This is a genomic window from Pelomicrobium sp. G1, from assembly GCF_051905455.1.
GTDB lineage: Bacteria > Pseudomonadota > Gammaproteobacteria > Burkholderiales > UBA6910 > Pelomicrobium.
This window is the reverse complement of record NZ_JBQACR010000003.1, coordinates 55,587-112,594: the sequence shown is the minus strand read 5'-3', so window position 1 is coordinate 112,594 and position 57,008 is coordinate 55,587. Positions and strand designations below refer to the sequence as shown.

The following is a 57,008-nucleotide window of genomic DNA, read 5'->3' as shown; positions in this document are numbered from 1 at the left end:
CAGGAAGCGCAGGTAGTAGGGAACGACGGTGGCCACCTGGGTCTGCTGCAGCATCACCTCTGCGATCCAGATGGCATAGGGGTCGCGGCGCTTCTGCCAGGGCAGGTCATGCCGTCCCGCCCGCCGCTGCCAGGCGATGAGCCGTTCGGCGAAGGTCCCGGCGACCGGAATCACTTCTTGAACAGCTCCTTCAGCGCGTCCAGGGGGTTGGGCGGCGGCGCCTCCTGGCCCGCTTCGCCCCCTTCCTTAGGGCCGCCCAGCCGGCGCTGGATCTCCCGCTCCAGGGTACGCTTGGCCACGTCGCCCGCGATGGCGCCGAAGTCGAACTCGTAGCGGGGCTGGGCCAGGGGACCCGTCACCCGCACCGGCACCGTGATGCCTTTGAGCTGGGCCAGTTCCGCGCCCCCTTGTCCCTTGGAGGTGGCCACCACGGTGGCCTTGAGCAGGTAATCCAGGGTGTCGTTGACGATATCCACGCTCCCCGCACCGGCGAGCCGCAGCAGGGGCGACTTGCCCGTGAGGTCGTTGTTGCGGGCGACGCCGTCCTTGAGGAGAAAAGTGCCCGAGAGCTCGGAGAAGTCGGTCTTCTTCTCGCCGCTCGCGGCTTCCACCTGCTTGCCCCGCAGGGTGGCGAGGGCCGCCTTGGCCTCCCGCAAGGTCTCGGCGATGTTCACCCCCTTGATGGCGCCATCCTTGAGCTGGAAGGCCACGGTGCCCCGCAGGGCTTTCTTGAGGGCCTCGACGCTCGCCCCCTGGCCGCTCAAGTCCAAGGTCACGGTGCCGCGCCCTTCCAGGCGATCCGTGCCGTTCAAGTCCCGAAGCAGGGGGCCCACCTGGACGCCGGTCAACTGCTGCTGGATGGCGATGGAAGGGGGCTGGGTGGCGGCGATGGCCAGCGCCCCCGAGAGCTTGCCCTGGTACAAGGTGGCGGATGGCGTGGCGTTCAACCGCCCGCCGGCGGCCTTCACGACGAGGTGCACGTCGGTGGCAGTCAGGTTCGCCGCCTTGAGCTTGCCGATTTTCACCACCCCGTTCAGGTCCAGGCCCTCGAGGAAGGCGAAGCCCAGGGGGGCGCCCTTCCGAGCGGCGGCGTCCTTCTGGGATGCCGACCCTTGGCCGCTTCCCTTCCCCGCTTGAGGCGGGGCGCCGCCGGTGAGCCGGTCGAGATCCAGGGTTTCTACCGCCAGGGCGAAAGAAACCTTCGGTTTGGCGAACCCGTTCACGTCCACCGTGGCGGTAAGGGGGCTCTCCAGCAGCGTGCCCTGGAGCCGGGTGCTGGCCGTTTCCTTGGCCGTGTTGAACGCCGCCTCTCCCGTCAGATCGGCGGAGGCCTTGCCTCCGGGCAAATCCGGCCCCATGGCGGTGCCGCTCAGCTTGAGGGGCTTCAACCGGAACTCCCGGGTCTCCAGGTTCCCCGTCAAGGGGGCGTTCACGGTCACCTTGAACGTCCGCTCCCCCTGGCGGCCGTCCAGGGTGAGCTGCAGGGGCCCCGCCTGGAACGCCTGGGCGTTGCCCTGCACGCCGGCGACAGCCAGGTTCGCGACCCAGGCGTCCCGGCCCCCCGTGCGCTTGAAGCTCACGGTGGCCTTCCCGCCCGTGTAGCGTTCGCCCGCCAGGATCAGCTTGGGGGCGTCCACCGCCAGGTCCAGGGCTTCGCCCCCATGCTCGCCCGTGAGGGTGAGCTTCAGTTTCTCGGCCGCGAACTCCCCGGTCTTGGCGTTGGCGGTCAAGTCCCCGTTGGCGGCGAGCTCAAGCTTCTTGAGCTCCGCGGCGTTCCCAGTCACGTGGAGGCTCGCGTCGTTCATGGCCACGCGCTGCGCCTGCACATTGAAAGTGAGACGGCCCTGGAAGCGGGTGTCCAGGTTCAGCTCCGGCTGCTTGCCCACCGCGGTGAAGGTGAGGCCCACGGTGCTCGGCACGTCGTTGGCGATGCGCCCGGTCTTGAGGTTCAGGTTGCGCAGCGTGAGCTCCCGTCCCTGGGTCTCGTCCCGGTAGTGCAGGGTCGCGTCGCTCACCGTCACCTGATCGATGTCGATCATCACGGGCGGCGCCCCCTCCTCTTGCGGCGCCTGGGCCTTTCCCGCCGGGGGCACCGGCACCGCCAGCAGGTCCTGGTAGTTGGTGGAGCCGTCCTTGAACTTCACCAGCCGCGCCCGCAAGCCCGTGAGGGCCACCTCGTCCACCACCACTTCCCGGCGCAGCAGGGGCCACAGGGCCACTGAAGCCCTCGCGCTCTCGATGGCGGCGAATTCCTCCTCCCCGCCCCGCTCGGACAGGCTCGCACGGCCGAGGCTCGCGCCGAGCCTGGGAAAGAGGGTGAGGCGCAGGTCGCCCTCCAGCGTCAGCGTGCGGCCGGTCTTTTCCTTGACCAGGGCCGCGAGCTGGGGCTTGTAGCGGTTGGCGTCGAAGGTGGCGGCGAAGAGGACGAGTCCCGCGATGGCGACGACCGCCAGCACGGCGAGTCCGAGGAGGGCGAGCTTGAGCTTTTTCATCGAAGGGCCTTGCATGTGGAGGTTGGGCGGAGAACAATCCGCGGCCGTCGCGGCGGTGGAGAGGACACCGGAGCGACACGGGAGCGGCGCCGCGGCTTTCGCAACGGGCTCCAGCGTATCATATCGCGCAGCGAGGGAAAGGCGCTCTGCCGCGGTGAACTCGCCGCCGCGCCCGCCCTTCTACTGGTTCATGCTCCAGGTCCGCGATCTCACCAAGGCCTATCATCCCGGCGCGCCGGTGCTGCGGGGCGTCGCCTTCGATCTCGCTCCCGGAGAATATGTGGCCATCATGGGGGAATCCGGCGTGGGCAAATCCACGCTGCTCAACCTGATCGCCGGCCTGGACACACCGGATGCGGGACGCGTGGTGCTGGAGGGGGTGGACCTCACCCGGCTCGACGACGACGAGCGCACCCGCCTGCGCCGCCGCCGCATGGGCTTCGTGTTCCAGGCCTTCCACCTGCTGCCCCACCTGACGGTGGCTCAGAACGTGGCCTTGCCCCTCGCCTTGAATGCCCTGGACGATCCGGACCGGGTGCAGCGCTTGCTCGAGCGGGTGGGGCTCGCAGGCAAGGCCCGGCGCTATCCCCGGGAGCTCTCCGGCGGCGAGGCCCAGCGGGTGGCCATCGCCCGGGCCCTGGTCCACCGGCCGGCCCTGGTGCTGGCGGACGAGCCCACGGGCAACCTGGACCCGCGCACCGCTGCCCAGGTGCTAGGCGTGATGAAGGAGCAACTTCAGCAGGACGGCGCCGCTGCCATCCTGGTCACCCATTCCGAGCGGGCCGCGGCCACGGCCCAGCGCGTCTACGTGTTGGGACCCGAGGGGCTCGCGCCCCAAACCCGCTGAATGGGAACCGCCCGCCTCATCGCCCGGGCCGCCGTGCTCGGGCCCCTGTTCCAGGCGCCGGGCCGCACCGCCCTGTCCGTCGTGGCCATCGCTCTGGGCGTCGCCCTGGGAATGGCGATCCACCTGATCCACGGCACCGCCGCCGCGGAAGTCCACGCCGCCACCCGGGCCCTCTTCGGCGAGGCGGACCTGGTGGTGCAAGGGGGGAGCGAAGGCTTCGACGAGGAGCTCTTTCCGATGGTGGCCCGCACCCCGGGCGTCAAGCTCGCGAGCCCGCTGGTGGAAGTGGAAGCGCGGCTTGAGGGGCGCCGGGAAACCCTGCGCATCCAGGGGCTGGATCCCCTGCGGGCCGGGCGGCTCCTGCCAGCCCTTTCCACCGGCGAAGGCGGTTCCCCCATCGACATCTTTAGCGACGATGCCTTGTACTTGAGCCCCGCCGCGGCCCAAGCGCTTGGGCTTCGAGAGGGCGACCGGCTCCCGGTGCGGGTGGGCACCCGTCCGGTGGAACTGCGGGTGGCGGGGTTACTTCCCGGAAGCGCTTTTTCCCAGTCCATCGGGGTCATGGACATCGCCGCCGCCCAGTGGAGGCTCGACCGGCTGGGGCGGCTCTCCCGCATCGACCTGCGCCTCGCCCCCGGCGCCGAGCCGGCGGAGGTTCGCGCCGCTCTGGCGCAGCGGCTCCCCCCCGACGTGCAGGTGACCACCCCGGCGCTGGAGGCCCGGGAAGCCCTGAGCCTCTCCCGGGCCTACCGGGTGAACCTGACCGCCCTTTCCCTGATTGCCCTCTTCACCGGCGGGTTCCTGGTCTTTTCCACCCAGGCCCTCTCCGTGCTGCGGCGCCGGCGGCAACTGGCCCTGCTGCGGGCCCTGGGGGCGGCGCGGGGGGCCCTCGCCCGCTGGATCCTGGCGGAGGGGGCGGTCCTCGGGGCCGTGGGCGCCGCCCTGGGGGTGGCCCTGGGTTACGCCCTGGCGGCTTTCGTCCTGGCGACCCTGGGCGCCGACCTGGGGGCGGGATATTTTCCGCACCTCGCCTCCCGGGTGCGGGCTACCCCCTGGACCTGGGCGGGCTTCTTCGTCCTGGGGGTTGGGGTTTCCGTCCTGGGGGCCCTCGCCCCGGCCCTGGAGGCGGCTCGGGTAGCGCCGGCCCAGGCCCTCAAGGCAGGGGACGAAGAGCGGCCCCTCGCCCGCCTCCCCTGGCGCGCGCCGGGGACGGTAGCCCTGGGGCTCGCCGTCGCACTCCTCGGGCTGCCCCCGGTGGACGGGCTGCCCCTGGGGGGCTACGCCGCCATCGCCTTGCTCCTCCTGGGGGCGGTGCTGCTGCTGCCGGCCCTCACCCGCCGCGCCTTCGATGCGCTTCCCGTCCGCGGGCCGGCATGGACCCAGGTGGCCGCCGCCCACCTCAAAGGCAGCGCGGGCCAGGTGACGTTGTCGGTGGCGGCGGTGCTGGTGAGCGGCAGCCTCATGGTGTCCATGGCCATCATGGTGGCCTCCTTCCGCCACTCCCTGGACGCCTGGCTGGAAAAAGTGCTGCCCGGAGACCTCTATCTGCGCGCCGGCTTCGCCGGGGAATCCGCCTTCTTGGACGTGGCCTTCCAGGAGACTTTAGCGGGTCTTCCCGGTGTGGCTCGCTTCGAGCTGTCCCGCTCGGTGGAAATCGTCCTGGCCCCCGACCGTCCCCCCGTCACCCTGATCGCCCGGCCCATGGGCCTTAACGAGGCCCGGGAGCGCCTGTGGCTCACCCGGGAGGCCCCCGCCCAGCCCGAAGAGGTCGATCCCCTTTGGGTGTCCGAGTCCTTCGCCGATCTCTACGGCCTCGCGCCGGGCAGCCGCCTGGAGTTGCCCCTTGCCGGGCGCCCCGTGGCCTTCCAGGTGCAGGGGATCTGGCGGGACTACGCCCGGCCGGAGGGCGCGGCGGTCCTGGATCTGGCCCTGTACCGGCGGCTCACTGGCGATCCCCGTGCCACCACCGCCACCCTGTGGCTCGCCCCGGGGGCGACGGCCGATGGGGTGGCCGCAGGTCTGCGGCAGCGGCGGCCGGAAGCCGCCTTCGAGGTGAGCGTCCCGGGGGACATCCGGGCCGCCTCCCTCGCCCTCTTCGACCGCACCTTCGCCGTCACCTACGCCCTGGAAGCCGTGGCGCTGCTGATCGGGCTCTTCGGCGTAAGCGCCGCCGCCAGCAGCCAGGTGCTGGCCCGGCGGGGGGAGTTCGGCATGCTGCGCCACGTGGGCATGACCCGCCGGGAGATCGGGGCCATGCTGGCCTTCGAGGGCGGGGTGTGGGGCCTCACCGGTGTCCTGGCCGGCAACGTGCTGGGATTCGTGGTGGGCCTGATTCTGATCCACGTAGTCAACCGCCAGTCGTTTCACTGGAGCATGGATCTCCATCCCCCCTGGGGGCTGCTCGTGCTCCTGGCGGCGGGTCTGGTCGCCGCCGCGGCGGTGACCGCCGTGGCGAGCGGCCGCCAGGCCACGGGCATGGAGGTGGTGCGGGCGGTGCGGGAGGACTGGTGAGGAGCCTTAAGGGTTTGTTCGGGCTGGCGCTGCTGGGTTTCGCCGCTCTGGCGGCAGCGGGGATCGAGTATCCTCCGGTCACGCCGGGCCGGGAGATCTCGTTTCCTGCCGACGAGGGCAGCCACCCGGCGTTCCGCATCGAATGGTGGTACGTGACCGGGTGGCTCACTGCCGAGGACGGGGCCCGGCTGGGCTTCCAGGTCACCTTTTTCCGCAGCCGGCCGGATTTTGCCAGCGAAAATCCCAGTCGATTCGCGCCGCGCCAGGTCCTGGCCGCCCACGCCGCCCTCTCGGACCCCGCCTTAGGGCGGCTGCTCCATGACCAGCGGGCGGCCCGGGAGGGCTTCGGCCTGGCTTACGCCCGGCAGGGTCGGGTAGATCTCGCCATCGACGACTGGACCCTGATCCAGGAAGGCAGCCGCTACCGGGCCGTGATCCCCGCCCAGGGATTCCGCCTGGATCTCGCCTTCGAGCCCACCCAGCCGCCCCTGCTGCAGGGACGGGACGGCTTCAGCCAGAAGGGGCCCGAGGAGCACTCGGCGAGCTACTACTACAGCCTGCCCCACCTGCGGGTCGCGGGCACCGTGGAGCGGGACGGGCGCCGCCGGACGGTGACCGGGGAAGCCTGGCTCGACCACGAGTGGTCGAGCCGGCTCATGGACGAGGCCGCGGTGGGCTGGGACTGGATCGGGATCAATCTCCTGGACGGGGGGGCGCTGATGGCCTTCCGCATGCGCGACCGGAAAGGCGGGACCCACTGGGCGGGGGGCACCCTGCGGCGCCCCGACGGGAGCGTTCGCACCTTCGGGCCCGACGAGGTCGTCTTCATTCCTGGGCGCCGCTGGGCGAGCCCCCGTTCCGGGATCGGCTATCCGGTGGACTGGACGGTGCGGACGGGGTCTCTAGAGCTTAAACTCCGGCCCCTCATGGATGATCAGGAAAACGACGCCCGGGCAAGCACCGGCACCCTCTACTGGGAGGGCGCGGTGGAGGCGCTGGAAGCGGGCCGCCTGGTGGGGCGCGGTTATCTGGAGCTGACCGGCTATGGCAGGGCGTTGAGGTTTTAGCGGTCAATGGAACGTCAGCGACGAACCCCCTGCGCTCAATCGGCAGGCCCCACGCTCCGGACTACTTCTCGGCGCTTCGCCAGGTGGGCGGTGGCGGCTTCGGCCTGGCCGGTGGCCACGTCCAGCGTATAGGCGCCCCCCGCTCCCGGACCGGAGACGATGGTCGCCCCCACGCTCTGGAGCAGCTCCCGGATCTGACCTTCCGTCGCCTCGTGATGGAAGGTCACGGTGAGCCGGGCGCCCCCGACCTGGACAGGGGTCGCGGCTTCCCGTTCATGGAGCAGCGCCCCGATCAGGGCCGCCTCCACCGCCGCCACCGTCACCGCGATGCCGAACATGGGGGTAAGCCAGCGGGGCCGGCCGCGGCGCCGCGGGGGTGCCGCCGGAACGGGAACCGGGGCCGAAGGCACGAGCTGCTGCATGAAGCGGGCGAAGGCGGCGTCCCGGCTTCGCGGTCCAACACTCGCTTGAGCCTCCCGTTCCCGCCGCCTCAGCCATTCCACTTCCGCCCGCGCGTCGGGGGAGCGGGCAAGGAAAGCCTCCACCCGCGCCAGCATCGGGCCGGTCAGATGTCCTTTAACGTAACGGGGAAGGAGCTTACGCAACTCCAGATCTTCCGGGTTGCGGTTTCTGCTATCAGCCATCGTCGGACTCTCGCTCAACCCAGGTGTGCAAACCCATGGTCCACTTCGATAGTAGGCCGTTGTCCCGCGCTTGTCAGCTATCGAAACGAAGTCGCGAAAAGACAAAGATCTAAGAGAGGCGGGCGAAGGCGGTAGACGTCGCTGGAACCGCTTCGAATGGGTCTTGCAGGACGAAGCGGAAGCGTTTCTGGATGGGAGCGGGTGATGGGAATGCGCCCGGCTCGCGTTGCCTCCGCGATCCGGACATCCCTCGCCGCTGTCAGCGGCTTCGCGGCCGCCCACGCATCAAACCGCAATCCGCACACCCCGACGGGTGATGGGAATGTGCCCGGCTCGCGTTGCCTCCGCGATCCGGGCATCCCTCGCGGCGATGCCGCTCGGGACCGTGGGCCCGTGGACGGGCCCACGTCCAACCGTAGGTCCACCGGACCTCCGGTTGTCGAACCCGGGTGGGTACTTCACCCTTCCCCACATTCCAGAAACCCAAGGGCCCTCCGCGGAGGGCCCTTGGGTTTCTGGAGCGGGTGATGGGAATCGAACCCACGTTCTCAGCTTGGGAAGCTGATGTTCTACCATTGAACTACACCCGCACGGCGGACTCGGCTATTTTCCTCCCCTTCCCACCTCGCCGGAAATCCAGCGGGTGATGGGAATGTGCCCGGCTCGCGTTGCCTCCGCGATCCGGGCATCCCTCGCCGCCTCAGGCGGCTCGGGACCGCCGGGCCTCGACCGGCCCGACGTCCCATTCGACGTCCACCGGACGTCGAATGGTCGAACCCACGTTCTCAGCTTGGGAAGCTGATGTTCTACCATTGAACTACACCCGCCCAGGGCGGCCACAGTCTACCCCATTCCCTGCCGGATTTGAAATTCGCCCGCCCGGCGCTGAGAACGAGGCGCTCGCCGGTGGTAAAATAATGCTCTGAATTCGATACTTCGACGCTCCCACGCCATGATCGAGCTTACGGTGAACGGGGAACCCCGCCGGTTCGCCCCCGGCATTACGGTGGCCCAGCTCATCGACGAGCTGCAGCTCGCCGGTAAGCGCATCGCCCTGGAAAAAAACGGCGAGATCGTGCCCCGCAGCCGCTTCCAAGAGGAGCGTCTGCAGGAAGGCGACCGGCTGGAAATCGTGGTGGCGGTCGGCGGCGGTTGACCCGGGTCAAGGGCATCGGCCCGGGCTCATGTCATCGTTGAGTTCCTGTTTCTCCCCGTTCGGAGACGCGCCCATGGATCCACTGGTCATCGCAGGCACCGCCTATTCGTCCCGGCTCCTGGTGGGGACCGGCAAGTACAAGGACTTCGAGGAGACCCGCGCCGCCATCGAGGCGAGCGGCGCCCAGATCGTGACGGTAGCAATCCGCCGCACCAACATCGGCCAGAATCCCCACGAGCCGAGCCTCCTGGACTATCTGCCTCCCAGCAAGTACACCCTGCTGCCCAACACCGCCGGCTGCTACACCGCCGAGGACGCGGTGCGCACCCTGCGGCTGGCGCGGGAGCTGCTGGACGGCCACAAGCTGGTCAAGCTGGAAGTGCTGGGGGATCCCCACACCCTCTATCCCAACGTGGTGGAAACGCTCAAGGCGGCCGAGATCCTGGTGAAGGAAGGCTTCGACGTGATGGTGTACACCTCGGACGATCCCATCATCGCCCGGCAGTTGGAGGAGATCGGTTGCTGCGCCGTTATGCCCCTCGCCTCCTTGATCGGCTCCGGCATGGGCATCCTCAATCCCTGGAATCTCTCGATCATCATCGAGAACGCCAAGGTGCCGATCCTGGTGGATGCCGGCGTGGGTACAGCCTCGGACGCGGCCATCGCCATGGAGCTGGGCTGCGACGGGGTGCTCATGAACACGGCCATCGCCGCGGCGAAGAACCCGGTGCTGATGGCCGAGGCGATGAAGCTGGCGGTGGAAGCCGGCCGCGCGGCCTACTTGGCCGGGCGCATGCCCAAGAAGCTCTACTCGGCGACCCCCAGCTCCCCCACCACGGGGCTCATCTCCGGCGCCAAGCACAAGGCAGCCTGACGCCGAGGAGCTGGCAGCGCGGGACCGGCGCTGCACCCGCCCGCGGACTGTACGCCGGCATCGGACATCGACATGGACCGTTTCCCGGAACGCTCGATCCGCAGCTATGTCCTGCGCCAGGGCCGCATGACCCGAGCCCAGGCCCGGGCCCACGCGACCCTGTTGCCCAGGTACGGGGTGCCCTTCGCCCGGGCGCCCCTGGACCTCGTCGGCCTGTTCGGGCGCGCCGCGCCGAAGATCGTGGAAATCGGCTCCGGCATGGGGGAGACCACCGCGGCCATCGCCCAGGAAAATCCGGACAAGGACTACCTGGCGATCGAAGTGCACTCCCCCGGGGTGGGAAGCCTGCTCAACCGGATCGAGATCCTGGGGCTCGCCAACGTACGGGTGATCCAGCACGACGCGGTGGACGTACTGGAATGGATGCTTCCCCGGGGAAGCCTGGACGGGATACACATCTTCTTTCCCGATCCCTGGCCCAAGAAACGCCATCACAAGCGCCGCCTGATCCAGCCGCCCTTCGTAGCCTTGCTCGCGGAGCGCTTGAAGCCCGGCGGCTACCTCCACCTCGCCACCGACTGGCAGGACTACGCGGAGCACATCCTGGCGGTGCTTTCCGGGGAGCCGCGGCTCGCCAACGCGGCGGGAACGGGCTTCGCCCCGCGCCCGGCCTCCCGCCCCCCCACCAAGTTCGAAGAAAGGGGCCGGCGCCTGGGCCACGGCGTGTGGGACGTCCTGTTTCGACGGGTTTGACGGCCCGCGCTGAAAAAGGAGGAAGCGAGATGAACGCAGACGAGCTGCGGGCGCTGCAGGCGCCCCTCAAAGACAGGTATCGGGAAGCGCCCGAGGCTGCCCTGGTCACCCTGCGGGCGGAAGGGCGTATCGGCGAGGGCATCGCCTGCAAAGTGGAGACGGGCAAGCGCATGGTGGAGGCGGGGTTGCATCCGGCCACGGGGGGAGACGGCATGGCCGCCTGCTCGGGGGACATGCTGCTGGAAGCGCTGGTGGCCTGCGCCGGGGTGACCTTGAAGGCGGTGGCCACCGCCCTCGGGCTGGAGGTCCGGGGCGGCACGGTGACCGCCGAAGGGGATCTGGACTTCCGTGGCACCTTGGGCGTCGCCAAAGACGCCCCCGTGGGCTTTCGCGCCATCCGGCTCACTTTCGATCTGGACACCGACGCCTCGGACGAGCAGCTCGCCAAGCTCCTCAACCTGACCGAGCGCTACTGCGTGGTCTACCAGACCCTGCGCAACCCCCCGGCGACCCTGACCACCGTTTGCCGATCCTGACGCTGGGCGGTCATCTCAGCCCCTCCCACGCCCGCCCGACTATCGACGCATCAACGACTTAGCGGCAGGGGCGATTTTTGCTAGTCCTTCCGGCGGGAACGGTTCCCGTCACCAGGGAGGACGATCATGAAGCACACCCGAGTCATTCCATTGGCCCTTCTGGCCCTGCTCAGTTGCCCGGCCCTAGCGGAAGTGGACGGTGCGGCGGTGCTGGGCGGCGCCATCGGCGGCGGCGCCGGGGCCGCCGTGGGGTCCGCCGTGGGCGGGCGCACCGGCGCCATCGTGGGCGGCGCCGTGGGCGGGGCGGCAGGGGCGGCGATTGCCACCGACCGGCCCAAGGAGCGCACCGTGGTCCAGAAGGAGGTGATCGTGGAAAAGGAAGTGGTCTACGTAAAGCCCAAGCGCCACGACAACGGGCTGCATCTGGGTCATCGCAAGGGTAAGCATCGGGACGATTGAAGTACGGGCTCGGGCAGCGGTCTCGAAAGACCCCTGCCCGGTGAACGTCAGGGGGCGTAAAGGGGAGTAAAAGGCCGCGGCAACGCGGCCTCTTTTTTTACCCGCCGTCGCCGAAGACCGGCCCCTGCAGGGCCCACTTGGCGGCCAGGGTCTCCACCGCGTTCAGGAACTCCTCGGCCCGGGTGGGATGGTTGTAGAAGGCCCGGGCGAGGCTCGCAAGGGCGCGGGGATTGCGCAGCTCCCGGGCGATCACATGAATGAGCTCGTCCGCCTGGCGCCCCACCACCTCCGCGCCGAGGAGCGTCCCGCCATCCGCGTCCGCCACGAGCCGAACGAAACCCTCCGGCGCGTCCTGGGCCAGGGCCGCGGGATTCGCCTCAAAGGCGGCGAAGCCCACCGCCGGCTCCAGGTCCCGGGCCTCCGCCTCGTCCTCGTTGAGTCCCACCCGTCCCAATTCCAGGGCCGAGTAGACGAGCGTCGGCACCGCCTCCGCGTCCCGCCGCCGGGAGTCGGGCGCCAGGATATTGGCCACCGCCACGCTGGCCTCCGCCAGGGCGTGGTTGGAGGTCATGGCGGGGTTGGCCACGTCGCCGATGGCGAAGATATGGGGAACGCTCGTGCGCTGGGCCTCATCCACCACCACGAACCCGGCAGCGTCGGTCTTCACGCCCAGCGTCTCAAGCCCCAGCCCGGCGGTGCAAGGAATACGCCCGCTGCCGAGGAGCACCCAGTCGACCCGCTCCTCGGACCCGTCGGGAAGGATGAGCACCACGCCTTCCGCCGTGATCCGGGCCCCCCGCACCCGGGAGCGGGTGCGGGGGGCGACGCCGAAACCAACGAGGCGCTCCCGCAGCAGCTTCAAGGCCGGCCTGCTGAAGCCGGCGCGGGAGAGGGGCTCGGCATGGGTGAGCCACAGGACTTCGCAGCCCAGCATGGCGAGGATGAAGGCCATCTCGGTGCCCACCACACCGCTTCCCACTACCGCCACCCGCCGCCCTGGCGGCGGCGGGAAATCGAACAGGTCGTCGGTGGTGAGGATGCGGCCTTCGGTTCTGGGCAAGGTGTTGGGAACGAAGGGCACGGAGCCCGTGGCGAGGATCAGGTGGTCCGCGGTGAACGCTTCGCCGCCTACCGCCACGGTGTGGGCATCCCGCAGGCGGGCTTCTCCCGTGAACGCCCGGATGCCCAGGCGCTTCATGTAATTTACGTAGCTCTCCCGCACCTCCGCCACCACGCGGCGCTGGTGCTGCCAGGCCCCGGCGAGATCCGCCCGCAGCCGGCCTTCCACGCCTCGGTCCGCGAACCGGGCGCTTTCCGCCATCAGCATCGCCGTGTGATGCCAGGCCTTCTTGGGCACGCAGCCCCGATTGAGGCAGGTGCCGCCCCACTGCCCCTTCTCCACGATGGCGACGGTGAGCCCCCGCAGGGCGGCCAGCACCGCGGCCCGGTAGCCCCCGGGCCCCGAGCCGATCACCGCCAGGTCGAAATTCCCCATGCAGGCCTCAGGTGAGGAAGAGGGTCGCCAGTCCCAGGAAAATGAAGAACCCGCCGCTGTCGGTGATGGCGGTGATCATCACGCTGGAACCCGCGGCCGGGTCGGCCCCGAGCCGATAGCGGACGAGGGGGATCGTCACTCCCATTACCGCTGCGAGCAACAGGTTTAGGATCATGGCGGCCATCATCACCAGCCCCAGGGGCACGCTCTGGTAGATGGCGTAGGCGAACAGCCCCACCACCCCCCCCCAGACGACGCCGTTCACCAGGGCGACGGCGATCTCCTTGAGGAACAGCTTCCTGGCGTTCTCCCGGGTGATCTGCCCCAGGGCCAGGGCCCGCACGATCATGGTGATGGTCTGATTGCCTGAATTGCCCCCGATGCCGGCGACGATGGGCATGAGGGCCGCCAGGGCGGTCAATTGGGCGATGGTGCCTTCGAAGATGCCGATCACCCGGGAGGCGATGAAGGCGGTCACCAGGTTGATGGCGAGCCAGGCCCAGCGGTTCTTCACGCTCTTGATCACCGGGGCGAAGAGGTCCTCCTCCTCTTCCAGGCCCCCGAGCCCCAGGACCTCGGCTTCGGACTTCTCCCGGATGTAGTCCACCACCGCGTCCACCGTGATCCGTCCCACGATCTTGTTGTCGGCGGAGACCACCGGCGCGCTCACCAGGTCGTAGCGCTCGAAGGCGTTGGCCGCGTCCCGCGCCTTGTCCTCCGGCCGGAAGGTGACGATGTCCTGCTCCATCACCTCCTTGACCACGGTCTCCGGGTCGTGGAGCAGCAACCGCTGGATGGGCAGCACCCCCCTCAGGGTGCCGGTGCGGTCCACTACGAACAGCTTGTCGGTCTGATCGGGAAACTCGTCCAGCCGGCGCAGGTAGCGCAGCACCACCTCCAGGGTCACGTCCTCCCGCACGGTGATGATGTCGAAGTCCATGAGCGCCCCGACGCTGTCCTCGGGATAGGACAGGGCCGACTGCAGCCGCGCCCGCTCCTCGGCCGGCAGCGACAGCATCACCTCCTCGATCACCTGGGGCGGGAGGTCCGGGGCTAGGTCCGCCAGCTCGTCCGTGTCCAGGGTCTGGGCGGCGGCCCGCAGTTCCGCCTCATCCATGTTCTGGATGAGGCTCTCCCGCACCGCGTCCGAGACCTCCAGCAGGATCTCCCCGTCGCGCTCGGCCTTGACCAGGTCCCACACCAGCAGGCGCTGCTCCAGGGGCAGCACCTCCAGCAGCCGGGCCACGTCGGCGGGGTGCATGGCATCCAGCTTCTTCTGCAGCTCCGTCAGGTGCTGCTTGTGCACGAGCTGCTCCACCATCTCGTGGCGCGGCATCTCCTGGCGATGGACCATGTTCTCCACCAGCTCGTGCTTGTGGAGCAGGTCGATCACCTCCTGGAGGTCGCTTTGGGGCGCCTCCGACGCGCGCCTGGTTTCCTCGACTTCGCTCATGGGCTTCAAAGAGAATGCTGGAATTCTAGGCGATAAACGCAGGGGCGGTCGAACGGCTGACGCGAAGGTCGCGCCAGCCACCAAGAAAACACGCGAGGCGTCTAGGGGGCCTGAACCGCGGGCATGCGAGCGAGGATGATCTCGGTCTTGCGCTCGAGCCAGCGGGTATTGCGGCGGCGGTCGTAGTAGCGGGGGTTGGGCACCATGGCGGCGAGCCGCGCTGCCTGCCACTCGCTCAAGGCCGCGGCGGACGTGCCGAAGTAGTGGCGCGCGGCGGCCTCAGCGCCGAACACCCCGTTGCCCCACTCGATCACGTTGAGATAGATCTCCAGGATGCGGCGCTTGCTCATCACCGCCTCCAGCATGACGGTGATGAGGGCTTCCTGCGCCTTGCGCCAGGGGGTGCGCTCCGGCGACAGGAAAAGGTTCTTCGCGAGCTGCTGGCTGATGGTGGAAGCCCCCACCACGATGCGTCCCTCCCTCAGATTCTTCTCGTAGGCCTTCTGAATCGCCTCGAAGTCGAAGCCTTCGTGCTCCAGGAACCGGGCGTCCTCCGCCGCCACGATGGCCCGCTTGAGATGGGGCGAGATCCGCCCGTAGGGGACCCACCGGTGCTTGAGCTGGGCGTTGGGATGCTCCCGGCGCAGCTCCGCAAGCCGCCGCTCCATGAAAGCGGTGCTCTGCGGATTGAAGGTGTTCCAATAGAGGACGTGGCCGAAGATCCAGAGCTGGTAGCCGATGAAGGCCACCAGGGCGAGCAACGCCACGCGCAGAATGAAGCGGCCGAGCCCCTTCATGGCGAATGCCCCGGCCCCCTCAATCCAGGGGCGGCAGCTCCCGCGCGAGCCGCTCGATCACCGGCCGGGTCGCCGGCCGCACTCCCCGCCATACCAGGAAGGATTCGGCCGCCTGCTCCACCAGCATCCCCAACCCGTCGGCGATGCGCCCCGCCCCCCGCGCCCGGGCGAAGCGCAGGAACGGGGTCGTCCCCCGGCCATAGACCAGGTCGTAGGCCAGGGATCCGGGGGCGAAGGTCCCGGAAGGAAGGGGCGGAAGCTCCCCCGCGAGGGAGACGGAGGTGCCATTGACGACCAGGTCGAAGGCCTGGCCCGCAAGCGCGGCGTAGCCCCGGGCCGTCACGTCCTGATACCCTGCCGCCCGGGCGATCGCCGCCAGCTCCTCCGCCCGGGATACGGAGCGGTTGGCGATCGTGAGGCGTGCTACGCCCCGGGCGAGGAGCGGAAGCAGCACCCCCCGGGCGGCGCCCCCTGCCCCCATGAGGAGTACTCGGCGCCCCGCCAGGGGAAAATCCAGGTTTTGCTCCAGGTCCCGCACCAGGCCCGCCCCGTCGGTGTTGTCCCCCAGGATGCGCCCATTCTCGAAGGTGAGAGTGTTGACCGCTCCCGCCTGCTCCGCCCGGGGCGTGCGGGCGTCGGATAGGGCGAACGCCTCCTGCTTGAAGGGTACCGTCACGTTCATGCCCCGGCCGCCAGCATCGCGGAAGGCGCGCACCGCCTGGGCGAAGCCGTCCAGGGGCGCCAGGATCGCTTCGTAGGTCAGATCCTGCCCCGTCTGGCGGGCGAACTCGGCGTGGATCCAAGGCGAGCGGCTGTGGGCGATGGGGTTACCGATGACGGCGTAGCGGTCGGGCATTTCAGGAATCGGAGATCAATATCAAAAACGAACCGCCGCCCGCAGCGAAACGCACCGGATCAAGAGGCCTACCCCGCCGTAGGGTGCGTTGAGCGCCGCGAAACGCACCGCCAACCGGCGCAGGAGCAAGAACGCTCCCCAGCGGTGCCCTAAAGCGCACCCTACAGAACGCCGCCGTCTCCCAAAGGGCGCGCAGAGCGCAAGCGAAACGCATCGACAGGGAGCGAAAGGCTTCAGCACCATCGATCCCGGGTCCTCCTGCGATGCCTTCATTCCGCGATCAACTGATCCGAGCGGGTGAAGATCCAGGTGCGGGAGATCACCAGGATGTCCGTGTCCTTGCGGATGTTCTCGGGGAACGGCGCGAAGGGGGCCGCTAGCTTCACGATGCGCAGCGCCGCCTCGTCCAGCACCTTGTGCCCCGAAGAGCGGTTGATCTCCACCTTCTCCACCTCCCCGTCGGACTTGATGGACACGGTCACCACCAGGTTGCCGAAGATCTTGTTGCGCCGGGCTTCGTCCGGGTAGTTGAGGTTGCCCACCCGCTCGATCTTCATGCGCCAGTCTTCCACGTAGCGGGCGAAGCGGTATTCGGTGGCCCGGGCGCCGATGAACTTGCGCCGGGGACGCTTCTGGTAGCTCTCCCAGTCCTTTTCGATCTGGGCCTGAAGGCGCGCGAGCTGCATGCTCCGGGCCATCAGCTCGGAAGCATCGGGAAGCTCGGGCTGGGGCGGCTCCTCCACCTTTTCGCTCTCTTTCGGTTCCGCAGGCGGGGGGGCCGGCGGCGCCTGCTCCTTCACCTGGGCCATCAAGCGCCTGGCCTTCTGCTCCAGCTCCTGGACCCGGCGCGCCGCTTGGGCGAGCTCCATCGAGGGCGTGTCTTTCTGTTTCGCCGGAAGGGGGCTCTTGGCCCGGCGCGGGGCGTCGGTGTTGCCGCCCCCGTCCAGGTTCGCCTGGGCGTAGGCCTCCACCTTGGCCGGCGCCTCCCGGGTGCGGGCGTTCACCAGGATCACCTCGATGGGAGGGGCGGTGTTCACCACCCTGGAGGGATCGGGGAGCTTGAAGCCCACGCCGAAGGCGACGAAGCCGTGCAGCGCCACCGAGAACCCCAGGGCGACGGCCATGCGGGTGGACGGATCGAAAGCGTGGCCCCGGGGCCATCCGCCCGCCCCGAAGAGCTTTCGTGCTGCCATCACGCTGGCCAAACGTCCTCGAAGAATCGGTTTCGGAAGAATGTGCTACAAAAGAAAGCTGCGCCGATTGTAGAGCTTTCGTTCGAGTGAGTCACGCCGGCGCGGGAAGCGCTTTCGCCGGGCCCCTTCTCCTCGGGCAGACGGATTCCCCTCTACTGTCCGGAGTTCACCGTTCGTCAACAATTCACTACCCGTTTCTGCTCCTTCCGCTTCAAGGAGGAGGCCGGCTGCACTTGTACTCCTCCCCCTTCAAGGGGGGGTTGGGAAGGGGATGGGGTGCGCGCAGTCACCGGTCCGTAGAGCGCAGCCTGCCCGCGCCGCACGGGTCGCTGGTGCGCCAAGGCGCACTCTACACGCTGAGGGAGCAGACCGGCACGAATTTTCCGACCCTTGCCCACCGCTGCCCTCAGGCCCGAAGCGCCTCCGCCTCCACGCCCGCGAAGCGGGCCTGCACCGTGAGCTCCCACAGGTCTATTTCCCCCACCTCGATCCGCACCCGGGTGCCGGGTTTAAGCTCCGGAAGGGAAGGCACCCGCAGATAGAGGGGGATGCGGTCCACCTTCACCACCCCCTCCCGCTGTACCTCGGCGCCGGTCGCCCGAACCCCCTCCTGCAGGAGCCAGCGCAGGCACCAATAGCGCTCCATGGTGCGCTGGAACTCGCCATAGGCGTCGTAGGTCACCTCGAAGTCGCGCATGGCGGCCAAGAGCTCTTCGTCTCCCTGGGCGTAAGGCGGCGCCTCCCCCGAAATGAGCGCGATCAACTGGCGCTGGTTCATGAGGTCCACATAGCGCCGCAAGGGCGAGGAAGACCAGGCGTACTGCTCCACCCCCAACCCCTGGTGGGGCGAAGGCACCGTGGTCATGCGCACGCCGGAAGCGCCCTGGGCCCGGTAGATGGCGGCGAAGCCTGCCTCGGCGAGCTGCCGGCCCCAGGCCTGGTTCACCTGGATCATGAGCTCCGCCACCACCTTGTCGATGGGGGAACCCCGGCGCCGCTCGGTGATGGTGATCCGGTCGTCCACCACGTAGAAGTTGTAGTCCACCCGCGCCTGCTCGCTCTCCCCGTTTTTGCCGCGGGCCGCCTGGAGCCGGTTCGCGAGCGCCCAGAGGAGCGCCAACTCCTCGGCGAAGGGATAATCGCGCCGCCCCTGGGCCAAGCTCGTCTCGTTAAACTGCGCCTCCAGCGCGTCGTGGCGCAGGTTGGCGGCGATGCGCACCCGCTCGAGGCGGCTGTCGATGGCGCGCACCTCCAGCTCGGGGCTCAAGTCCAGGTACATGCTGAGGGCCGGCCGGTCCCCATCCTCGCTCAAGCTATGGCGCTCGATCAGCGCGTCGGGAAGCATGGTGATTTTGGCCCCGGGCATATACACCGTGGACAGCCGCCGCCGCGCCTCCTGGTCCAGGGCCGAGCCCCGGGTCACGGACAGGGCGGGCGCGGCGATGTGGATGCCCACCCGCACGGCTCCGCCGGGAAGGCGGGTGACCGAGAACGCGTCGTCGATCTCGGTGGTGGTCACATCGTCGATGGAGAAGGCTCGCGCTTCGGCCAGGGGCAGCTCAGGGAGCGCCCCGGGCTCGAGGCCCGGATCGAATCCCGTCCCCTGAGGGAAGTACTGATACAGGAAGCGCTGCAGGTGATAGTCGTGGCTGGAGGCGAGCGCCCCGCAGCGCTCGAAGAGCCGCGCGGGGGAGAGCTTCAACTCGCTGCAGGCCGCTTCCAGCGCCTTGTACTCGAGGGACTGCTTGTCCGGGTCGTACAGGAGCCGCGCGACCTGGGGCCGGAACGCCTCGGGAAGCTCGAAGCGCTTGAGCGCCTCCACGTACTGGGCCTGTCGCTCCGCCTGCTGGCGCTTGCGCTCCAGACTCGCCAGCGCCGCCTTCAGGTTCTCCGGCGGCGCCGCCTGGAAGCGGCCCTTGCCCCGACGGTAAAAGTACATGGGCGCGGCGCACAGCCGCAGGAGCACGGCGGCGGCCTCCACCGGGGACGGCGGATGGCCGAAATACTCCCGGGCGAGGTCTTCGAACCCGAACTCTTCGCTCCCGCAGCACTGCCAGAGAAAGTCCGGGTCCATGGTGTCGGCGAGGGTCTTGGCCTGCTCCAGCAGCGCCAGGGGTGCGGGCTCGGCGAAGCGCAGCAGGACGTTCCCCGCCTTCACCTTGGTGCGCTTGCCGTGGGGCGACTCCACGTGGAGCGAGGTCACATTGTCGGCGAGCACGGCGCCGGCTTTGAGGGTGCCGCTTTCTTCGTACAGGACGTTCATCGGACGGATCGGGGCCGCGCAATGCGGCACTTCGGGAGGAAGCCCGCGCCGGCGGACGGGGCGCAAGCCGGATCAGTGGGGGCGCATTATACCGGAGGCGGGGCTGGGCGGGCACGATGGCGCGTCTCGCACTTCAACCTACGCCACCGAAACCCTCGCAACGCGGCCCTCTTTCCCGGCGCCATAGATGGGGCGAGGACCGACACCGCGTCCGCCCCCTGCGCCGGCCGTTCCGGCGCGAGCCGGACTTCGGCGTAACCAGCGTGAACGACGACTTCGCGGAGCTACTGGCTCGAGCGGAGGAGCCTTGCCGACCCCAGCCGGACGAGGGTTGGCCGGTCAGACAATACCGTTAGAGTATGATTATCATACGCCCATGGAATCGAGCCCGCACGCCACCGTGCTCCCCCGCGCCGCTTCCCGCGCGCTCGAGGCGGCTTTTCGCGTCATGCCCGTCGTGGTGCTGCTGGGCGCGCGGCAGACCGGCAAGACCACGCTCGTTCGCACGCACCCCGAGCTCTCCGCTCGACCGTACTTCACGCTCGATGACCTGGACCTGCGGCTTCAGGCCGAGGCCGATCCCGAAGCGCTGGTATCGCGCGCCTCCACGCTCGTACTCGATGAGGTGCAGCGCGCAAGAGACCTGCTCATCGCCGTTAAGCGCGCCGTGGATCGCGACCGGCCCCGTCGCCCGGGACGCTTTGTGCTGATGGGATCGGCGAACTTGCTCATGCTGCGGCAGATCGGCGAGACGCTGGCCGGGCGCGCCGCCTATGTGACGCTTTGGCCCCTGACGGTGAGCGAGCTGGCCGGCGCCGGAAGGACCGGTGTGTGGAGCGAACTCCTCGCCGTTCGCGCGGCAAAGTGGCGCGACGTGCTGGAGGGCGCAAGACGCGCCCCCGCCGACTGGCGGGAGGCCGTGCGCCGCGGCGGTTTCCCCGTTCCCGCGCACGAGCTGTCCACCGCCGACGAGCGGGCCATCTGGTTCTCCGGCTACCTCCAGACCTATCTCGAGCGCGATCTGCCCGAACTGCGCGCGGTAGAGAACCTGGCGGAGTTCCGCCGTCTGGCGCAAGCCGCCTGTCTGCGCCTGGGCTCGCTGCTCAACCAGGCCGAGCTCGGCCGCGATGTGGGCATCAGCCAGCCACAGGTGCATCGCTTCCTGAATGTGCTCGAGGCGAGCTATCTCGCCTTCCGCCTGCCCGCCTTTGCCATCAACCGCACCAAACGGTTGATCAAAACCCCCAAGCTCTACTGGTGCGACACCGCATTCGCCCTGCACTTGAGCGGCGAAGCCGAGCCCCGCGGGGCGCATCTGGAAAACCTGGTGCTGCTCGACCTCATCGCCTGGCGGGCACTCACGACGCCGCGGCCCGAAGTGCTCTACTGGCGCACCGCCGAGGGCACCGAGGTGGACTTCGTGATCGAGACGAGCCGTCGGCTCCTGCCCGTCGAGGTCAAGGCCGCCGCGCGCGTGCTGCCTGCCGATGCCAAAGGTCTGGAAACCTTCCTCGAGGAATACGCCGACCGCGCCGATGGCGGTCTTTTGCTCTACGGCGGCGAGGACATCTTCCCCCTCACGCGCCGCGTGCTCGCGGCGCCATGGTGGAGGGTGTTGTGAAGAAGACACTTCCGACGTCACGCAGTCGCAGACGCCCGCCGCAAGGGCGCGGCAGCGCATGCCTTCCTCGAGCGGCACCGGCTCATGAGCCAGGGCATCGGCGACCTCGACGCCCACCTGATCGCCGCCACCGCGTTAGCCGGCTCCGTCCGGGGGGTGGGCCCGGGACCCGCAACGCGCCGCCGCGGCCCAGGCGCTGAAGCCCTCCCACTGTGAATAAGCCTCGCCCGCGCCCGCTATACCCTCCCCGGTTCGGGGCACCGAGAAGTTCAACCCTATCCCGATGGGATGCCTCTTGCCAGAGGAGGAAGGAATGCGTTTAATCCACCCCTGTCCCAGGCAACCGGAGCATGGGGCCGGTGCCCGGACTCGGCTCGGAAACCCCTAGCAGCTCCCAGACCCAGAAGACCCACAAGGAACGGGATGACAAGATCGAAGAACGAAGCGAAAACGGCAAAGAACAACGGCGCCATTGTGGGCTACGAGGCCGAACTGTGGCGCATGGCCGATGCGCTGCGCGGCTCGATGGACGCCGCCGAGTACAAGCACGTCGTCCTCGGCCTCATCTTCCTCAAGTACATCTCGGATGCCTTCGAGGAGCACCACGCCAAGCTCGAAGCGCAGCGCGACCAGAACGCGGACCCCGAAGACCCGGACGAGTACCGCGGGGACAACGTCTTCTGGGTGCCGCCTGAGGCCCGATGGGAGTATCTCCATTCGCAGGCGAAGCAGCCGACCATCGGCCAGCTCGTGGACGACGCGATGGCCGCGATCGAGCGCGAAACGAAGTTTCGGCGCAGGCTGACGTGAGCGCAGCGCACGTCAAGCCGCGAAGCGGCGGCCGCAGCCACAACCCGGCGCTGAAGGGCGTGCTGCCGAAGGAGTACGCCCGCCCGGCGCTCGACAAGACGCGCCTCGGCCAGCTCATCGACCTGATCAGCGACATCAAGGTCGGCGACGAGGCGAACCGCGCCAAGGACGTGCTCGGCCGCGTCTACGAGTACTTCCTCTCGCAGTTCGCGAGCGCCGAGGGGAAGAATGGCGGCGAGTTCTACACCCCGCGTTGTGTGGTCAAGCTCCTGGTCGAGATGCTCGAGCCCTACCGCGGCCGCGTGTACGACCCCTGCTGTGGATCGGGCGGCATGTTCGTGCAGTCGGTGGAGTTCATCCGCCTGTCTGCGTGCGCACACGCACAGGCAGGCGCGCACGCGAACGGCAACGGCAACGGCGGCAAGGCCAAGGCCGACCTGCCTGCGCCGCAAAGCGTGGCGGCGCGGCAGGCAGGCATCTCGATCTACGGCCAGGAGTCGAACTACACGACCTGGCGGCTGGCCAAGATGAACTTCGCCATCCGCGGCATCGAGGGCCAGATCGCCCACGGCGACACCTTCCACAACGACCGCTTCCCCGACCTCAAGGCCGACTTCATCCTCGCCAACCCGCCGTTCAACGTCTCCGACTGGGGCGGCGAGCGCCTGCGCGACGACAAGCGCTGGAAGGACAGTTCGTCGCCCACTGCAGACCGGAGCACCTGCCCATGAACCACAGCGAGATCGTCAGCTTCCTCTGGGGTGTCGCGGACCTCATCCGCGACACCTTCAAGCGCGGCAAGTACCAGGACGTGATCCTGCCGCTCACGGTGCTCCGCCGCCTGGACTGCGTGCTCGCCGACACGAAGGACGCCGTCCTCAAGCGTCAGGCAGAGCTTAAAGGCAAGGGGCTCAAGGATCTCGATGCGCAGCTCCGGCGCGCATCGGGCTTCGCCTTCTACAACACCTCGCGCTACGACTTCGAGAAGCTGCTCGCCGACGCGCCGCACCTCGCCGCCAACCTGCGGAACTACATCGCCGGCTTCAGCCCCAACATGCGCGAGGTGCTCGAGAAGTTCGACTTCGACAACACGATCAGCAAGCTCGATGAAGCGGGCCTTCTCTTCCAGGTGCTCGAGCGCTTCAAGGAGGTCGACCTTCACCCGGACAGGATCGACAACCCGACGATGGGCACGATCTTCGAGGAGCTGATCCGGAAGTTCAACGAGGCGCTGAACGAGAATCCCGGCGAGCACTTCACGCCGCGCGACGTCGTGCACCTGATGGTGGACCTGATGCTGGCTGGCGACGCCGAGCGCATCCGCCGCAAGGGCATCGTCTGCACCGTGTACGACCCCTGCTGCGGCTCCGGCGGCATGTTGATGATCACCAAGGAACACGTCACCGTCGGCCTTCGCAAGAACGGTGATCTGCTCCGGCCGCCGATCAACCCGCACGCGGAGATCCATCTCTTCGGCCAGGAGGTCAACCCGGAGACCTGGGCCGTCTCGAAGTCCGATCTCTTCATGAAGGATCCGACGGGACGCGATGCGGACAACATCGCCTACGGCAGCGTGCTCTCCAACGACAAGCACGCGGGGCGGAGCTTCGACTACATGATCGCGAACCCGCCCTACGGCAAGGACTGGAAGCGCGACGAGGACGCCGTGCGCGCCGAGCACGAGCGCGGCGCTTCGGGCCGCTTCGCCCCGGGCCTGCCGCGGATCAGCGACGGGCAGCTCCTGTTCCTGCTGCACATGCTCGCGCACATGAAGGACCCGAAGGAAGGCGGGTCGCGCATCGCCATCATCACGAACGGCTCGCCGCTCTTCACCGGTGACGCCGGCAGCGGCGAGAGTGAAATCCGGCGATTCATCCTGGAGCATGACCTGCTCGAAGCGCTGATCGCGCTGCCCGAGCAGCTCTTCTACAACACCGGGATCGCGACCTATGTGTGGGTCGTCACCAATCGCAAGGCGGCGGCTCGCAAGGGAAAGGTCCAGCTCATCGACGCGAGCGGCTTCTGGGTGCCGATGCGCAAGAGCCTCGGCGACAAGCGCCGCGAGATCCCGCCGGAGCGTGCGCAGGACATCCTGAAGATCCTCGCCGACTTCCGCGACGGCGACATGCGCCGGATCGTGAAGGACGGGAAGGAAGAAGAGGTGGTCGTGAGCCGCATCTTCCCGACCACGCACTTCGGCTTCCGCAAGATCACGGTCGAGCGGCCGCTGAAGCTCAACTTCCAGGCGACGCCGGAGCGGATCGCACGACTCGACGACGAGAAGGCATTTCAAAATCTCGCCACATCGAAGAAGAAGGGCGCTGCCGGCGAGAAGGAACGCGCCGAGGGATTGAAGCTGCAGGACGCCATTCGCGCCCTCCTGCGCGGTCTGCCCGATACGCTCTACAAGCATCGGGAGGAGTTCGAGCGCGTGCTCCGCGAGGCGGCCCGCAAGGCCGGTCTCAAGCTTACGGCGCCCGCCGAAAAGGCGATCCTGTCGGCGCTCTCCGAGCGCGACGAGACCGCCGCGATCTGCCGCGACAAGGACGGCAATCCCGAGCCCGATCCCGAGCTGCGTGACACCGAGAGCGTGCCGCTGCCCGAAGGCGACGATCCCGCCGACGCGGCGGGCGTTCCGGCCAGCGTCCGAGCCTTCTTCGACCGCGAAGTCCGGCCGCACGTACCGGATGCCTGGATCGACACCGGGAAGCGCGACCCGCGGGACGGTCGCGTCGGCGTCGTCGGCTACGAGATCAACTTCAACCGCTACTTCTACCGCTACACGCCGCCTCGCCCCGTCGAGGAGATCGAGGCCGACATCCGCGCCATCGAGGCGGACATCGTGCGGATGCTGGCGGAGGTGACGGGAGGCGGTGCCGACCGGTAGGGCGCAAAGCGTCGGCACGTACGCGTGGGTGCCGACATTCGCGCGAAGCGGCGGCCGAGAGGAGGACCGTGGCGAAACGTTGACATTTGTGTATAATTGTCTACACTTTGCCACATGGCACCATCGGCTGCTGCTGATCGGGTTCTGCGGCTCGCGGCCCGCCGTGGCGTGCTGACTCGCGCAGAAGTCGCCAAAGCGGGCATTCACACCCATACGCTCAGCCGGCTCGTCCGATCCGGCGTGCTGGAGCGAGTCGGGCGTGGTGTCTACCGGCGAGCCGACGCGCCGATCAGCGAACATCATGGACTGGCCCTAGCGGCCGCTGCGGTACCAGAGGGCGTGGTGTGCCTGCTATCCGCACTCAACTTTCATCGGCTCGGGACGCAGCTCCCCCACGAGGTGTGGATCGCGCTCGACCGCTCCGCGCGCCACCCTTCGATCCGATATCCGAGACTGCGCGTCGTGCGCTTCAGCGGCCAAGCCCTCCGCGAAGGCGTGGAGACCCACCGCATCGAAGGCCAGACGGTGCGCATCTACGGCGTCGCCAAGACCATCGCGGACCTCTTCAAATACCGCAACAAGATCGGCCTCGACGTGGCGCTGGAAGCACTTCGCGAAGGTTGGCGAGCGCGGCGCTTCACCATGGACGAGCTTCATCGCTACGCCCGTATCTGCCGCGTGGAGCGCGTGATGCGGCCGTATCTGGAGGCGCTCGCGGCATGACCGCGCAGACCAAGGGGCTCCCCATGTCGCTCCAAGCGCGGCTCGTGCGCCACGCGCGGGCGACGGGCCTCGATCCCAACCTGGTCCTTACGCGTTACGGCCTGGAGCGTTTCCTCTATCGCCTGTCCCGCTCGCCCCATGCCGATCGGTTCGTGCTCAAGGGTGCGCTGCTCATGCTCGTGTGGCTGGGGGAGACCATCCGGCCCACGCGGGATGCCGACCTGCTCGGCTTCGGCGACATATCCGAGCAGTCGCTGGCCATGATCTTCGCGGAAGTGTGTAGCGTCCGCGTGGAGCCGGATGGAGTGGAATTCCTACCGTCATCGGTGCGCGTGGCACCGATCCGGGAGGACGACTTCTATGGCGGTATGCGCGCCACGCTTCAAGGCAGGCTAGGCACCGCCCGGCTCTATGTGCAGGTGGATGTCGGCATCGGTGACGCCGTCTATCCGGAGGCCGAGTGGCTCGAGTATCCCGGCCTGCTCGATCTGCCGCGGCCCAAGCTGCGGGCCTATCGGCCGGAAACCACCATCGCCGAAAAGCTCCATGCGATAGTCGTCCTCGGCGAGGTCAATAGCCGCCTGCGCGATTTCTTCGACATCCTGGCGCTGGCGCGCCACTATCGCTTCGACGGCGACGTGCTCGCCGCGTCGGTGCGCGCGACGTTCGAGCGCCGCCGCACGCCAGTCCCTGCCTCGCTGCCGGTGGCGTTGACGCGCCAATTCGCTGCGATCCCGGGTAAGCAGGCCCAGTGGGAGGCGTTCTTGCGCAAAAGCGGACTCTCGTCCGTACCCGCACAACTTGGCGAGGTGACAGCCCAAATCGCGTCCTTCGTCGAGCCTGTCATGGGGGCTGCTCGTGACGGCCGCTCCCTTGATCTCGTTTGGCCACCCGGAGGCCCCTGGTCGCGAGAACAACCACCGGAGGCACGATGACCACCACCCCCCGACCCTCGCGCGAGATCGACGGCAAGGGTCGCACCGTGCGCGAACTGCTCGCCGGCCGCAAGTACTCGATCGACTACTACCAGCGCGAGTACAAGTGGCAGCGCAAGCAGCTCGCCGAGCTGATCGACGACCTGGCCGCCAAATTCCTCGAAAGCCACGAGGACGGCAACGAGCGCAGCGCCGTCGCCGACTACGGTCACTACTTCCTCGGCTCGATCATCGTCAGTGACAAGGACGGGCAGAAGTTCATCATCGACGGGCAGCAGCGCCTGACCACGCTGACGCTGCTCCTGATCTTCCTGCATCACCGCCTAGACGACGCCGAGCAGAAAGGACAGATCGCCGACCTGATCTTCTCGCAGAAGTACGGCAAGCGCTCCTTCAACCTCGACATTCCCGAGCGCGCCGCCTGCATGGAGGCGCTCTACAAGGGCGAGGAGTTCACCGACCCCGACCCGCCCGAGTCCATCGCCAACATCCTCGCCCGTTACGCGGAGCTGGAGGACCTCTTCCCGGACGAGCTCGCCGGTCCGGCGCTGCCGTACTTCGTGGACTGGCTGGTCGAGAACGTGCATCTGGTCGAGATCACCGCCTACTCCGACGAGGACGCCTACACGATCTTCGAGACGATGAACGACCGCGGGCTCTCGCTCACGCCCGCGGACATGCTAAAGGGCTATCTCCTCGCCAACATCACCGACACGGAGAAGCGCACGCGGGCGAGCAAGGTCTGGAAGGAGCGCGTGCAGGCGCTCGCGGAGCTGGGCAAGGACGAGGACGCCGACGGCATCAAGTCGTGGCTGCGCAGCCAGTACGCCGAGAGCATCCGCGAACGCAAGCGCGGCGCCGCGCCGCAGGACTTCGACCTCATCGGCACCGAGTTCCACCGCTGGGTGCGCGATCACGAAGAGCGGCTCGGCCTCACGGCGAGCGCCGAGTTCGCGCGCTTCATCGAGCGCGATTTCGCCTTCTATGCCCGCTGGTACGAGCGCCTGCGCCGGGCGGCCGAAACGCTGACGCCCGGGCTCGAGTGCGTGCACTTCAACGCACAGCACAACTTCACGCTCCAGTATCCGGTGCTGCTCGCGCCGCTGCGCGTCGAGGATGACGAGGCCACGGCGCTGCGCAAGGTGCGGGTGGTGGCCACCTACCTCGACATCCTGATCCACCGCCGCATCTGGAACTTCCGCGCCATCGACTACTCGACGATGCAGTACGCGATGTTCCTCGTGATGCGCGACGTGCGTGGCAGGACCGCCACCGAGCTCGCCGCGATGCTCAAGGACCGGCTCGACCCCGAGACCGCGCCCGACTTCGCCGCGAACGGCGCCTTCCGCCTGCACGGGATGAACGGCCGGCAGATCCACCGCCTGCTCGCGCGCATGACCGACTACGTCGAGACCCGCTCCGGCCAGGCGTCGCGCTATGCCGAGTACGCGCAGCGGGGGAAGAAGGGCTACGAGATCGAGCACGTCTGGGCCGACCACCCGGAGCGGCACCAGGACGAGTTCGGCCACCCGAGCGAGTTCCAGGAGTACCGCAACCGCATCGGCGGCCTGCTTCTTCTGCCCAAGAGCTTCAACGCGAGCTACGGTGACCTGCCCTACGCGGAGAAGCGCAAGCACTACGCCGGGCAGAACCTGCTCGCGCGGAGCCTCCACGAGAGCGCCTACGACCACAACCCGGGGTTCAAGCGGTTCATCGCCGAAAGCGGGTTGCCGTTCCGTGCGCACGCCGAGTTCCGGAAGGCCGACCTCGACGCGCGGCAGGCGCTCTACCAGCGGCTCGCGGAGCGGATCTGGAGTCCGGAGCGGCTGGCGCAGGAGGCAGCGTCGTGAGCGAAGCGGTGCGCATGCTGCGCGCGGAGCCGCTTCGGCGGTTCAAGCCGTACCCGGCGTACAAGGACTCCGGCGTCGAGTGGCTGGGGGAGATTCCGGCGCATTGGGAGGTGAAGCGGCTGAAGCGTCTCGTTGAATTTCGCGGAGGTGGTACGCCGACGAAGGACAGTATCGAGTACTGGCGCGGAGACATCCCTTGGGTGTCGCCCAAGGACATGAAGGTGTGGATTGTCGATGACACGGAAGACAAGATCACGCTGCAAGCTGTGCGGGAGAGTGCGACTAAGCTTGTGCCCAAAGGAGCAGTATTGATCGTCGTTCGCTCTGGGATCCTTGCGCACAGTATCCCGGTTGCGATCGCGGGTCGCGAGCTGACGCTAAATCAAGATCTGAAGGCGTTGATACCCAGAGAGATCCTTCTATCAGACTACTTGGCACAGTTCATCTCGGGCATGCAGCGAGAGCTTCTCGTTGCATGGAAGAAGGAAGGCGCGACAGTTGAGAGTCTAGAGCTCGATCTGGTGACTCAGACGCCGACCTTAGTGCCGCCTCCGTCCGAGCAACGCGCCATCGCCGCGTTCCTCGACCGGGAGACGGCGCGGATCGATGCGCTGGTGGCGAAGAAGGAGCGGCTGATCGAGCTGCTCCAGGAGAAGCGCACGGCCCTCATCACCCGCGCCGTCACCAAGGGCCTCGACCCGACCGTCCCCATGAAGGACTCCGGCGTCGAGTGGCTGGGGGAGATTCCGGTGCATTGGACGGCCACTGCCCTCAAGCGCATCGGCGAACTACAGGCTGGAGCAGGCTTCCCCGATGATGAGCAAGGTGTACTCGATGAGGAGGTGCCGTTCTTCAAGGTTGGTGACATGGGCATGCCCGGGAACGAACGGGAGATGCTCGTGCATCAGCACAGCGTCTCTCGGGCGACGGCGCGGAGGCTGGGCGCTTTCGTGTTTCCGCCGCGGACCATCGTCTTCGCGAAGGTCGGAGCCGCCCTGTTGCTGAACCGCAGGAGGCTGCTTGTGCGCCCCTCGTGCATTGACAACAACATGATGGGCTTCATTCCTTACGAATGCGATCCAACCTGGGCGCTGTACTGGCTCAGCGGATTGGACATGGGGGAGCTGGCAAACCCGGGCGCCGTGCCTTCGGTCAACGAGGGCCAGATGCGCGACACTCCGGCTGCAGTGCCCCCCGAACCCGAGCAACGCGCCATCGCCGCGTTCCTCGACCGGGAGACCGCCCGAATCGACGCCCTCATCGCCAAAATCCGTGACGCCATCGACCGCCTCAAGGAACTCCGCACCGCGCTCATCTCCGCCGCGGTAACCGGCAAGATCGACGTGCGGGAGGAGGTTGCATGACGTCGCCGCGTGTGGCGGTCGCACCCGGCATGCTCGCCTGGGCGTGCGAGCGCGCCCGGCTCGGATTCGACGACCTCACGGGCCGCTTTCCACGTCTGACGGCATGGGATGCGGGCGAAGTGCAGCCGACGCTGAAGCAGCTTGAAGACTTCGCGAAGACCGTACACGTGCCGATCGGCTACCTCTTCCTGCGCGAGCCGCCCGACGAGCCCTTGCCAATTCCGGATTTCCGCACGCGCGCGGACCGTCCGGTGCAACGTCCGAGCCCGGATCTGCTCGACACCGTGTACCTCTGCCAGCAGCGGCAGGACTGGTATCGCGATTTCGCGCGCCAAGTGGGCGAAGAGCGGCTTTCTTTCGTCGGTTCGCTTCGCCTGGAAGACGACGTGGTCCAAGCGGCCGCAAGAATTCGCGCTGCGCTGGGCTTCGACCTCGACGCGCGTCGACAGATGCCCACCTGGACCGAGGCGCTGCGCCGCTTCATCGAGCAGGCGGACGCGCTCGGCGTGCTGGTGATGGTGTGCGGCGTGGTCGGCAGCAACAACCGCCGCAAGCTCGACCCGAACGAGTTTCGCGGCTTCGCGCTCGCCGATCCGATTGCGCCGCTCGTGTTCGTGAACGGCGCGGACAGCAAGGCCGCCCAGATGTTCACGCTGGCGCACGAGCTCGCCCATATCTGGCTCGGGCAATCGGCGCTCTCCGACGCGCGCGCGGCGGAGGTACCGGCTCGGGCAGTCGAGCGCTGGTGCAACCAGGTGGCTGCGGAGCTACTCGTCCCGCTTGCTGCATTTCGCGAAGCGCACGACCGCCGCGCCGAGCTGCGCGCCGAACTTGATCGCCTCGCGCGGCGGTTCAAGGTGAGCACGCTCGTCATCCTGCGTCGGATGCACGACGCCGGCACGTTGCGCGGCGAGGCGTACTGGCAGGCATACGAGGCCGAGGTCGAGCGGCTGCGCGCGCTGCCCGGTAGTAGCGGCGGCAATTTCTATCTGACGCTCGGCGCAAGAGCGAGCAAGCGCTTCGCCCGCGCACTCGTCGTCAGCACGCTCGAAGGGCGCTCCTCGTTCACGGAAGCCTTCCGGCTGCTCGGCTTCCGCAAAATGTCCACGTTCCGAGAGCTCGGCCACAGCCTGGGAGTCGGGTTCTGATGGCCTACCTCCTCGATGCCGACGTGTTCATCCGGGCGAAGAACCTGCACTACGGATTCGATTTCTGTCCAGCATTTTGGGAATGGCTCGTCGAGCAAAACGCGACCGGCAAAGTCTTCAGCATCGAGAAGGTCGGCCACGAGTTGCTCGCCATGGCAGACAAGCTGTCCGACTGGGCGCGAGAGCGCGGGCCGGGATTCTTCCTTCGCCCCGATGCCAGCGTGCAGAACTCGCTCGCGACAGTGAGCACCTGGGCCTCGTCGCAACACTACGAGCCCTCGGCAATCAGCACCTTCTTGCAGGTCGCCGATTACTACCTCGTGTCTCAGGCACATACTGGCGGGCACGTCGTCGTGACGCATGAAGTGCCCGCCGCGTCGCCCCGCAAGATCAAGATCCCGGATGCTTGCCTCGGGCTGGGCATCAAGTGCATGACGCCCTACGAAATGCTCCGCGTAGAACGGGCGCGGTTCGTCCTGGGAAGGGGAGGCGCCGCGTGAACCCGAAGATCTCCGAACGCGCCTTCGAGGATGCGATCGAGTGCGCGCTGCTCCAGTACGGCCCCGACGCCTGCCCGGGCGACGCGACGGCGGTCCGCGAGCCCTCGCCGCCGTACGGCGAGAACCCGCCCGGAGGCTACCGCAGGCGCAAGCCCGAGGACTACGACCGCGCGCTCTGCCTCCTGCCGCGCGATGTCGTGGACTTCGTGCTCGCCACGCAACCGAAGGAATGGAAGAAGCTCGAGCAGCACCACGGATCAGCGGTGCGGGAGCAGTTCCTCCGGCGCCTCGCCGCCGAGATCGAGCGGCGCGGGGCGCTCGACGTGCTGCGCAACGGCATCAAGGATTCGGGCTGCAAGTTCCAGCTCGCGTACTTCCGCCCGGCGAGCGGACTCAACGAGGAGACGCGGCGGCTGTACCAGGCGAACCTGTTCTCCATTGTGCGCCAGGTGCGCTACAGCACGAAGAACGAGAACAGCCTCGACCTGGTGCTGTTCCTGAACGGCATCCCGATCTTCACCGCAGAGCTCAAGAACCCGCTCAGCGGGCAGGACGTCGAGGACGCGATCCGGCAGTACAAGACCGATCGCGACCCGCGCGAGCCCCTCCTCAAGTACGGCCGCTGCCTCGCGCACTTCGCGGTGGACCCGGACCTCGTCTACGTGACGACGCACCTCGCGGGCGAGCGGACGCGCTTCCTGCCGTTCAACAAGGGCAAGTTCGGCGGCGCCGGCAATCCGCCCGTGCCGCCGACGCAGAAGGGCTACGCCACCGCCTACCTCTGGGAAGAGGCCTGGGCGCGCGACAGCGTGCTCGACCTCGTGCGCCAGTTCATCCACGAGGTCGAAGAGGAGGACGAGAAGGGGAAGAAGACCGGCAAGCGCTTCCTCATCTTCCCGCGCTACCAGCAGCTCGACTGCGTGCGCCGGCTCATCGCCGACGCGCGCGCACGCGGCCCGGGCCAGCGGTATCTCATCCAGCACTCGGCCGGCAGCGGCAAGAGCTTCACCATCGCCTGGCTCGCGCACCAGCTTTCCACGCTGCACGACGCGAGCGACCGGCGCGTCTTCGACTCGATCATCGTCGTCACGGACCGGCGCGTGCTCGACCGCCAGCTCCAGACCACGATGCGCCAGTTCGAGCAGACGCTCGGCGTGGTCGAGAACATCGACACCACCTCGCGCCAGCTCAAGGAGGCGCTCGAGTCGGGCAAGACCATCATCGTCACGACGCTGCAGAAGTTCCCCGTCATCGCCGACCAGATCGGCGAGCTGCCCGGCCGACGCTTCGCCGTAATCGTGGACGAGGCGCACTCGTCGCAGTCCGGCGAGATCTCGAAGTCGCTCAAAGCGTCTTTGGCGGCGAAGAGCCTGGAGGACGCCGAGCGGGAGGATGCGGAAGGTGAAGAAGGCGGGGACGAGGTGGACAACCTCGCGCTCGCCGAGGCGGTGAAGCGCGGTCACGTTCCGAACCTCTCGCTCTTCGCCTTCACGGCGACGCCGAAACCCAAGACGCTCGAGCTGTTCGGCACGAAGCGCGCGGACGGGAAGTTTGCGCCCTTCCACCTCTACAGCATGCGCCAGGCCATCGAGGAGGGCTTCATCCTCGACGTGCTGCAGAACTACACGACCTACTCGGCCTACTGGCGGCTGCTCAAGAAGATCGAGGACGACCCGCGCTACGACAAGCGGAAGGCGGAGTACCTGCTCAAGTCGTTCGTCGAGCTGCACCCGCACGCGATCGGCGAGAAGGTGAAGATCATGGTCGAGCACTTCGCGTCGCAGGTGCAGGGCGAGATCGGCGGCAAGGCGAAGGCGATGATCGTCACCCGTTCGCGCCTGCACGCGGTGCGCTACAAGCTCGCGGTGGACAAGTACCTCGCCGAGCGTGGCTATCCGTTCAAGGCACTGGTGGCCTTCTCGGGAACGGTCAAGGACGGCGGGAAGGACTACACCGAGGCCAACATGAACGGCTTCCCCGAAGCGCAGACCGCGAAGACGTTCGAGCGCCCGGAGTACCGGTTCCTGATCGTCGCCAACAAGTTCCAGACCGGCTTCGACCAGCCGCTGCTGCACACGATGTACGTGGACAAGAAGCTGGGCGGCGTGAACGCCGTGCAGACGCTCTCGCGGCTCAACCGCACGCACCCCGAGAAGAAAAGCACGATGGTGCTCGACTTCGCCAACGAAGCGCACGAGATCCAGGCGGCGTTCGAGCCCTACTACGAGACGACGCTGCTCTCGGAGGCGACCGACCCGAACCTCCTCTACGAGATGGAGCACCGGCTCGCCGCGTTCCCCGTGTACACCGGCGCGGACATCGAGGCGTTCGCGAAGGTCTACTTCGATCCCAAGGCGACGCAGGACCGGCTCTACGCCGTGCTGAACCCGCTGGTCGATCGCTTCCAGGCGCTCTCGAAGGAGGAGCAGACGGACTTCCGCGGCCAGCTCACCGACTATGTGCGGCTCTACGCATTCCTCGCCCAGGTGATGCCCTTCGCCGACGCGAGCCTAGAGAAGCTCTACGTCTTCGCGCGCCACCTGCGGCGGCTCCTGCCCGCGGACCGGGAGGCGCTCCCGCGCGAGGTGCAGCAGAACATCGACATGGAGTCGTACCGGATCCAGCAGACGGGCAGCGGCAGGATCGCGCTCGATCGCAAGCCCGGCGTGCTGGACCCGGTGATCACGAAGAGCGCGCACGGCGCGTCCCCGGAAGAGCTTGAAGCGCTCTCGCGCATCATCGCCGAGCTGAACGAGCGCTTCGGTCTCAACCTCGGCCCCGAGCACCGCGTGACGCTCGGCCAGATGATGGAAAAGCTGGACGAGGACGCCGCGCTGGATGCCGCCGCGCGCGTCAACACGCGCGAGAACGTGCGGCTCACCTTTGACCAGAAGGTTGAGCAGGTAATCCAGGAGATCGTCGACTCGAACTTCGAACTCTACAAGCGCATCACCGACGACCGCGCCTTCGGCGAGGCGGTCAAGAACTTCCTCTTCGACCAGTACTTGCGCGCCCACCGCAACGCCGAGGAGCTGATCAAGCGCGGCGAGTCCAAGACACTGGAGTTCAAGTCCACGCTGCGCTGGAGCCTCAAGGAAGACCGACAGGACGACAAGGGCGTGACGCACGCCGTGCTCAAGACGATCGCCGCGTTCCTGAACACCGATGGCGGCGATCTGCTGATCGGCGTGGCCGACGACGGCAGCATTGTCGGTATCGAGGCCGACCGTCTGGAGTCCGACGACAAGTTCATGCTCCACCTCGCGCAAGTGGTTCGCAACGGGCTGGGCGATCGGGCGGGCACCTGCATCGATCCGAAGTGCCAGGTCGTGCAGGGCAAAACAGTTTGCGTCGTGACCTGCCAGCGCAGCCCAGAGCCGGTGTTTCTCAAGTGGAAGGGACTCGAGGCAGCGAGCGAGGGCGACTTCTTCGTGCGCAGCGGCCCGGGGACCGTAAAGCTCCCTCCCGACAGCGCTCGGGAGTACATTCGCACGCGCTTCGCCACGAGAGCGGCGGAGAGTGGGACCGATTCGGGAGGGGCTGTCTGACAACCACATCCGGATGCTGGCGTTCATCGGCTTCACCGGCACGCCGATCGAACTGCAGGACGCCAACTCGCACGCCGTGTTCGGCGACTACATCAGCGTCTACGACATCCAGCGCGCGGTGCGGGACGGCGCGACGGTGCCGATCTACTACGAAAGCCGACTCGCGAAGCTCGCGCTCGACGAAGCCGAGCGGCCGAAGATCGACCCGGACTTCGAAGAGGCGACCGAGGGCGAGGAGGTCGAGCGCAAGGAGAAGCTCAAGACCAAGTGGGCGCAGCTCGAGGCGGTGGTCGGCGCCGAGAAGCGGCTCGAACTGGTGGCGCGCGACATCGTCGAGCACTTCGAGAAGCGGCTGGAGGCGATGGACGGCAAGGCGATGATCGTCTGCATGAGCCGCCGCATCTGCGTGGGGCTCTACCGGGAGCTGGTGAAACTCCGGCCCGCGTGGCACGACGAGGACGACGCCCGCGGCGCGATCAAGGTGGTGATGACCGGCTCCGCCTCCGATCCTCCCGACTGGCAGGGCCACATCCGCAACAAGCCCCGGCGCGAGGCGCTGGCCAACCGGTTCCGTGACCCGAACGACCCCTTCAAGCTCGCCATCGTCCGCGACATGTGGCTCACCGGCTTCGACGCGCCCTCTCTCCACACCATGTACCTCGACAAGCCCATGCGCGGCCACGGCCTGATGCAGGCGATTGCGCGCGTCAACCGCGTGTTCCGCGACAAACCCGGTGGGCACGTGGTGGACTACCTGGGCCTGACACACGAACTCAAGGCGGCGCTCGCCACCTACACCGAGAGCGGCGGCACGGGGCGCACGGCACTCGACCAGGACGAGGCCGTGGCCCTGATGCTGGAGAAGTACGAGGTCTGCTGCGGGCTGTTCCACCTGCCTGCGCCGCCGCCCAGCCCATTCTACGTTTACGCTATAGAGTGCGAAGGCGGCAGTCTTTACATCGGTCAAACCGATGACCTACTCCGTCGTTGGCGAGAGCATCAGGTCGGAACGGCCTCAGGATGGACCAAACGACATCGGCCTCTGAGAATCGCGCATTACGAGTTGGCATCCTCGCGAGATGAGGCCGTGCGCATGGAAGCCGAGTGGAAAACCGGGTTCGGCCGAAAACGCATCAAACGACTAATTCGCTCGGGCGGGGCGCGGCAGGCAGGCGGCTTCGACTGGGCGCCGTGGAAAGCCGGCACGCCAGCGACGCGGCTATCGCTGCTTCCGGCTGCCCAGGAGCACATCCTCGCGCAGGAGAACGGCAAGGAGCGATTTCTTCAGGCGGTGCGCGACCTTTCTAAAGCCTTTGCCTTGGCGGTGCCGCACGAGGAAGCCCTGCGCATCCGGGACGACGTGGCGTTCTTCCAGGCCGTGCAGGCCGTGTTGGCCAAGCGCGCACCCGGCGATGCGCGGCCCGAGGAGGAGCTCGATCATGCCGTGCGCCAGATCATCTCCCGCGCGGTGGCCCCCGAAGGCGTCGTGGACATCTTCGCGGCGGCCGGGCTCAAGAAGCCCGACATCTCCATCCTGTCGGACGAGTTCCTGGCCGAGGTGCGCGGTATGCCGCAGCGAAACCTCGCAGTCGAGTTGCTGCAGAAGCTGCTCAGGGGCGAGCTCGCGACCCGCCGGCGCAAGAACGTCGTGCAGGCCCGTTCCTTCGCCGAGATGCTGGAGCAGACGATCCGCAAGTACCAGAACCGCGCCATCGAGGCGGCGCAGGTGATCGAGGAGCTGATCGGCCTCGCAAAGGAGATGCGCGAAGCGAACGCGCGCGGCGAGAAGCTCGGCCTGACCGAGGACGAACTGGCCTTCTACGACGCGCTGGAGACCAACGACAGCGCGGTCAAAGTCCTGGGCGACGAGACGCTCCGTACCATCGCGCGCGAGTTGGTCGAGACGGTGCGACAGAACGTGACGATTGATTGGACGCTGCGCGAGAATGTCCGCGCACAGCTGCGCGTGCTGGTCAAACGCATCCTGCGCAAGCACGGCTACCCGCCGGACAAGCAGGAGAAGGCCACGCAGACGGTGCTCGAGCAGGCCGAGGCGTTCTCGGCGCTTTGGCTCGAGGCGGCCTGAAGGAGCGCGTGGCGCAGGCGCATTTGCCCGAAGGGAGGTCAACCCCGACGCCTGTTGGATATCAACCTTTCGTCCATGAGGCCGGCCATGGGTCCGCGCTAAACCGACTTTCTTTCCCCGCGTGCCCCGCTCGGTCTGAATTCTCCTTCCAAAAGGATAAAAAATGCTAATTTCTCCTTCCTATAAGGAGAATATATCGTGAGCTTGTCCCTCGGAATCGCCCGGGCTGCACTGGCCGACGCGTTGGCAGCCTCCATAGAGGGTCCGCTGCCCGAAAGTACTCCGCGCCGCGTTCACGGCGCGGTGCGCATGCCTGAAAAGGTGACCGCCGTCCTAGGGGTGCGGCGGGCGGGTAAGACGACCTTTGTGCATCAGCTCCGGCGCGAGCGACTGGCGGCGGGCACCGCGCGCGCACTGCTGCCCTACGTGAACTTCGAGGATGAACGGCTGGCGGGCCTCGAAGGGAACCAACTCGGCTTGCTCTTGGAGGAGTACGGGCGCCGCGTGCCCGACACTGCCCGGCTCCGCACGGTGCTCTGGTGCTTCGACGAGATCCAGGTCGTCCCTGGCTGGGAGCGCTTCGTGAGGCGGCTATTGGATAGCAAGAGCGCCGAGGCGATCGTGGCCGGCTCCTCGGCCACGCTCCTCTCGCGGGAGATCGGGACGGCGCTCCGGGGCCGCGCCTGGTCGGTGATCCTTTTTCCATTCAGCTTTCCCGAGGCGCTCGCGCACCAGGGAGAGCCAGTTCCTGCCGACCCCGCGCTCGTCACCAGCGCAGAACGCAATCGCCTGGAGCACGCCTTTCTGCAATGGCTCGAGACCGGCGGTTTTCCGGAGGCGCAAGGGCTCGATGCCGTCACGCGCCGGCAACTCCTACGCGATTACGTGGACGTGGCCATTCTGCGCGATGTGGTCGAGCGTCACGGTGTCACCAACATCGCGGGGCTTCGCTGGCTCGTACGGCATCTGCTGGCCAATGCCGCAGGCGCTTTCAGCGTTGAGAAATTCCACCGTACCCTCAAGAGCCAAGGAATCGCCGTTTCGCGCGACACCCTCCACCACTTGCTCGCTTATCTGGAGGACTGCTTTCTGGTGCGCACGGTGTGGATGGAAGCGGACTCGGAGCGCCAGCGCATGGTCAACCTGCGCAAGATCTATCCGGTAGACGCTGGGCTCATCCCCCTGTTCGATCGCAGCGGGCGAGCCAATCTGGGTCACGCACTGGAGACAGCGGTGCTCATTGAACTGGAGCGGCGCCGGTGCGAAGTCACATACGTGCGCACGCCAGAAGGGTATGAGGTGGATTTCCTAGCCCGCGCACCCGATGGCATCGAGCACTTGATCCAGGTGTGCGCGGACGAGAGCGACCCTGAGACGGCGGAGCGGGAAATCCGTGCCCTTCGGGAAGCGGGACGGCGGCGAAGAAAAGCGCGGCGATGGCTACTCACGCCCACGCGAGACCGCCTGCCACCAGCGCCACCGCCGGATATCGCTTGCCAGACGGCCTATCAGTGGATGCTCGCCGGGGAAGCGGCTGCGGTATGAAAGACGCTGCAAGTGAATCAATGATGCCCATGACCCATCGGGAACGGATCAAGCAAAGCGCTGGCGAGTTTGCCGCCCCGAGGCCCCGCAATCAGCCGGCACGGTGACCACGGATCGCCACTTCGCCGGGCTTTGGGTTCACAACGCCTTCGCCGCCCCATTTGACTCAGTTCGTTGAGTCAATCGACTCACCCTCTGAGCGAGCCGCAGGTCCTTCTCCCGCGCCCCTGGGTGAGCGGGGTGCAGCAAGCGGACACATCGTTGTGCGTGCGGCAACTCATCATTCCTGAGTTACTAACCCTCGCATTTTCAGTGGCCTGTATAGAGCCACTTTTGAGTCCCCTGGTCCTCAAGCCCACGGAGAACCCATTGGAGCGCTCATTTTTCATTTATTCGTGTACACTATTATCGTGCACACTTATATACATAGAATCGCCATGAAGAACATCACCCTGAGTGCTGATGAAAAGCTTATCGAAGCCGCCCGAGCACGGGCGCAGGCCGAGAATACGACCCTGAACGAAAAGTTCCGCCGCTGGCTCGAGGACTACGTGCGCCGCGAGCAGCAGGCGGCCGAGGCGCTGGCCGTGATGCGCGAGCTTTCCGGCAAGCTGCGCGTGGGACGCAAACTCAGCCGGGATGAAATGAATGAGCGTTGAGTCGTTTCTCGACACGAATGTGTTCGTGTATCAACTCGAGCGCTCGGATGCCCGCAAGGCTGACATCGCCGAGCGGCTGATTGCCGAGGGCATCGCGCAGGGTTCGGCGTGCATCAGCTATCAAGTCGTCCAGGAATTGCTCAACATCGTCCTGCGCAAAGCGAGGGTGAAGCTGGCTCCCGACGACGCGCGCCGCTACCTACAGGCAGTGCTGGCACCCTTGTACCAGGTGCAGCCGAGCCTCAGGCTCTATCACGCCGCGCTCGACCTTCATGCACGCTACCGCTTCGGTTTTTACGATAGCCTCATCGTTGCCGCCGCTTTGGAGGCTGGCTGCAAGCGGCTTTACAGCGAGGATTTGCAGGACGGCCAGAACATCGACGGGCTGACCATCGTCAACCCTTTTGCAAGGCGATCACCCGGATTGCGGGAGGCCAAATCCCGCAGGAAGCCCTGATCGCTGTAGCGATCATTCCAGACCTGTCTCCATTGCGGTCCCGGTTCAGCGCTGCCTCAGCGCGCCACGCGGACGGGCTTTCGCTGGGGGCGGGCGGCCGGTGTCCTTGATTTGTGTCTCGCTCGCGGCTCGTGCACTTCCCCGCGCGGGGTCAAGCGCAGATGGGCGCGCAGCCACGCGGCGAAGTCCTTTTCGCTGAGCCTGCCATCGGCCAAGGCGAGGTAAACGGGGAAGAGCTCCAGGTCGTCGGCTTCGAGCGTGGCGCCATTGAGCTCCAGGAAGGTTTCGCAAGCGACAGCAGCCGTGCGCTTGTTGCCGTCCACGAAGGGATGGTTGCGCGCAAGTCCATAGGCGAGGCTCGCGGCGAGGTCCGCCAGATCGGGGGCCGGGTTGCCGTAGGCGTAGAGCTGCCGGGGCCGGGCGAGGGCGGACTCCAGAAGCGTCTCGTCCCGCACGCCGCCGCTGCCCCCGTGCTCGGCGAGCTGACGGTCGTGGATGGCAAGCACCAGCGCTTTTTCGAGCCACACGATCACGCTCAGCTCTCCGCCAGCTTTTTCAGCAGGGCGCGGCGCTTGCGCATGATCCGCTCGGCCACCTCCATCTGCTCGGCGAGCTTGGGGTCGAAGGGGGTGAGCTTGATGCCGTCCGGCAGCTCGATGGCGTAGAGCGCGTCGCCCTTCTCCAGGCGCAGCCGGGCAAGGAGCTCCTTGGGGAGGATCACGCCGGCGGAATTGCCGACGGTGGTGATCTTGAGTTTCATGACGGGTCCCCTGACGGAATTATAACATACGTTATACAGAAGAGCTGGCCGCGTCAAGCGCGCCGCAGGGTTGAAGCGCCGGGTTCCTTTGCGCTCATAACTTGTCTCACAACCCAGTCGGGTGCGTAGCGCGCAGCAACGCGCGCCATGCTTCGAGAGGCGTCCCACAGGAAGGCCGAGAGGGCAGCCTCACGGCCGCTGAAAGAGGCTCGAAACGGTGCACCAGAGAGAGACTCGCACCGAACCCCGAGGGCTTTCAGAGCAGCTCAGCGAAGGCGAGCACCTCGTCCAGGTAATCGGCGAAGTCGGAAAAGCCGTGGTCGCTCCCCTCCACCACGATCTGACGGGCGCGAGCGTACTTTTCCATCGCCCGGCGGTAGTCGAGCACTTCATCGCCGGTGGCGACAAGGAGCAGATAGCGCTCGGGGCGGGTGATGGCCAGCACGTCCAGGGCGGAGAGTTCCTCGAGATGGGCGCGGGTGAACTCGTAGCGCTCCCCGGTGTGGAAGTTCTGCTGCGTCCCCAGACACTGGGCCAGGTCCCGGGGCGCGTCCACCGCCGGGTTCACCAACACCGCCTTGAGCCCGTGGCGCTCGGCGAGCCAGGTGGCGTAGTAACCCCCGAGGGAGCTGCCCACTAGGGTGACCGGAGCATCCAGCTCCCCGATCTCCCGCTCCAGCACCTGGATCGCCGCCGCGGGCCGGTGGGGTAGCGCGGGAGCGCGAAAGCTTGCCTCCTTTCCCAACTGGGCTAGCCGCTCCCGGAGCAGCCGCGCCTTGGACGAGGCCGGGGAGCTGTTGAAGCCGTGGATATAGCAGATTGCCGGCATTCGGGATCCGTTTTCGTGTTATAAACTAAGCAACCGCTTGCACTCATCCGGTGCGAGCGGTCAAAAATGGTGCAGCGCGGTGCGATGGCACGCCGGGCAACCCAGCGGCGTCGGCGCGTTATCCCTCTGCGCTGCACGAATAATACCTCGAGCGACCGCCTGGATTTTCGTTTGCCGATCCCGTGGCACGAAACCTGCGAACCTTACCCCCGGGATCGGGTGTTCCACGGTCCGCTTCTTCCACCACCCTGCCCGTTCCGGGCATCTGACCACGGAGGATAACGCATCATGAATCGACGCGGATTTCTCAAGAAGACGGCCGTCGCCAGTGCCGCCGCGGGCACCCTGGGCTTTCCCATGATCGCAAAAGCCCAGGCCGCCAAGACCTTCAACTGGAAGATGACCACCACCTGGCCGGCGGGCTCGCCCTTCTACCAGTCCGGCCCGGGCAGCGCCGAGGCCTTCGCCAAGAAAGTGGAGGCCATGTCCAACGGGCGGCTGAAGATCAAGGTGTTCGCCGCCGGGGAGTTGCTCCCCGCGTTCGAAGGCTTCGACGCCTGCGCCGCCGGCACGGTGGAGATGAACCACGGCGTCGCCTACTACTGGGCCGGGAAGACCTTCGCTTCCCAGTACTTCGGCACCGTGCCCTTCGGCATGAGCTACCTGGGCCAGCACGCCTGGCTGTGGGAGGGCGGCGGCAATCAGCTCTGGGAAGAAGTCTACAAGCCCTTCGGGCTGGTGCCGCTGCCGGCGGGCTGCACCGGCGTGCAGATGACCGGCTGGTTCAAGAAGCCGGTCAACTCGGTCGCCGACTTCAAGGGCTTGAAGATGCGCATCCCGGGGCTCGCCGGCAAGGTTTACGCGGCGCTGGGCGTGGACGTGAAGCTGCTGCCGGGCGGCGAGATCTTCCCGGCCCTCGAGCGGGGCGTGATCGACGCCGCCGAGTGGGTGGGGCCGTTCCTGGACATGAAGCTGGGACTGCAGAACGCGGCCAAGTACTACTACACCACGGGCTGGCACGAGCCCTCCACCACCACCGAGATCGTTATCAACAAGAAGGCCTGGGACTCGCTCCCGGCCGACCTCAAGGAGATCGTGGTCTACGCCGCCAAGGCGATGGACCTGGAGGGGCTGCTGTGGCTCGAGACCAAGAACGCCGAGGCGCTGGACGAGCTGGTGCAGAAGCACGGCGTAAAGGTCTCCACCCTGCCGCCCGACGTGGTCAAGAAACTGAAAGAGGCGACCGCGGACACCCTCTCCAGCGCCGCCGCCAAGGACCCTCTGGTGAAGAAGGTCCACGACCACTACTTCGCCTTCAAGAAGAAGCACGACTTCTGGGCCAAGGTGAGCGAGACCCACTTCGCCACCCAGGTGCGCGATATCTAGAGAAGCGCCCGCTGCGCCGGGCCCGTCCAGGGCCCGGCGCGTTTTCCAGGTCCCGAACGATCCGTCCGAAGAAAGGAGGGATGGCGCCGTGAACGCGCTGGAGCGGCTTGGCAACGGCATCGACGCCTTCATCGACTGGGTGGGCCGCGCGACGTCCTGGCTCACCCTGATCCTGGTGCTCCTCATCGCCACCGAAGTGCTGCTGCGCTATGCCTTCAGTTTGGGGGCGGTGTGGGCCCAGGAGCTGGAGTGGCACATTCTCGCCGTGATCGCCCTGTGGGGCATCGCCTACACCCAGAAGGAGGACGCCCACGTGCGGGTGGACATCCTCTATCACGGCTACAGCCAGCGCACCCGGGACTGGATCGAATTCCTGAGCGCCCTCTTCATCATGACGCCGATCTCCTTCTACGTGGCCTACCTGTCGATCCCCTTCGTGCAGCAGTCCTACGCCATCGGCGAGATCTCGCCGGACCCGGGCGGGCTCACCCACCGCTGGATTCTCAAGTCCTTCGTCACGTCCGGCTTTTTGCTGCTCGGGCTGCAGAGCCTGGCGATCGCCCTCAAGCAGGCGGCGATCCTGTGGCGCGATCGTCGAAAGGGCTGACCCATGCCGATGAACGAAATCCTCGCGATCCTGCTGATCGTCTCCTTCGTCGTCCTGCTGCTCGCTGGCGTGCGGGTCGCCTACGCCATCGCCGCCGCCGGTTTCGTCTTCGGCTTCCTCGGCTTCGGCACCACCCTGTTCAACCTCCTCCCGGCGCGCATTTACGGCGTGGCCACCAACTACACGCTCCTCGCGGTGCCCCTGTTCGTGTTCATGGGAGTGCTCTTGGAAAAGTCTCGCATCGCCGAGGACATGCTGGACGTGATGGGCCACCTGGCCGGGCGGCTGCCGGGCGGCATGGGCATCGCCATCATCCTGGTAGGGGTCATGATGGGCGCGGCCACGGGGATCGTGGGGGCCACGGTGGTAACCCTGGGGCTCATCGCCCTTCCCACCCTGCTCAAGCGGGGCTATCACCACGGACTCGCGTGCGGAGCCATCTGCGCCTCGGGAACCCTGGGCCAAATCATTCCTCCGAGCCTGATCCTGATCCTGCTGGCGGACCTGATGCAGGAATCGGTGGGCACGCTTTTCGCCGCGGCGCTCATGCCGGGCCTGATGCTGGCCGGCCTTTACGTGCTGTACCTTCTGATCCTAGGACAGATGAAGCCCCGGCTAGCGCCGCCCCTGTCCCACGAGGAGCTCGACTCCCTTTCCCGCGGCCAGCTCCTGGTGGAAGTCTTCCGGGGCGTGCTGCCGCCGCTGGCGCTCGTATTCGCGGTGCTCGGCTCCATCATCGGGGGCGTGGCCGCACCCACCGAGGCCGCCTCCATGGGCGCCTTCGGCGCCCTCCTGATCGCTGCCCTCGCCCGCAAGCTTTCCCTGCGGGTGCTGCAAGAGACCATGCGGGAGACCCTTAAAACCACCGCCATGATCCTGTTCATCATCATGGCAGCCCAAGTGTTCAGCCTCGCCTTCCGGGGACTTTCAGGCGAGGACCTGATCGCCGAGTTCATGGCGCTGGTGCCGGGCGGCGTGTGGGGCACCATCCTCTTCCTCATGGTGCTGCTGTTCATCCTGGGATTTTTCCTGGAATGGATCGAGATCTCCTACATCGTGCTGCCGCTCCTGCTGCCGTTCTTCCAGCAGGCCGGCGTGGACATGGTGTGGCTGGCGATGCTGATCTGCATGAACCTGCAGACTTCATTTCTGACGCCGCCCTTCGGCTGGGCCCTTTTCTTCTTGAAGGGCGTGGCGCCGCCGGAAGTGAAGACGATGGAAATCTACAAGGGGGTGATCCCCTTCATCGGGGTGCAGATCGTGGGGCTGGGACTGCTCATGCTCTTTCCCGACATCGCCACGTGGCTGCCGAGGTCCATCGGATGGTTGAAGTGAACCCGCCGGGGCGCCGGGGGCGCTGCGCCCGACGACCCTCCCCGGTGGCGGCCCTTGTCTCCCGTCGTCTCGGTCGCATCGACGGCAGAGTCGCCCGGCGGGAAGCCACGTTTCCGATGGAAATCCATCCGCCGCTTTCCCTGGGACTCTGCGTCGCTCATGAATTGAGCAGCGGTAACGGAAGCGTCGCTGTCACAAGGCGCTCCGGACTGCGGCCGCAGAGTTGTCCACAGGGTTATCCAAAGAAGTTGTGGACAACAAAGGAACTCCCCCGAGTACGCCGCCCTGAATCGCAAGCCCCTAGACGCTATACTTGCCGATAATGCTTTCGCGCCCTCAGAAAACCTCATGATCCACAGCACCCTCGCCACCCGCGGCATCGCCGTCGCGCCCCACTCCCTCGCCGCCCAGTCGGCGCTCGCCGTGCTGCGGGAAGGCGGCAACGCCCTGGAGGCCATGATCGCCGGGGCGGCTACCATCGCCGTGGTCTATCCCCACATGAACGGCATCGGCGGCGATTCGTTCTGGCTGTTCTACGCGCCGGAGGCGGGTGTAAGCTCCATCGACGCCTGCGGCGCTGCGGGAAACCACGCGAGCCGCACGTTCTACCAGGAGCGAGGGCTCGCCGCGATCCCCGTGCGCGGACCCCTCGCCGCTAACACGGTGGCCGGCACCCTGTCCGGCTGGGACCTGGCCTACCAGGTGTCGCGCAACGAATGGGGCGGGCGCTTGCCTTTCGCCCGGCTGCTGGAGGACGCGATCCACTACGCCCGGGAGGGGGTGCCGGTCACCGCCAGCCAGGCGGCGGCGACCGCCGCCAAGCTGGAGGAGCTCAAGGATCAGCCGGGCTTCGCCGAGCGCTTCCTGGTGGACGGCGCACCGCCGGCCGCGGGCAGCCGCTACCTGCAGCCGGCCCTCGCCGCCACGTTGGAGCGGATCGCCCGGGCCGGACCCCGGGACTTCTACGAAGGGGAGCTGGCCCGGGCGGTGGCGGCCGAGCTGGAGGCAGTTGGCAGCCCCCTCACCTTCGAGGACCTGGCGCGGCACCGGGCGGTCATGAAGCCGGCGCTCTCCCTCAAGCACTCCCTCGGCACCGTGCACAACATGGCCCCGCCGACCCAGGGCGTGGTTTCCCTGATGATCCTGGGCATCCTGGATCGGCTCGCCATCGCCGGGCTCGATCCCCTGTCGGCGGATTACGTGCACCGGGCGGTGGAGGCGACCAAGCTGGCGTTCCGCATCCGGGACCGCTACGTGACCGATCCCGCCTACATGAAGGTGGACCCCCAGTCCCTACTGGAGCCGGGCGCCCTGGACTCCCTGGCGGCGGAGGTGGACCTCAAGCGAGCGGCCCCATGGGGACAGGCCACCGCGCCCGGGGACACGGTGTGGCTGGGCGCGATCGACGGCGAGGGCCGGGCGGTCTCCTTCATCCAGAGCATCTACCACGAGTTCGGCAGTGGCGTCGTGCTGCCCGGCACAGGCATCCACTGGCAGAACCGGGGCTGCAGCTTCTCCCTGGACCCGCAGGCGCTGAACGCCTTGGAGCCGGGGCGCAAGCCTTTCCACACCTTGAACCCCGCCCTCGCTCTCTTGAACGATGGCCGCGTGATGGTGTACGGCACCATGGGCGGGGACGGCCAGCCCCAGACCCAGGCGGCGGTGTTCACCCGCTACGCGGCGATGGGCTACGAGCTGCAGCAAGTGGTGTCCATGCCCCGCTGGCTCCTGGGACGCACCTGGGGCAACCCCTCGGACACCCTCAAGCTGGAGCGGCGCTTTCCGGCGCAGGTGTTCGACGAGCTCGCCCGCCGCGGCCACGCGGTGGAGCGGCTGCGCAGCTTCGACGAGGCGGTGGGCCACGCTGGGGCCCTCGTGTTTCATGCCAACGGCATAATGGAAGGGGCCGCCGACCCCCGCTCCAACGGAGGCGTGGCGGGATTCTGATCCGCAGACCATTCACCACCGGCGGCATCAGCGATCGTCCTGAAAATGCTTGACGACCTTCGGCCCTCTTGCCAAGCCCTCTCCCCGGGGAGCGAGGAACCTTCTTTACCGGAGGTTCATAGACGCCGTGCGGCGAGTCATCCCCGGACGCTTCGCTGAAGCGGGGCCTGTTCGCTTTTCCGCCGCCGGGCGCCGGAGATTGATGTCAGCGCTCGCCCTCGGCGCCCTCGCACTGCTTTCATCGATCGGTCCGGCGGGCGCTGCCGATCCCGCCCGGCAGGCGATCCAGCGGGAGCTGCTTGAGCGGCAATGGCAGCAACAGGAATTGCGCCAGCGCCTGCAGGAGGGAGCCGCCAGCCCGGAGGGGGAAGGGGCGGGCAGCCCCGATGCCCAGCGCCGCCGGCTTGAGTTGCAACGGCTGCGCCAGTCCCAGGAGCGGGCCCTGGCGGCTCCGCCCCCTCCTTCGGAGAGCGAAGCGGCGCGGGAAGCCCAGCGGGCCCTGCGGGAGCGGACCTTCCGCGAGGAAAGGGAGCGGCTCGAGGGGCAGCCCCGGCCGGCCCAGGAAGCGCCTGGGGCCGCCTCAGGCGCGGGCGCCCGCTGAGCTTGCCCCCTGCTCCTCCCCTCGCTCGGCAAGCCGGGCGAGCAGCTTCTCGTGGATTCCGCCGAAGGCGCCGTTGCTCATGATGAGCACGTGGTCCCCCGGGCGGGCCTCGGCGGCGATCGCCTCCACCAGTTGGGCGAGATCGCCAAAGGCGGACGCCTTGGCGCCCAGGGGCGCGAGAGCCCCCTGGGCGTCCCAGCCAAGGCCCTCGGTATAGCAGAACACCCGGTCGGCCCAGGCCAGGCTCGGGGCGAGGGCGTCCTTCCATACCCCCAGCTTCATGGTGTTGGAGCGGGGCTCCAGTACCGCTAGGATGCGCCCCCCTTTCACCGCCGGGCGCAAGGCCTCCAGGGTCGAGCGGATGGCCGTGGGATGGTGGGCGAAGTCGTCGTAGACCGTGATGCCGTCCACGGTGCCCCGCACCTCCAGGCGCCGCCGCACGTTCTCGAAGCGCCCGAGGGCCTGGGCCGCCGCCGGGACCGGCACCCCGGCGTGGCGCGCCGCGGCGATGGCCGCCAGGGCGTTCAGTTGGTTGTGGGCACCTAGGAGTGGCCAGCGTACCTCCCCTTCCACGCGACCGGCGTGGAGCACCTGGAACCCGGCCTCCGTAGGCCGCGCTTCCCAGCCGCCGGGGACGCCGAAGCGCTCCACCGGCGTCCAGCAGCCCCGCGCCAGCACCCGCGCGAGGGCTTCGTCGCCTCCGTTCGCCACGATGAGGCCGTTGCCGGGAACGGTGCGTACCAGGTGGTGGAACTGGGTCTCGATGGCGGCGAGATCGGGAAAGATGTCGGCGTGGTCGAACTCCAGGTTGTTGAGCGCCGCGGTGCGCGGCCGGTAGTGCACGAACTTGGAGCGCTTGTCGAAGAACGCGGTGTCGTACTCGTCCGCCTCGATCACGAAGAAGGGTGAGCCGGGGGCGAGCCGGGCGGAGACACCGAAGTTGCGCGGCACACCGCCGATCAGGAATCCGGGTTCGAGCCCTGCGTGCTCCAGGATCCAGGCCAGCATGGAGGCGGTGGTAGTCTTGCCGTGGGTGCCGGCGCAGGCGAGCACCCAGCGGCCCGGGAGCACCGTCTCCGCGAGCCACTGGGGGCCGGAGGTGTAGGGGAGGCCTCGGTTCAGCACCTCCTCCACCAGGGGATTGCCCCGGGACACCACGTTGCCCACCACGAAGACGTCGGGCTCGAGCCCGACCTGCTCGGCGCCGTAGCCCTCGATCAGCTCGATGCCCTGGGCGGCGAGCTGCTCGCTCATGGGGGGATAGACGTGGGCGTCGCAGCCGGTCACCCGGTGGCCGGCTTCCCGCGCCAGCAGCGCGACGCCCCCCATGAAGGTGCCGCAGATTCCCAGGATGTGGATGTGCACGTTGACCCTCAGGTGTGGTTCGCTTCCGCGCCCGCCAAGCCCCACGGCCGAACGGAGCCGGCGGCGCATTTTACGCCGAAACGGCAGCGGGCCCCAGGCCGGCTGCGGACCGGCGCGCCCCGCCGGGCGGCGTTGCGCGGGGTACCGGACTGCCCTTATCATTGCCGCGCACGCAGCGGATGGCGGCTCGTGCTGGGCAATCCGAACGAACCCGAAACGATCATAACGAACGCAGAGGAGTCAAGCGATGGGTAAAGTCATCAGCAAAGCCGACCTGGTGGAGGTCGCCGCGAAGGCCGCGGGCATCAGCAAGACGGCGGCCGCCGAAGCCATCAACGCCGCCATGAGCGCCGTGGTATCCAACGTGGCCAGGGGCAACCGGGTCACCCTGGTCGGATTCGGCACCTTCGCCCCCCGCAAGCGCAAGGCGCGCAACGGCAAGAACCCCGCCACAGGAGAAACCATCAAGATCCCGGCGCGGACGGTGCCCGCTTTCTCCGCGGGCCAGGCGTTCAAGGACGCCGTCGCCGGCAAGAGAAAGAAGTAAGCGTCCGCTTTTCTTCCCCAGCGTCGAGAAGAGCCCCCTGCCGGCGCTCGCCCCTCTCCCCGGCAGGAGAGGGGGGCTGCTTTTTCTTCCTTCAGCCCGGAAAGGCGATAGGCGGGGTAGAAGATCGTCTACGCGCCGCTGGAGGCCTTCTCCCCGCTGTGCAGGCCGCCTATCGGTCGGCCTCCACCTGCAGCGCCTCCAGGAACCGGGATACCATGTTGTACGCGGCCACCGTGACCGTCAGTTCCACCAGTTGCCGCGGATCGAACCAGCGCCGCAAGGGTTCGAACAGGGCATCGGGCACGTGGACGTCCCGGGTCATGGCATCCACGTAGGCGAGCACGTCCCGCGCCCGCTGGTCGAACAGGGGGCTTTCCCCCCACGCCGGCAAGGCCTCGAGCTGCTCCGGGGTGAGGCCCGCCTGCAGGGCGAAGGGCACGTGGGTCCGATACTCGTATTGCGCCTCATTGATCAGCGCCACCCGCAGGATCGCGAGTTCCCGGAGGGCTGGGTCGAGCCGAGTGTGCTGCCGCACCGCAGTCAAGAGCTTGAGCCAGCCTTCCGCCACTGGCGGGCTGTGGAGCAGCGTGGCGTAGAGGTTGAGGAGCCGCCCCCCGCGCTCCTCCCGGATGCGCTCGATCAACGGGGCGAGCTCGGGATGGGTCTGCTCGTTCACCAGGGGAAGCCTGGCCATGCGTCGCTCCCTCGGGCTCATGCGCTGCTGGACGCCTCGTCCGGGTGCCGAGCCAGACGCTCCGTTTCCGCCTTGAAGGTCTCCAGGTAGTCCTGGTAGAACGGTTCCTGGTCGACGTCGCTCCACTGCAGGCCGCAGTAGCCGAGGGCCAGGGAAAAGTCCTGGGCGAAGGCCGCCCGGCCGTAGTCGGTGTCGGTCTCGTCGTAGGCCTTGACAAAACGGTCGACGAAGACCGAGGCCGATGCCCGCGCCAGCCGCTGCAGGACTTCCGCCAGGTCGTCCCGGGAAACGGTAAGCCGGGCCTCCAGCTCCCCTTCCACGGGCTCCCAGCGGCCGACCTTCACCCGCAGCCCGGTCTCCCGGGCGATCTCCTCCTCGAGGGCCGCGGGATCGGCTGGCAGCTCCAGAACGCCGGCATTGCCCACCCGCACGGGGATGCCGTGCTCCAGCTCCACCTCGAAGCCGCTCGGAAGGTCTACCCATTCATGCGTCAGGGGCGCGTCCATGAAAAATCTCCGTGGGTCAGGCCGCCTACGCGCGCGCTTTCAATAGATCCCGGATCTCGGCGAGCAAGGCCGCCTCCTGGGACGGCGCCGGGGCTGGTGGCGGTGGCGCCTCCTTCTCCCGCTTGAGCCGGTTGATCGCCTTCACCACCAGGAAGACCGCCCAGGCGATGATCAAAAAACTCACGATGGCGTTGAGGAACAAGCCGATGTTGAGGGTGACGGCGCCGGCCTTGGCCGCCGCCTCTACGGTGAGGTAAGGGCCCGGCGTCGTCCCCTCCTTGAGCAGGACGAAAAGATTCGAGAAATCCACCCGGCCGAGGAGCAGCCCCACCGGCGGCATGATCACGTCCCGCACCAGGGAGTCCACGATCTTGCCGAAAGCGGTGCCGATCACTACGCCCACGGCCAGGTCCACCACGTTGCCCTTGACGGCGAACTCCTTGAACTCGGCAATCACACCCATGCTCTCCTCCTTTTGCATCGCACATCGATAGGCCGGCCATGCCGGTGTAATCCCCACCGAAGCTCGCCCCCGGCGGGCTCATTTCACCGGGTGGGTGGGTCGGGGTCCGGACGCCTGGTAGTAGGCCATCATCCGAGGCACGAGGGCTTCCAGCATTTTTTTCCGGTTTTCCGGCGACGGGTGGGTGCTCAGGAATTCCGGCGGCCGGCTGTCGCCCAGCCTGGCCATCTTGTCCCACAGGGTCACGGCGGCGCGGGGATCGTAGCCCGCCTTGGCCGCCAGCTCGATGCCAATGCGGTCTGCTTCCGCCTCCATGGTGCGGCTGTTGGGCATCTGCACCGCCAGGGCGGCGGCCAGGGCCGCTCCCGTGGCGGCGATCTGGGGCCGGTCGGAAGCGACGGCGACCCCGGTCACCACCAGGTCGCTCGCCAGGGCCACGGACATCTTCTCCGCGGTGTGGGCCGACAGGGCATGGGCGATCTCGTGGGCCAGCACCTGGGCGAGCTCGTCGTCGCTGGCGTTCAGCTTCTCGATGAGACCGGTGTAGATGGCCATCTTGCCGCCGGCCATGGCCCAGGCGTTCACCGTCTTGGGGTCATGGATCACTTTGATCTCCCAGTCCCACTGCCCGGTCTCGGGCCGGTACTTGACGGCCTGGGCCACCAGGCGCTCGGCGATGCGGTCGATGCGCGCCTTGAGGGCGGGATCCTCGTTCACCTTCCCCTGCTTCTCCAGGGGCGCCAGCATCTGCACGTAGGCCTGCCGGGAGGCAACGATGGCCTGGCTCTCCGACACGAGCATCAACTGGCTGCGCCCGGTGACCGGGTTGGTGGCGCAACCGGCGGCGAGCACCGCGGCCGCCGTCAGGGCTAAGAGGGATCTCATCATGGGTCTTCCTTCGAGTGCGCCTAACTTTGATCCGCGCCGCGGACGACGGTTTCTCAGCGGGACACCGTGGGGCTGGTCGAAAGGATTCTCGGGACGTTTTGTTCATGTCCCATTCTAGCCCGGATTCACGGGAAGCTCGGGAGGACCCGGTGCGGGCCCGGGCTATACTTCAGCGAGAACATCCCCAGGGAGGAGCGCCGGATGGATGCCGACGTACTGGTGATCGGGGCAGGACCCGCGGGAAGTGCCGCGGCCCTCTCCCTCGCCCGGGCCGGCGTGGACGTGATCCTCGCGGATCAGCAGGCCTTCCCGCGGGACAAAGCCTGCGGCGACGCCCTCATCCCTGACGCGCTCCAGGCCCTGGACGCCCTGGGCGTGCGGCTCCAGGTACTCGCCCAGGCGGCGCCGGTCGGCGCGGTGCGCATCCACGCCCCCGACGAAAGCTACGTGGAGTTTCCCGGGGAAGCCGCCTGCCTGCCGCGGCGGCTCCTGGACGATGCCCTGCGCCGCGCCGCGGTGGCGGCGGGCGCCCGCTTTCTGCCTCGGGTGAAGGCCCTCGCACCCCTGGAGGGCCGTGGGGGGGTCGCCGGGGCCCGGTTCCGCCGACGGGGGGACGCCCGTCCCCTGGACATCGGCGCCCGGGTCACGCTCCTCGCCACCGGCGCCGAGCGCAAGTCCCTGGCCCTCTTCGGCCTGGAGGGCCCTCGCCCGTGCCCTGGCGCCGTGGCGGTGCGGGCGTACGTGCACGCGCCGGGCCTGCCTCCCATGCCCTTCCTGTGCCTTGCCTTCCAGCGAACCATCCCGGGGGGCTACGGCTGGATCTTCCCAGGGCCAGCGGGCCGCTACAACCTGGGCGTCGGCCTGTTCGCCCGCGGAGCCAGCGAGGCGGGCAACCTGCGCTTGCTGTGGCGCCGCTTCCTGGAAACTTTTCCACCGGCCCGGGTCCTGGTGAAAGCCGCCACCCGGATCGAGCCCCTGCGGGGCGCACCCCTCGCCTGCGGATTCGACGGGTCCCGGCTGGGACGGCCCGGACTGCTCCTCGCCGGGGAGGCGGCGGGGCTCACCTATCCCCTCTCCGGAGAGGGCATCGGCAAGGCCCTGGAGAGCGGCATGCTGGCCGCCGAGTGCGTACTCGACGCCTTGCGGCGGGGGGAGCCGCCGGAGCAGCTCCTGGCCCGCTACGGGCAGGCGGCCCGCAGCCGGTTCCTGCGCCGCTTCGCGGGCTACCGGGCCGGGGAGCGGCTCCTCGCCTGGCCTGGCCTCATGAACCTGCTCGCCCGCCGGGCGCGGGAGGGCCGCTTCGTCCGGCGCCAGTTGGAGGCGATCTTCGCCGAGACGGCTTATCCCGACAGCCTGTTCTCGGTGCCGGGGCTGCTGCGGGCGCTGGTGACGTAAATCAACCGGCGGTGACGGGCTGCCGCTCGTAGTTGAGCACCGGGGCAAGCCAGCGCTCAGCGGTCTCCAGGTCCCAGCCCTTGCGCCGGGCGTAATCCTCCACCTGGTCTCGGTCCACCTTGCCCACGGCGAAGTACTGGGACTGGGGATGGGAGAAGTAGAACCCGGACACGGACGCGGCGGGCAGCATGGCATAGGCATCGGTGAGCTGCATGCGGGCGTTCTTGTCCGCCGCCAGCAGCCTGAAGAGGGGCCCCTTCTCGGTGTGGTCGGGGCAGGCGGGATAGCCCGGAGCGGGCCGGATGCCGCGATAGTCCTCCCGGATCAGGCGCTCGTTGTCCGCGTCCTCCTCGGGGGCGTAGCCCCAAAACTCCCGCCGCACCCGCCAGTGCAGGTGCTCGGCGAAGGCCTCCGCCAGGCGGTCCGCCAGGGCCTTCAAGAGGATCGCGTTATAGTCGTCGTGGGCCGCCTCGAAGGCCTTCACCCGGGGCTCGATGCCCAGGCCCGCGGTCACCGCGAAGGCGCCGATGTAATCCTTCACCCCCGAGCCCTTGGGGGCGATGAAGTCCGCCAGGCACAGGTTCGGGCGGTCGGGGGGCTTCACCATCTGCTGGCGCAGGTTGTGCCAGGTCATCAGCACCCGGGCGCGGGACTCGTCGGCGTAGATCTCGATGTCGTCGGCCCCCGCGCTGTTGGCCGGAAACAGGCCGATCACCCCGCTGGCGGCGAGCCACTTCTCCTCCACGATGCGCTGGAGCATGGCCTGGGCGTCGGCGAAGAGCTGGCGGGCGGTGGCCCCCACCGCCGGATCCTCCAGGATGGCCGGGTAGCGGCCCCGCAGCTCCCAGGTCTGGAAGAAGGGGGTCCAGTCGATGAAGGGGATGAGCGCCTCCAGGGGATAGTCCTGGAAGACCTTGACGCCGAGGAAAGCGGGCCGCGGGGGCTGGTATTCGGTCCAGTCGGTCTTCAAACCGTGGCGCCGGGCGTCCTCTAGCTTGTGGTGGGGACCCTGGCCTTTCTTCTGGGCGTGCTGCCGGCGAACGCGCTCGTACTCGGCGCGCACCTCGGCCAGATACGGTTCCCGCAGCTCGTCGGAGAGGAGATTGCTGCACACCGCCACCGAGCGGGAAGCGTCCGGCACCCAGATGACCGGGCCCGAGTAGTTGGGCGCGATCTTGAGCACCGTGTGCACGCGGGAGGTGGTGGCCCCGCCGATGAGCAACGGAAGCTTGAAGCCCTCCCGCTCCATCTCCCGGGCCACGTGGCACATCTCCTCCAGGGACGGCGTGATCAGCCCCGAGAGCCCGATCAGGTCGGCCTTTTCCTCCCGCGCCGTCTGCAAGATCTTGTGCGCCGGCACCATGACGCCCAGGTTGATCACCTCGTAGTTGTTGCACTGGAGCACCACGGCGACGATATTCTTGCCAATATCGTGAACGTCCCCCTTCACGGTGGCGATCACCATCTTGCCCTTGGGCCGGGTGTCGCCGAGCCGCTCCTTCTCCGCCTCGATGTAGGGCACCAGGTGGGCCACCGCCTGCTTCATGACCCGGGCGGACTTCACCACCTGGGGCAGGAACATCTTGCCCGAGCCGAAGAGGTCCCCCACCACGTTCATGCCGTCCATGAGGGGACCTTCGATCACCTGGATCGGCCGCTCGTACTTGAGCCGCGCCTCCTCGGTGTCCTCCACGATGTAGTCGGCGATGCCCTGCACCAGGGCGTGCTTCAAGCGCTCCTCCACCGGTGCCTGGCGCCAGCCCAGGTCCTCCTCCTTGGCCTTGCTGCTTCCCTTCACCGTCTCGGCGAACTTGACCATGCGCTCGGTGGCGTCGGGCCGACGGTTGAAGAGGATGTCCTCCACGTGCTCTAGCAGGTCCTTGGGGATCTCGTCGTAGACGCCGATCTGGCCGGCGTTAACGATGCCCATGGTGAGCCCGGCCTTGATGGCGTGGTAGAGGAAGGCGGTGTGGATCGCCGCCCGCACTGGCTCGTTGCCGCGGAAGCTGAAGGACAGGTTGGAGATGCCGCCGCTCACCTTGGCGTAGGGCAGGGTCTGGCGGATGATGCGGGTCGCCTCGATGAAGTCGATGGCGTAGGTGGCGTGCTCCTCCAGGCCCGTGGCGATGGCGAAGACGTTGGGATCGAAGATGATCTCCTCGGGCGGGAAGCCCAGCTCGTCCACCAGGATGTGGTAGCAGCGCTTGCAGATCTCCACCCGCCGCTCCAGGGTGTCCGCCTGGCCCTTCTCGTCGAAGGCCATCACTACCACCGCCGCGCCGTAGCGGCGGGCCAGCAGGGCGTGGCGCCGGAACTCCTCCTCCCCCTCCTTCAGGCTGATGGAATTGACCACGGGCTTGCCCTGCACGCACTTGAGCCCCGCTTCGATCACCTCCCACTTGGAGGAGTCGATCATCACCGGCACCCGGGAGATGTCGGGCTCCGAGGCGATCAGGTTCAGGAACTTCACCATCGCCGCCTTGGAGTCCAGCATCGCCTCGTCCATGTTGACGTCGATCATCTGGGCGCCGTTTTCCACCTGCTGGCGCGCCACCGACAGGGCCCCGGCGAAGTCCCCGTTCAGGATCAGGCGGGCGAAGGCCTTGGAGCCGGTCACGTTGGTGCGCTCGCCAATGTTGACGAACAGGGAATCGTCACCGATGTTGAGGGGCTCGAGGCCCGCGAGGCGCAGCTTCTTCTCGATCACCGGGACTTTGCGCGGTGGAAGATCGGCGACCGCCTCGGCGATGGCGCGAATGTGGGCTGGGGTGGTACCGCAGCAGCCGCCCACGATGTTGATGAGCCCCTCGGCTGCGAATTCCCGCAGGATCCCGGCCATGTACTCGGGGGTTTCGTCGTAGCCGCCGAAGGCGTTGGGCAACCCCGCGTTGGGATGGGCCGAGACGTACACGTCGGCGCACGCCGCGAGCTCTTCCACGTGGGGGCGCAGGTCCTTGGCCCCCAGGGCACAGTTGAGCCCGATGGAGAGGGGCCCGATGTGGCGCACCGAGTTCCAGAAGGCTTCCGGCGTCTGCCCGGTCAGGGTGCGGCCGCTCTGGTCGGTGATGGTGCCCGAGACCATGACGGGAAGGCGCACGCCCCGCGCCTCGAAGAACGCGTCCAGGGCGAAAAGCGCGGCCTTGCAGTTGAGGGTGTCGAACACGGTCTCCACCATGATGAGGTCCACGCCCCCGTCCGTGAGGCCCCGGATCGCCTCGGTGTAGGCCGCCACCAACTGATCGAAGGTGATGTTGCGGAAGCCCGGATCGTTCACGTCCGGCGAGATGGACGCGGTCTTGTTGGTGGGTCCCAGGATGCCGCAGGCGAAGCGGGGTTTCTCAGGCGTCTTTCGGGTCCACTCCTCGGCCACTTCGCGCGCGAGTCGCGCCGCCTCGAAGTTCAACTCGTAGACCAGGTGTTCCATGTGGTAGTCCGCCATGGATACCGCGGTGGCGTTGAAGGTATTGGTCTCGACGATATCGGCCCCCGCCTCCAGGTACTTCCAGTGGATCTCCCGGATAATCTGGGGCTGGGTGAGGGTAAGGAGGTCGTTGTTGCCCTTCAGCTCGTGGGGAAAATCGGCGAAGCGCCGCCCCCGGTAGTCGGCCTCGCTCAAGCCGTAGCTCTGGATCATGGTGCCCATGGCCCCGTCGAGCAGCAGGATGCGCTCCTCCAGGAGGCGTCTCAGCAACGGCAGGCAGTCGGCACGGTTCATGGGCGAGATCCCCTAGGATGAAACATAAAAAATTCAAGTTTAACATGGATATCCCATCCGTCCGGGACCACGGCAAACCCCGGCTCCCCTATAATGGGAGCCCAGTCGAGGAAAGATCGGCATCGTGAAACACATCGCCATGAAGCACCTCAGCCCCAAGCAGGCCTATGAGTTCCTGCAGGCCAACCCGGACGCCCTATTCATCGACTGCCGCAGCGAGATCGAGTACCTGTTCGTAGGCCACCCGGTCGGGGCGCACCACGTCTCCTGGAACGACGGCCCGGACTGGGAGGTGAACCCCCATTTCGTAGGGCAGGTGAAGAAGCTCGCCGGCACCGACCACGCCTCCCGCCCCATCGTCCTCATCTGCCGCAGCGGCAACCGCTCCGCCGAGGCGGGCGCGGCCCTGGAGAAGGCTGGGTTTAAGCACGTGTACAACGT

General features: G+C 67.6%; 46 protein-coding genes, 1 tRNA gene and 4 pseudogenes (2 of these 51 cut by a window edge). 32 read left to right on the top strand and 19 right to left on the bottom strand.

The window, feature by feature from the left end; genetic code table 11:
* Together mutY and ACTFO6_RS04205 are read right to left on the bottom strand one after the other, a co-directional pair.
* A protein-coding gene (gene mutY, locus ACTFO6_RS04210; RefSeq protein WP_439933193.1) for an A/G-specific adenine glycosylase crosses the window boundary here: on the bottom strand, window positions 1–174 show its 5' portion. The gene continues 879 nt to the left of window position 1, outside the view; 174 of the gene's 1,053 nt are visible here — the first part of the coding sequence; the start codon lies at window positions 172–174; its stop codon lies off the left edge, out of view.
* Entirely contained in the window at window positions 171–2,492 is a 2,322-nt protein-coding gene (locus ACTFO6_RS04205) for an AsmA family protein (protein WP_439933192.1), read from the bottom strand. The genes mutY and ACTFO6_RS04205 overlap by 4 nt, the downstream gene beginning before the upstream one ends.
* 190 nt (window positions 2,493–2,682) lie before the next feature.
* On the opposite strand from ACTFO6_RS04205, the gene ACTFO6_RS04200 reads away from it, so the two are divergent.
* The 3 genes from ACTFO6_RS04200 to ACTFO6_RS04190 are packed head-to-tail and all read left to right on the top strand — an operon-like array spanning window position 2,683 to window position 6,917.
* Entirely contained in the window at window positions 2,683–3,339 is a 657-nt protein-coding gene (locus ACTFO6_RS04200; RefSeq protein WP_439933405.1) for an ABC transporter ATP-binding protein, read from the top strand.
* On the top strand, window positions 3,340–5,850 hold the full coding sequence (locus tag ACTFO6_RS04195; RefSeq protein WP_439933191.1) for an FtsX-like permease family protein: 2,511 nt from the start codon (window positions 3,340–3,342) through the stop codon (window positions 5,848–5,850). It abuts the gene before it with no gap.
* A complete protein-coding gene (locus ACTFO6_RS04190; RefSeq protein ID WP_439933190.1) occupies window positions 5,847–6,917 on the top strand; it encodes a lipocalin-like domain-containing protein in 1,071 nt (356 codons plus the stop codon). The genes ACTFO6_RS04195 and ACTFO6_RS04190 overlap by 4 nt, the downstream gene beginning before the upstream one ends.
* A gap of 35 nt (window positions 6,918–6,952) precedes the next feature.
* On the opposite strand, the gene ACTFO6_RS04185 is transcribed toward ACTFO6_RS04190, so the two are convergent.
* Both ACTFO6_RS04185 and ACTFO6_RS04180 read right to left on the bottom strand, forming a co-directional pair.
* On the bottom strand, window positions 6,953–7,561 hold the full coding sequence (locus ACTFO6_RS04185) for a hypothetical protein (protein WP_439933189.1): 609 nt from the start codon (window positions 7,559–7,561) through the stop codon (window positions 6,953–6,955).
* A gap of 516 nt (window positions 7,562–8,077) precedes the next feature.
* Window positions 8,078–8,151, bottom strand: a tRNA-Gly gene (locus ACTFO6_RS04180).
* A 362-nt stretch (window positions 8,152–8,513) separates the two neighbouring features.
* Here ACTFO6_RS04180 and thiS point away from each other — a divergent pair.
* From thiS to ACTFO6_RS04155, 5 genes are all read left to right on the top strand, one after another.
* Window positions 8,514–8,717, top strand: coding sequence for a sulfur carrier protein ThiS (gene thiS, locus ACTFO6_RS04175; RefSeq protein WP_439933188.1), 204 nt, complete (start codon window positions 8,514–8,516; stop codon window positions 8,715–8,717).
* 73 nt (window positions 8,718–8,790) lie between these two features.
* The gene (locus ACTFO6_RS04170) at window positions 8,791–9,591 is read left to right on the top strand and encodes a thiazole synthase (RefSeq protein WP_439933187.1); all 801 of its coding nucleotides are present in this window, start codon (window positions 8,791–8,793) and stop codon (window positions 9,589–9,591) included.
* Between the two features lie 72 nt (window positions 9,592–9,663).
* Entirely contained in the window at window positions 9,664–10,344 is a 681-nt protein-coding gene (gene trmB / locus ACTFO6_RS04165) for a tRNA (guanosine(46)-N7)-methyltransferase TrmB (RefSeq protein WP_439933186.1), read from the top strand.
* 29 nt (window positions 10,345–10,373) lie between these two features.
* A complete protein-coding gene (locus tag ACTFO6_RS04160; RefSeq protein WP_439933185.1) occupies window positions 10,374–10,880 on the top strand; it encodes an OsmC family protein in 507 nt (168 codons plus the stop codon).
* Window positions 10,881–11,006: 126 nt separating this feature from the next.
* Window positions 11,007–11,339 (top strand): hypothetical protein, encoded by a 333-nt coding sequence (locus ACTFO6_RS04155; protein ID WP_439933184.1) that lies wholly within the window; start codon window positions 11,007–11,009, stop codon window positions 11,337–11,339.
* A 97-nt stretch (window positions 11,340–11,436) separates the two neighbouring features.
* Here the strand turns inward: ACTFO6_RS04155 and ACTFO6_RS04150 are convergent, their stop codons facing one another.
* The 6 genes from ACTFO6_RS04150 to ACTFO6_RS04125 form a co-directional block, all read right to left on the bottom strand.
* Complete coding sequence (locus ACTFO6_RS04150) at window positions 11,437–12,834, bottom strand: dihydrolipoyl dehydrogenase family protein (protein ID WP_439933183.1); 1,398 nt, start codon at window positions 12,832–12,834, stop codon at window positions 11,437–11,439.
* 7 nt (window positions 12,835–12,841) lie between these two features.
* Window positions 12,842–14,287 carry a magnesium transporter gene (gene mgtE, locus ACTFO6_RS04145; RefSeq protein WP_439933182.1) on the bottom strand — a complete coding sequence of 482 codons (1,446 nt, stop codon included), beginning with the start codon at window positions 14,285–14,287 and terminating at the stop codon, window positions 12,842–12,844.
* A gap of 101 nt (window positions 14,288–14,388) precedes the next feature.
* Complete coding sequence (gene mtgA, locus ACTFO6_RS04140) at window positions 14,389–15,084, bottom strand: monofunctional biosynthetic peptidoglycan transglycosylase (protein ID WP_439933181.1); 696 nt, start codon at window positions 15,082–15,084, stop codon at window positions 14,389–14,391.
* 19 nt (window positions 15,085–15,103) lie between these two features.
* Complete coding sequence (aroE, locus tag ACTFO6_RS04135; protein ID WP_439933180.1) at window positions 15,104–15,940, bottom strand: shikimate dehydrogenase; 837 nt, start codon at window positions 15,938–15,940, stop codon at window positions 15,104–15,106.
* Between the two features lie 269 nt (window positions 15,941–16,209).
* Window positions 16,210–17,133, bottom strand: coding sequence for an energy transducer TonB (locus ACTFO6_RS04130; RefSeq protein ID WP_439933179.1), 924 nt, complete (start codon window positions 17,131–17,133; stop codon window positions 16,210–16,212).
* Between the two features lie 406 nt (window positions 17,134–17,539).
* Entirely contained in the window at window positions 17,540–19,396 is a 1,857-nt protein-coding gene (locus ACTFO6_RS04125; protein WP_439933178.1) for an RNB domain-containing ribonuclease, read from the bottom strand.
* A 376-nt stretch (window positions 19,397–19,772) separates the two neighbouring features.
* On the opposite strand from ACTFO6_RS04125, the gene ACTFO6_RS04120 reads away from it, so the two are divergent.
* The 16 genes and pseudogenes from ACTFO6_RS04120 to ACTFO6_RS04045 all read left to right on the top strand — a co-directional run bounded on the left by ACTFO6_RS04120 (window position 19,773) and on the right by ACTFO6_RS04045 (window position 39,529).
* A complete protein-coding gene (locus ACTFO6_RS04120) occupies window positions 19,773–21,017 on the top strand; it encodes an ATP-binding protein (RefSeq protein WP_439933177.1) in 1,245 nt (414 codons plus the stop codon).
* Between the two features lie 423 nt (window positions 21,018–21,440).
* Window positions 21,441–22,540, top strand: a pseudogene (locus tag ACTFO6_RS04115) (type I restriction-modification system subunit M); the annotation flags it as partial.
* Window positions 22,541–22,554: 14 nt separating this feature from the next.
* Entirely contained in the window at window positions 22,555–24,714 is a 2,160-nt protein-coding gene (locus tag ACTFO6_RS04110; protein ID WP_439933176.1) for a type I restriction-modification system subunit M, read from the top strand.
* A 114-nt stretch (window positions 24,715–24,828) separates the two neighbouring features.
* The gene (locus tag ACTFO6_RS04105) at window positions 24,829–25,437 is read left to right on the top strand and encodes a type IV toxin-antitoxin system AbiEi family antitoxin domain-containing protein (RefSeq protein WP_439933175.1); all 609 of its coding nucleotides are present in this window, start codon (window positions 24,829–24,831) and stop codon (window positions 25,435–25,437) included.
* The gene (locus ACTFO6_RS04100; RefSeq protein WP_439933174.1) at window positions 25,434–26,372 is read left to right on the top strand and encodes a nucleotidyl transferase AbiEii/AbiGii toxin family protein; all 939 of its coding nucleotides are present in this window, start codon (window positions 25,434–25,436) and stop codon (window positions 26,370–26,372) included. Before ACTFO6_RS04105 ends, ACTFO6_RS04100 begins: the two co-directional genes overlap by 4 nt.
* Window positions 26,369–28,222 carry a DUF262 domain-containing protein gene (locus ACTFO6_RS04095; protein WP_439933173.1) on the top strand — a complete coding sequence of 618 codons (1,854 nt, stop codon included), beginning with the start codon at window positions 26,369–26,371 and terminating at the stop codon, window positions 28,220–28,222. The genes ACTFO6_RS04100 and ACTFO6_RS04095 overlap by 4 nt, the downstream gene beginning before the upstream one ends.
* Entirely contained in the window at window positions 28,219–29,586 is a 1,368-nt protein-coding gene (locus ACTFO6_RS04090) for a restriction endonuclease subunit S (RefSeq protein WP_439933172.1), read from the top strand. Before ACTFO6_RS04095 ends, ACTFO6_RS04090 begins: the two co-directional genes overlap by 4 nt.
* Window positions 29,583–30,734, top strand: coding sequence for an ImmA/IrrE family metallo-endopeptidase (locus ACTFO6_RS04085; protein ID WP_439933171.1), 1,152 nt, complete (start codon window positions 29,583–29,585; stop codon window positions 30,732–30,734). The genes ACTFO6_RS04090 and ACTFO6_RS04085 overlap by 4 nt, the downstream gene beginning before the upstream one ends.
* On the top strand, window positions 30,734–31,234 hold the full coding sequence (locus tag ACTFO6_RS04080) for a DUF4411 family protein (RefSeq protein WP_439933170.1): 501 nt from the start codon (window positions 30,734–30,736) through the stop codon (window positions 31,232–31,234). The genes ACTFO6_RS04085 and ACTFO6_RS04080 overlap by 1 nt, the downstream gene beginning before the upstream one ends.
* Window positions 31,231–34,782, top strand: coding sequence for an RNA-binding domain-containing protein (locus ACTFO6_RS04075; protein WP_439933169.1), 3,552 nt, complete (start codon window positions 31,231–31,233; stop codon window positions 34,780–34,782). The genes ACTFO6_RS04080 and ACTFO6_RS04075 overlap by 4 nt, the downstream gene beginning before the upstream one ends.
* A gap of 19 nt (window positions 34,783–34,801) precedes the next feature.
* Window positions 34,802–35,674 (top strand): annotated as a pseudogene (locus tag ACTFO6_RS04070) (type I restriction enzyme subunit R domain-containing protein); the annotation flags it as partial.
* Window positions 35,666–35,896, top strand: a pseudogene (locus tag ACTFO6_RS04065) (GIY-YIG nuclease family protein); the annotation flags it as partial. The pseudogenes ACTFO6_RS04070 and ACTFO6_RS04065, both read left to right, overlap by 9 nt.
* A 60-nt stretch (window positions 35,897–35,956) precedes the next feature.
* Window positions 35,957–36,868, top strand: a pseudogene (locus tag ACTFO6_RS04060) (DUF3387 domain-containing protein); the annotation flags it as partial.
* A gap of 198 nt (window positions 36,869–37,066) precedes the next feature.
* The gene (locus ACTFO6_RS04055) at window positions 37,067–38,413 is read left to right on the top strand and encodes an ATP-binding protein (RefSeq protein ID WP_439933168.1); all 1,347 of its coding nucleotides are present in this window, start codon (window positions 37,067–37,069) and stop codon (window positions 38,411–38,413) included.
* 437 nt (window positions 38,414–38,850) lie between these two features.
* Window positions 38,851–39,072, top strand: coding sequence for a hypothetical protein (locus ACTFO6_RS04050; RefSeq protein WP_147798981.1), 222 nt, complete (start codon window positions 38,851–38,853; stop codon window positions 39,070–39,072).
* Window positions 39,062–39,529, top strand: a complete 468-nt coding sequence (locus tag ACTFO6_RS04045; protein WP_147798982.1) for a PIN domain-containing protein — start codon at window positions 39,062–39,064, stop codon at window positions 39,527–39,529. Before ACTFO6_RS04050 ends, ACTFO6_RS04045 begins: the two co-directional genes overlap by 11 nt.
* Before the next feature lie 56 nt (window positions 39,530–39,585).
* Here the strand turns inward: ACTFO6_RS04045 and ACTFO6_RS04040 are convergent, their stop codons facing one another.
* The 3 genes from ACTFO6_RS04040 to ACTFO6_RS04030 form a co-directional block, all read right to left on the bottom strand.
* Window positions 39,586–40,062 (bottom strand): type II toxin-antitoxin system death-on-curing family toxin, encoded by a 477-nt coding sequence (locus ACTFO6_RS04040; protein WP_439933167.1) that lies wholly within the window; start codon window positions 40,060–40,062, stop codon window positions 39,586–39,588.
* Window positions 40,063–40,064: 2 nt separating this feature from the next.
* Window positions 40,065–40,289: an AbrB/MazE/SpoVT family DNA-binding domain-containing protein gene (locus tag ACTFO6_RS04035; protein ID WP_147798984.1), complete on the bottom strand. Its 225-nt coding sequence runs from the start codon at window positions 40,287–40,289 to the stop codon at window positions 40,065–40,067.
* 256 nt (window positions 40,290–40,545) lie between these two features.
* Window positions 40,546–41,118: a YqiA/YcfP family alpha/beta fold hydrolase gene (locus ACTFO6_RS04030; protein ID WP_439933166.1), complete on the bottom strand. Its 573-nt coding sequence runs from the start codon at window positions 41,116–41,118 to the stop codon at window positions 40,546–40,548.
* Between the two features lie 288 nt (window positions 41,119–41,406).
* Here ACTFO6_RS04030 and ACTFO6_RS04025 point away from each other — a divergent pair, with 288 nt between their 5' ends.
* From ACTFO6_RS04025 to ACTFO6_RS04005, 5 genes are all read left to right on the top strand, one after another.
* A complete protein-coding gene (locus ACTFO6_RS04025) occupies window positions 41,407–42,504 on the top strand; it encodes a TRAP transporter substrate-binding protein (protein WP_439933165.1) in 1,098 nt (365 codons plus the stop codon).
* Window positions 42,505–42,592: 88 nt separating this feature from the next.
* Window positions 42,593–43,111 (top strand): TRAP transporter small permease subunit, encoded by a 519-nt coding sequence (locus ACTFO6_RS04020; protein WP_439933164.1) that lies wholly within the window; start codon window positions 42,593–42,595, stop codon window positions 43,109–43,111.
* A gap of 3 nt (window positions 43,112–43,114) precedes the next feature.
* Complete coding sequence (locus tag ACTFO6_RS04015) at window positions 43,115–44,446, top strand: TRAP transporter large permease (RefSeq protein ID WP_439933163.1); 1,332 nt, start codon at window positions 43,115–43,117, stop codon at window positions 44,444–44,446.
* A 348-nt stretch (window positions 44,447–44,794) separates the two neighbouring features.
* Window positions 44,795–46,393 (top strand): gamma-glutamyltransferase family protein, encoded by a 1,599-nt coding sequence (locus ACTFO6_RS04010; protein ID WP_439933162.1) that lies wholly within the window; start codon window positions 44,795–44,797, stop codon window positions 46,391–46,393.
* A gap of 202 nt (window positions 46,394–46,595) precedes the next feature.
* Complete coding sequence (locus ACTFO6_RS04005; protein ID WP_439933161.1) at window positions 46,596–46,994, top strand: hypothetical protein; 399 nt, start codon at window positions 46,596–46,598, stop codon at window positions 46,992–46,994.
* Here the strand turns inward: ACTFO6_RS04005 and mpl are convergent.
* The gene (gene mpl / locus ACTFO6_RS04000; RefSeq protein WP_439933160.1) at window positions 46,974–48,428 is read right to left on the bottom strand and encodes a UDP-N-acetylmuramate:L-alanyl-gamma-D-glutamyl-meso-diaminopimelate ligase; all 1,455 of its coding nucleotides are present in this window, start codon (window positions 48,426–48,428) and stop codon (window positions 46,974–46,976) included. The genes ACTFO6_RS04005 and mpl overlap by 21 nt on opposite strands.
* Window positions 48,429–48,606: 178 nt before the next feature.
* Here mpl and ACTFO6_RS03995 point away from each other — a divergent pair, with 178 nt between their 5' ends.
* The gene (locus ACTFO6_RS03995; protein WP_439933159.1) at window positions 48,607–48,906 is read left to right on the top strand and encodes an HU family DNA-binding protein; all 300 of its coding nucleotides are present in this window, start codon (window positions 48,607–48,609) and stop codon (window positions 48,904–48,906) included.
* 169 nt (window positions 48,907–49,075) lie between these two features.
* On the opposite strand, the gene ACTFO6_RS03990 is transcribed toward ACTFO6_RS03995, so the two are convergent.
* From ACTFO6_RS03990 to ACTFO6_RS03975, 4 genes are all read right to left on the bottom strand, one after another.
* Window positions 49,076–49,600, bottom strand: coding sequence for a carboxymuconolactone decarboxylase family protein (locus ACTFO6_RS03990; protein WP_439933158.1), 525 nt, complete (start codon window positions 49,598–49,600; stop codon window positions 49,076–49,078).
* A 17-nt stretch (window positions 49,601–49,617) separates the two neighbouring features.
* On the bottom strand, window positions 49,618–50,106 hold the full coding sequence (locus ACTFO6_RS03985; RefSeq protein ID WP_439933157.1) for a hypothetical protein: 489 nt from the start codon (window positions 50,104–50,106) through the stop codon (window positions 49,618–49,620).
* Between the two features lie 25 nt (window positions 50,107–50,131).
* Window positions 50,132–50,569 (bottom strand): large conductance mechanosensitive channel protein MscL, encoded by a 438-nt coding sequence (gene mscL / locus ACTFO6_RS03980; RefSeq protein ID WP_439933156.1) that lies wholly within the window; start codon window positions 50,567–50,569, stop codon window positions 50,132–50,134.
* A gap of 78 nt (window positions 50,570–50,647) precedes the next feature.
* A complete protein-coding gene (locus ACTFO6_RS03975) occupies window positions 50,648–51,457 on the bottom strand; it encodes a M48 family metallopeptidase (protein WP_439933155.1) in 810 nt (269 codons plus the stop codon).
* A gap of 201 nt (window positions 51,458–51,658) precedes the next feature.
* On the opposite strand from ACTFO6_RS03975, the gene ACTFO6_RS03970 reads away from it, so the two are divergent.
* Entirely contained in the window at window positions 51,659–52,852 is a 1,194-nt protein-coding gene (locus ACTFO6_RS03970; RefSeq protein WP_439933154.1) for an NAD(P)/FAD-dependent oxidoreductase, read from the top strand.
* A 1-nt stretch (window position 52,853) separates the two neighbouring features.
* Here ACTFO6_RS03970 and metH read toward each other — a convergent pair whose 3' ends face one another.
* On the bottom strand, window positions 52,854–56,567 hold the full coding sequence (gene metH / locus ACTFO6_RS03965; RefSeq protein ID WP_439933153.1) for a methionine synthase: 3,714 nt from the start codon (window positions 56,565–56,567) through the stop codon (window positions 52,854–52,856).
* Window positions 56,568–56,706: 139 nt separating this feature from the next.
* Between metH and ACTFO6_RS03960 the strand changes: the two genes are divergently transcribed.
* Window positions 56,707–57,008: the 5' portion of a rhodanese-like domain-containing protein gene (locus ACTFO6_RS03960; protein ID WP_439933404.1), read on the top strand. It continues 94 nt past the right edge of the window; the window shows 302 of its 396 coding nt (coding positions 1–302); its start codon is at window positions 56,707–56,709; the stop codon falls past the right edge of the window.

Bases quoted from the DNA above. Each gene is read 5' to 3' on its own strand.
- ACTFO6_RS04095 (WP_439933173.1), top strand. From the start codon at position 26,369: ATGACCACCACCCCCCGACCCTCGCGCGAGATCGACGGCAAGGGTCGC.
- mscL (WP_439933156.1), bottom strand. From the start codon at position 50,569: ATGGGTGTGATTGCCGAGTTCAAGGAGTTCGCCGTCAAGGGCAACGTG.
- ACTFO6_RS04130 (WP_439933179.1), bottom strand. From the start codon at position 17,133: ATGGCAGCACGAAAGCTCTTCGGGGCGGGCGGATGGCCCCGGGGCCAC.
- ACTFO6_RS03975 (WP_439933155.1), bottom strand. From the start codon at position 51,457: ATGATGAGATCCCTCTTAGCCCTGACGGCGGCCGCGGTGCTCGCCGCC.
- ACTFO6_RS04195 (WP_439933191.1), top strand. From the start codon at position 3,340: ATGGGAACCGCCCGCCTCATCGCCCGGGCCGCCGTGCTCGGGCCCCTG.
- mgtE (WP_439933182.1), bottom strand. From the start codon at position 14,287: ATGAGCGAAGTCGAGGAAACCAGGCGCGCGTCGGAGGCGCCCCAAAGC.
- ACTFO6_RS04170 (WP_439933187.1), top strand. From the start codon at position 8,791: ATGGATCCACTGGTCATCGCAGGCACCGCCTATTCGTCCCGGCTCCTG.
- ACTFO6_RS04015 (WP_439933163.1), top strand. From the start codon at position 43,115: ATGCCGATGAACGAAATCCTCGCGATCCTGCTGATCGTCTCCTTCGTC.
- metH (WP_439933153.1), bottom strand. From the start codon at position 56,567: ATGAACCGTGCCGACTGCCTGCCGTTGCTGAGACGCCTCCTGGAGGAG.
- ACTFO6_RS04160 (WP_439933185.1), top strand. From the start codon at position 10,374: ATGAACGCAGACGAGCTGCGGGCGCTGCAGGCGCCCCTCAAAGACAGG.
- ACTFO6_RS03990 (WP_439933158.1), bottom strand. From the start codon at position 49,600: ATGGCCAGGCTTCCCCTGGTGAACGAGCAGACCCATCCCGAGCTCGCC.
- ACTFO6_RS04105 (WP_439933175.1), top strand. From the start codon at position 24,829: ATGGCACCATCGGCTGCTGCTGATCGGGTTCTGCGGCTCGCGGCCCGC.
- thiS (WP_439933188.1), top strand. From the start codon at position 8,514: ATGATCGAGCTTACGGTGAACGGGGAACCCCGCCGGTTCGCCCCCGGC.
- ACTFO6_RS04080 (WP_439933170.1), top strand. From the start codon at position 30,734: ATGGCCTACCTCCTCGATGCCGACGTGTTCATCCGGGCGAAGAACCTG.
- ACTFO6_RS04185 (WP_439933189.1), bottom strand. From the start codon at position 7,561: ATGGCTGATAGCAGAAACCGCAACCCGGAAGATCTGGAGTTGCGTAAG.
- mtgA (WP_439933181.1), bottom strand. From the start codon at position 15,084: ATGAAGGGGCTCGGCCGCTTCATTCTGCGCGTGGCGTTGCTCGCCCTG.
- ACTFO6_RS04150 (WP_439933183.1), bottom strand. From the start codon at position 12,834: ATGGGGAATTTCGACCTGGCGGTGATCGGCTCGGGGCCCGGGGGCTAC.
- ACTFO6_RS04120 (WP_439933177.1), top strand. From the start codon at position 19,773: ATGGAATCGAGCCCGCACGCCACCGTGCTCCCCCGCGCCGCTTCCCGC.
- ACTFO6_RS04155 (WP_439933184.1), top strand. From the start codon at position 11,007: ATGAAGCACACCCGAGTCATTCCATTGGCCCTTCTGGCCCTGCTCAGT.
- ACTFO6_RS03995 (WP_439933159.1), top strand. From the start codon at position 48,607: ATGGGTAAAGTCATCAGCAAAGCCGACCTGGTGGAGGTCGCCGCGAAG.
- mpl (WP_439933160.1), bottom strand. From the start codon at position 48,428: ATGCGCCGCCGGCTCCGTTCGGCCGTGGGGCTTGGCGGGCGCGGAAGC.
- aroE (WP_439933180.1), bottom strand. From the start codon at position 15,940: ATGCCCGACCGCTACGCCGTCATCGGTAACCCCATCGCCCACAGCCGC.
- trmB (WP_439933186.1), top strand. From the start codon at position 9,664: ATGGACCGTTTCCCGGAACGCTCGATCCGCAGCTATGTCCTGCGCCAG.
- ACTFO6_RS04205 (WP_439933192.1), bottom strand. From the start codon at position 2,492: ATGAAAAAGCTCAAGCTCGCCCTCCTCGGACTCGCCGTGCTGGCGGTC.
- ACTFO6_RS04100 (WP_439933174.1), top strand. From the start codon at position 25,434: ATGACCGCGCAGACCAAGGGGCTCCCCATGTCGCTCCAAGCGCGGCTC.
- ACTFO6_RS04200 (WP_439933405.1), top strand. From the start codon at position 2,683: ATGCTCCAGGTCCGCGATCTCACCAAGGCCTATCATCCCGGCGCGCCG.
- ACTFO6_RS04005 (WP_439933161.1), top strand. From the start codon at position 46,596: ATGTCAGCGCTCGCCCTCGGCGCCCTCGCACTGCTTTCATCGATCGGT.
- ACTFO6_RS03970 (WP_439933154.1), top strand. From the start codon at position 51,659: ATGGATGCCGACGTACTGGTGATCGGGGCAGGACCCGCGGGAAGTGCC.
- ACTFO6_RS04110 (WP_439933176.1), top strand. From the start codon at position 22,555: ATGAACCACAGCGAGATCGTCAGCTTCCTCTGGGGTGTCGCGGACCTC.
- ACTFO6_RS04085 (WP_439933171.1), top strand. From the start codon at position 29,583: ATGACGTCGCCGCGTGTGGCGGTCGCACCCGGCATGCTCGCCTGGGCG.
- ACTFO6_RS04050 (WP_147798981.1), top strand. From the start codon at position 38,851: ATGAAGAACATCACCCTGAGTGCTGATGAAAAGCTTATCGAAGCCGCC.
- ACTFO6_RS03985 (WP_439933157.1), bottom strand. From the start codon at position 50,106: ATGGACGCGCCCCTGACGCATGAATGGGTAGACCTTCCGAGCGGCTTC.
- ACTFO6_RS04030 (WP_439933166.1), bottom strand. From the start codon at position 41,118: ATGCCGGCAATCTGCTATATCCACGGCTTCAACAGCTCCCCGGCCTCG.
- ACTFO6_RS04025 (WP_439933165.1), top strand. From the start codon at position 41,407: ATGAATCGACGCGGATTTCTCAAGAAGACGGCCGTCGCCAGTGCCGCC.
- ACTFO6_RS04125 (WP_439933178.1), bottom strand. From the start codon at position 19,396: ATGAACGTCCTGTACGAAGAAAGCGGCACCCTCAAAGCCGGCGCCGTG.
- ACTFO6_RS04035 (WP_147798984.1), bottom strand. From the start codon at position 40,289: ATGAAACTCAAGATCACCACCGTCGGCAATTCCGCCGGCGTGATCCTC.
- ACTFO6_RS04010 (WP_439933162.1), top strand. From the start codon at position 44,795: ATGATCCACAGCACCCTCGCCACCCGCGGCATCGCCGTCGCGCCCCAC.
- ACTFO6_RS04045 (WP_147798982.1), top strand. From the start codon at position 39,062: ATGAGCGTTGAGTCGTTTCTCGACACGAATGTGTTCGTGTATCAACTC.